We start from the raw sequence: 54,516 nt of genomic DNA on the forward strand, positions 1-54,516 counted from the left end.
TCGGGAACGGCAAAAGGCCGTGCGCCGATGCCCAGAGCATCGGGTTTGACGGGGGCGTTCATCATGTCCTCAGAAATGCGGATGGCAGGACCAGTGGCTGATGCCGAGCTGTTCCAGCGTCACGGCCTGCACCGAGCAACGCTGATCCTCATTGCCGGCCGGCTCCGTTTCCGGAACCGCCCGGCGGAACCAGGCACTGAGCGCCTGCCACAGGGAGAAGAAAGTCCGCATGGCCGTTACGACGCCAGGCGGAAGGCCGGCGTACCCCGGCGGGGCCCGGCCAGCATGCGCGCGGCCAGTTCCGCGGCGCCGGGGGTGGCGAAGCGGTGGCCGTCGAGGGCGCGGAAGGCGGCGCTCGCCGCGATGAAGGTGAAGAAGCGCTCATCGGCGCGCCGGTTGACGAGGCCGGCCTGCGTCTCGCCGACCTCGATGACATAGGCTTGCTGGGCCGGGCTGTGCCGGCCGGTGGATGGCAATGGAAAGGACATGGCTCTGCTCTCGGGCCGCGTTGCGGCGTTGAAGGTGACGATGGAACGAAGGGGCTTGAGGCGCCCGATGGTCTCAGCGTCGACAGCGGCAGAGCGGGGAACGGAAGCGCGGTCGGTTTCGGAGGTCGTTCGCGTCGGTCATGTCAGTCTCCTCGATCTGGAGCCCACGACCCAGTCGTGGCGCTTTAGCGTTTGGTGACGCGGCGCAAGCTGCTGCTCAAATCTCCGCGGCTCCCGGCACGCCGGAAGCACCGCCAATCTGGTTCAGGAAGTCCTGTTTGTCAATCGCTCCGTTCTTTTAAAGAAACGAGCCGTCGGAGAATAATCTTCTCCGCGACGAGAGGGCGAACGCTGCCGGGGCAGGCACGCTGCGGCAAGAGGTGGGCTTGACCACCGCCTCGAACGAGCGCCATGGATGCCGCATGCCGGCCCGTGCCCGCCTTTTCCAACGGCTGCGCCACTCCGTTCTCGGGGCGTGGTTCGCTGCCGCCTATGCGCTGACGGTGCTGGCGCTCGCTCTGGCGCCGACGCCTTCCGTCGCGTTCGGGCTGCCCGGCGGCGTTCTGCTCTGCTCGGGCGTGCCGGCGCCGGATGGCCGTTCGGAGATCCCCGCGACGCCGCTCGGCGATCTCGCCCATTGCAAGGGCTGTCCGCATAATCCCGTTCTCGGTGCCCCTCCCGTGCTCGCGGCGCTTCTCGTTGCGCGCCCGGGTGTCCGTCAGGCGCTTTCGCGGCAATGGGATGAGGGTCAGCTCTCCGTCGCCGCGACCGGCCTGCCGCCGTCGCGTGCGCCGCCTGCCATCTGAGCGGCACGTCTTTTCTTTTCGTGATTCCCTTTGATGCCGAAGTGCCGCCGAAAGCGCTGTCGCGCCGGCCGCCGTTCCGCAGGACCATTCCGATGAAGCTCTCGCTTTCCCTCGCCGCCGCCATGCTGGCGCTCTCGGCCGGTTTCGCCTCCGCCCATGATTTCAAGGTCGGGCCGCTCAAGATCGGCCATCCCTGGTCGCGTGCCACGCCGGCTGGCGCCAAGGTCGGCGGCGGCTACCTCACCCTCGAAAATACCGGGACGACGCCGGACCGGCTGGTCTCGATCGCGGTTCCCTTCGCCGCACGCGCTGAAATGCACGAGATGGCGACCAAGGACGGCATCATGACCATGCGCCCGCTGGAGAACGGCATCGAGGTGCCGGCCGGCGGCAAGGTCGAGTTCAAGCCCGGCGGGTACCACATCATGTTCATGGAGCTGAAGCAGCCGCTGAAGCAGGGCGAGATGATGAAGGGTTCGCTGACCTTCGAGAAGGCCGGCACGGTCGATGTCGAGTTCAAGGTGGATTCGATCGCCGCCAAGGGCGGCGAGGGCGAGCACAAGGGGCACTGAGTCAAGCTTCAGGGGAGATGCCCGGGCTCGACCCGGGCATCTCCTCGACGAGAGTCTCGGGCCGCCGCGGCGCGGCGCGCCCGAGAATGACGCTGTCGTCTCAGATCTTCGCGCGCGGGTCGTGCTTGGCGATCCGGGCCAGCAGATAGTCGACCTCGGCCTTCGCCGCTGCGCTCAAGGCGGAGCCCGGCTTGCGCTGGGCGTCATGGGCCAGGATGCCGCGCTTGGCCATCACATATTTGCGCACGGCCAGGCCGACGCCCTGCTGCTGCTCGTAGCGCATCAGCGGCAGGTGCAGGTCGAAGATGTCATGCGCCGCATCGCGCTGGCCGGCCTTCTGCAGCCTGACCACGTCGATCAGCAATTCCGGGAAGGCATAGCCGGTATTGGCGCCATCGGCGCCGCGCTCCATCTCGAAATCGAGGAAGAGCCCGCCATTGCCGGTCACGATCGAGATCGGCCGCAGCGATCCCTCTTTCTGGAATTTGCGCAGCGTCGAGATCTTCTCCAGCCCCGGCCAGTCCTCGTGCTTCAGCATCACGCAGGAGGGATTGTCCATGACGATCTTGCGGATCACCGCCGGCGTCATCACCACCGAGAGCGTCAGCGGATAGTCCTGGATGACGAAGGGGATGTCGGTGCCGATCGCCTCGACGGCCTGCGCGTAATAGCCGGTGATCTGGTCGTCGGTGCGCAGAGAAGGCGGCGGGGCGATCATCACGCCGCCGGCGCCGAGATCCATCACCTGCCGGGCGAGCGAGCGCATTGCCGCGAAGCCCGGTGCCGAGACGCCGACGATGATCGGCTTAGCCCCCATCCTGGCGACGCAACGCTTGACCAGCTCGACCGATTCCTCCGGCTCGAGCTTGGGCGCCTCGCCCATGATGCCGAGCACGGTGACGCCGTCCGAGCCGATGTCGTGATAGAACTGGAACAGCCGGTCGGCTGAGGCCCAGTCGATGCTGCCATCCGGGTTGAACGGGGTCGGCGCGATCGGGAAGACGCCCGAGGCGTCGGAGGTCAGCGGCATGATGGTTCCTCGTCCTGCGCGTGTGATCAGACGATGCGGGTGCGGACGGTGCCGACGCCGGCGATCTCGCCTTCGAGCACGTCGCCCTTGGCGACCGCGGCCACACCCTCGGGCGTGCCGGTGAAGATCAGATCGCCGGGCTTGAGCTCGACGAGGCCGGAGAGATAGGCGATCGTCTCCTCGACGTTCCAGATCTGCTTGGCGAGATCGGAGCTCTGGCGCACGACGCCATTGACGGTGAGCGCGATCTTGCCGGCGCTGGGATGGCCGGCCTGGCTTGCCGGCACGATCTCGCCGACCGGGCCGGACAGGTCGAAGCCCTTGCTCATGTCCCAGGGGCGCCCGGTCTTCTTCGCCGCGTTCTGCAGGTCGCGCCGCGTCATGTCGAGCCCGGCGGCGTAGCCGTAGACATGGGCGAGCGCCTCGGATTCGGGGATGTCCCTGCCGCCGGTGCCGATCGCGACGACGAGCTCCATCTCGTGGTGGAGATCCCCGGTCTTCGTCGGATAGGGCATGTCGGCGCCGTTGATCAGCAGCGCGTCGGCGGGCTTGGTGAAGAAGAACGGCTCCTCGCGGTCGGGGTCGCCGCCCATCTCGCGGGTGTGCTCGGCATAATTGCGCCCGACGCAGAAGACGCGGCGGACCGGGAAGGAGCCGCCGCCGGCAACCGGCACGGCGGTGATCGCCGGCGGGTCGATCACATAGTTGCTCATCGGATGTCTCCCTCTCGATTATCTCCGCGCCGTTCATGCGGGAGCGGCCGCGTTGCCGCAAGGGCTCCCGTTCCGGGAACGGGCCTGCGCGGGAGGCATTGCGCCTAAAGATCGAGGGGCTTTTCGCTCTCGCGGCAAGGTTTTGTGCACCGCGTCGTTGCAACCTCGGCGAAATGCCCCCTACAGTGTCGCGCCGGGTCGATCCGGCTGACGCGTATAGGAAGGGAACACACGTGAGCACGGGAACCGTCAAATGGTTCAACGAGACGAAGGGTTACGGCTTCATCACCCCTGATCAGGGCGGCGGCGACATCTTCGTTCATATCAGCGCTGTCGAGCGCTCGGGCCTGCGCGGTCTGAACGAGGGGCAGAAGATCAGCTATGATCTCGAGCCCGATCGCAAGACCGGCAAGAGCTCGGCGGTCAATCTGAAGGTAGCCTGAAGCGGCGGACCGGAAAGCGCAATCCGCTTTCCGGAGACATCCGGCGCTGAAACAACAGGATAGATCGCCAGTTTGCGCCTGATAAGGGCGCATGGCGATCTAGCGACCAACGACTACGGGAAGACGGGCGGCGGCGGCATCGTTTCCCAAGCCACGGCGAATCTCGATCGCACGGATTCGATTGCTAGGATTCCGGGCCTGTCCGTCGCCTATGGCGGCGGAACGAAGGGGAGGCGCCTCAGGAGCGCCCGGGCGCCGGATGGAAGAGCCGGCCCTTCTCGACGATCAGCACGATGCCGAGCGCGACCAGCCCGCACAGGAAGAAGCCGAGCGTGATCGGCACGACCGTGCCGTCGAAATGCTGGCCGATATAGAAGCCGAGCAGCGCGCCGACCACCGTGGTCACGAAACCCTGGACCGAGGAAGCCGTGCCGGCGACATGGCCGAGCGGATCCATGGCGAGTGCGCCGAAATTCGGGCCGATCAGGCCGAAGCAGAACATGGCGCCGCCCTGGAAGAGCGCGAACAGCAGCAGCGTCTCATGGCCCGAGAGCGCGACCAGCGCATGAGTTCCGGTGAAGAGGATGTAGCCGATCAGCGCGCCATGCGAGACGCGGCGCATGCCGAGCCGCCCGACGATGCGCGAGTTCAGCAGTGAGGCGGCGGCCATGAACAGCGCGATCCCGGCGAAGACGATCGTGAAGAGGTGCGGCACGTTGAAGACGTCGACGAAGACCTGCTGCGCCGAGTTGATGAAGCCGAACAGCCCGCCGAGCACGAAGGCCATGGCCAGCATGTAGCCGACGCCGATGCGGCTCGTGAGGGTGGTGCGGAAGGCGGCCGAGACATTGGCGACGTCGATCGGCTTGCGGTCCTCCGGGTGCTGCGTCTCGGGCAGCTTGAACATCACCCAGATCATCACCGCGGCGCCGAACGCCGTCAGGATGCCGAAGATCCAGCGCCAGGGCGCTACCAGCAGGATCGCCTGGCCGATCGAGGGGGCGAGGATCGGCACGGCGAGGAAGACGATCAGGGCCAGCGACATCACCCGCGCCATGTCGCGGCCGGAATAGCAGTCGCGCACGATCGAGACGGTGAGGACGCGCGTCGCGGCCGCCCCGATGCCCTGCACCACCCGGGCGATCATCATCGCTTCGAAGGAGCCGGACAGGGCCGCGCCGATGCTCGCCAGCACATAGACGCTGAGCCCGAACAGCAGCACCGGCCGCCGTCCGTAGCGATCGGAGATCGTGCCGTAGAAGATCTGCGAGACGCCGAAGCCGAGCAGATAGGCCGTGATGATCCATTGCCGCTGATTGGCGGCGGCGATGCCGAGCGCCTCGGCCATCTCCGGCAGGGCCGGCAGCATGGAATCGATCGCGAGCGCGTTCGTCGCCATCAGCGCGGCGGTCAGCCCTACGAAAGGATAAAAGCCCATGCCGTGGCGCGGCCGGACGATGGCTGTCATGTCGTTCATGGCGAAACTGCGAGGTAGGCGCGCAAAATGGCGCGCAAAGGCAAGCTGCCCAGCTTGCCTTCACCGTGTAAATCGGCCGGCAAGACGCGGCAACCCGCGATGTCGGCGGCGCGCCATGCGCTGGGCGCGAGGCCGGGCGTCATCCGGCCTTCTGCATCTGCGCCATCAGCTCGTCGTCGATCTGCTTGGCCCGCAGGGCCGCCGGCCGTGCGGCGAGCCGCGCGCCATAGGCTTCGAAGGCGGGGCGCTTCTCCATCGTGCCGAACTGCAACCCCCACAGGACCTGCGAGCCGACATAGACATCCGCCGCGCTGAAGCGGTCGCCAGCGATATATTCGCTTTGCGAGACCGCGTATTCGAGCGTGTCCATCGCATCGGCATAGGTGCCATAGCCGACCGATCTTGCCCGTTCGGGCGGAGCTTCCAGCCCGAAGGCCTTGTTGGTCACGGCAGCCTCGACCGGCCCGGCGGCGAAGAACATCCAGCGGTAATACGGTCCGCGCCGATGGTCGCCGGGCGCGGGCGCAAGCCCCGCCTGCGGGAAGGCGTCGGCGAGATAGGCGCAGATCGCGGCGCATTCGGTGACGACCGTCGCGCCGTGCACCAGGGCCGGCACCTTGCCCATTGGGTTGATTGCCTTGTAGGCGGCGCCCTTCATCGGCCCGCCGAAGCCGACGATCTCGGCACGGTAGGGCTGGCCGAGCTCCTCCATCATCCAGCGCGCGATGCGGCCGCGCGACATCGGGTTAGTGTAGAGCACGAGTTCGTCGGACATGGGTTCCGCTCCTGAGAGATCGCGCGGCTTCTATCCTGCGATAGTGACACGCTCCTGTCAGGAGCGTGCCTGACGCGCCGGTGCCGAACTGTTAGTCTGCGCGCGAAGCAGGGCGGGAGCATGAACGAATCACAGCCAATACCCAGCGTCTCCGTCAGCGATGGATGGATGACGATCGATGGGCTGCCGCATCGGTATCAGCAGGGCGCGGCGCGCCGTTTCCGGCTCGATGCAGCGGCGCTGCGCGTCATCCGCGGCTATGCCAGCCGCGACGGGCGGCTCGAGGATGTGCAGCGGCTCGAGGCGGAGGCGCGGATCGTCGGGGGCGCGCTGCGCCGAGCCGGGCTGGATGGAGCGGTGGGCCAGCTGCATCTGACGCTGCGCCCGCTTGCGACCTCGAGCGAGGCGGCGCGGCTCCTGCTGCTGCTCGGCTATCGCGACGAGAACGGCGAGGCCGAGCCTTTCGCCGAGGGCTTTCTCGCGCCTTCCGTCTTCGAGGCCCTGAAAGCCGACATCTTGAGCGGCCTCGCGCAGGAGCTCTCGCTGGAGGCGACGACCAGCCTCTGGATTCGCGAGGAGGACCGTGACACCCCGGCGGGGCAACCGGTCGACTGGTATCTGGGGCCGGCGGCGGATGGGCAGGGCAGCGCGCCCGCCCGTGGCTTCATCGAGAGCATCGAGTGGCGCCAGGCCGTTGCCGTCGCCCCTGAGGCGCCTCATCCGGCCGGATCGGAACCGGCGGCTCCGCTCGATCACGCCGAGTCGGAGGACCACCATCTGGATGACAGCGCCGACCAGCTCCGCCGCATCAACTGGAGCCTCAAGCAGCTCCTGCTCGTTCTGGCCTTCATGCTGATCATCATCGCGATGAAATAGATCTCAGCGCTCGCGGCGCCGGATGCGGCGGATCATCTCGTTGAGCGCCAGCAGCACCAGCGCGAGGATGAAGGGCAGCAGGTAGTAGATCACCCGGAACAGCAAGAGCGCGCCCAGCACATATTCGAAGGGCAACCGGTTGAGCGCGACGAGCATCGTCGCCTCGAACACGCCCAGCCCGCCCGGCGAATGGCTGGCGATGCCGATCAGGCAGCCGAAGATATAGGCGGCGAGGAAGGTCGGGTAGTCGAGATTGTAGCCGCCCGGCAGCAGCACGAAGAGCACGGCGGCGGCGGCGCAGACCTCGCTGGCACCGAGCGCCATCTGGCCGAGCGTCGTGCCGAGGCCGGGCAGGTGCAGGTTCCAGCCCTTGACCCGCAGCGTCCGCTCATCGGTCGCGACCCAGACGAGATAGCCGAGGATGCCGGCCGAGATCAGCCCGCCCACCGCCTGGACGACGAGCGGCGAGGTCCGCGCCAGCATCGCGACCGAATCGGCCGAATAGAACAGGCTGACGCTGAGGATGGCGCCGAGGCCGAGCCAGAAGGTGAGCCCGGCGATCACGGTCAGGCTCGCGACCTCCGAGGCGCGCACGCCCTTGGGCGCATAGATCCAGTAGCGCACCGTGCCGCCGGTCACGATCGGGAAGCCGAGCGTGAAGGACACCGAGTAGCTGGTGAAGGAGGCCAGCGCGGTGGTTCGGTAGGGGATCGACAAGCCCAGCCGGCGCAGCGCCAGGGCGTCGTAGCCGGTGAGCAGCAGATAGCTCAGCGCCGTGAAACAGGCGGCGAGGCCGAGCTGGCGCGGGCTGGCGTTGGAGAAGGCCGCGGCGAGATCGCCCGGATTCATCTGGCCGATGATGTGCCAGAGAACCGCGAGCGAGGCGCCGAAGATCAGGATGCTCGCCAGCGGCCCGAGCCACCACCAGCGGCTGCGCCTGCGCAGGTGCATTCCTGGCTCATGCGGGCCGAAGGACATACGCTCTCTTGGTCGGTTGCGCGCCGCCGGCGGGGAAGGCGGCGCGGTTGCGGAAGCGAGGTCGCCGATGGCGTCCCGGCCCGAGACATAGCGCTTCGACGGCGATGCACAAGCCGTCGAAGCGAATGGAGCGCATGAGGCGGGCGCCGGCCCGCCCCACGCGTTGGGCCTCAGCCGCCGATATTGAAGGCAGCGAGCGCAGCCATGTTGACGATGTCGGAATCCTTGGCGCCGAGCGGCACGATCTGCACCGGCTTGTCGAGGCCGACGATCAGCGGGCCGATCACAGTCGCCCCGCCGAGCTCCTGCAGCAGCTTGGTCGAGATCGAGGCGGAGTGGAAGGCCGGCATCACCAGCACATTCGCCGGCCCGGAGAGGCGGCAGAACGGATACTGGCTCATGATCTCGCGGTTGAGCGCGACATCGGCGGCCATTTCGCCGTCATATTCGAAATCGACGCGCTGGCCGTCGAGGATCTTCACGGCCTCGCGCACCTTCTCGGAGCGTTCGCCGGCCGGATGGCCGAAGGTCGAGAAGGCGAGCATCGCGACCCGAGGCTCGTAGCCGAGCCGCCGGCCGACGCCGGCGGCCTCGATCGCGATCTCGGCCAGCTCCTGCGCCGTCGGCATCTCGGTGATCGCGGTGTCGGCGACGAGCACGGTGCGCTCACGCGAGATCACCACCGAGACGCCGATCAGCCGATGACCGGGTTTCTCGTCGATGACGCGGCGGACCTCGTCGAGCGCGATCGAATAGTTCCGGGTCACGCCCGTCACCATCGCATCGGCATCGCCGAGCGCCACCATCGCGGCGGCGAAATGGTTGCGGTCCTGATTGATCAGGCGCTGGCAGTCGCGGAAGAGATAGCCTTCGCGCTGCAGACGCTCGTAAAGATATTGCGCATAGGCCGAATTGCGGTGCGAGAGCCGCGCATTCTGGACCTCGATGCCCTTGCCTTCGAGATCGACGCCGAGGAAGGTCGCCGTCTCGTAGATGCGCTCGTCGCGGCCGACCAGGATGGCCTGGCCGAGCCCCTGATTGACGAAGGAGGCGGCGGCACGGATGACCTGCTCCTCCTCGCCCTCGGCGAAGACCACGCGTTTCGGATAGCGCCGGACACGCTCGAAGATGCCGTTCAGCGTGCCCGCGATCGGGTCGCGACGGGCCGAGAGCTGGGCCTTGTAGGCCTTGGTGTCGACGATCGGCTTGCCGGCGACGCCGGAATCCATCGCGGCCTTCGCGACCGCCATCGGCACGACATGGATCAGCCGCGGGTCGAACGGCACCGGGATGATGTAATCCTTGCCGTAGCGCGGACGGGTGCCCTGATAGGCGGCGGCGACCTCGTCGGGCACGTCCTCGCGGGCGAGCGCCGCCAGCGACTCGGCGGCGGCGATCTTCATCTCCATGTTGATGGTGGTGGCGCGCACGTCGAGCGCGCCCCGGAAGATGAAGGGGAAGCCGAGGACATTGTTGACCTGATTGGGATAGTCCGAGCGGCCCGTCGCCATGATCGCGTCGTCGCGGATGGCATGGACCTCCTCCGGCGTGATTTCCGGATCGGGGTTGGCCATGGCGAAGATGATCGGGTTCGGTGCCATCGAGGCGACCATCTCCGGCGTCACCGCGCCCTTCTGCGACAGGCCGAAGAAGGCGTCCGCCCCCTCCATCGCCTGCGCCAGCGTGCGCCGGTCGGTGACGGCGGCATGGGCCGATTTCCACTGGTTCATGCCCTCGGTGCGGCCCTGGTAGATCACGCCCTTGGTGTCGCAGAGGATGACGTTGTCGGGCTTGAAGCCCATCGCCTTCAGGAGCTCGATGCAGGCGATGGCGGCAGCGCCCGCGCCGTTGATCACGAGCTTCGCCGAGGTGATGTCGCGCCCGGTCAGGTCGAGCGCGTTGATCAGGCCGGCAGCGGCGATGATCGCGGTGCCGTGCTGGTCGTCATGGAAGACCGGGATGTCCATCAATTCGCGCAGGCGCTGCTCGATGATGAAGCACTCGGGGGCCTTGATGTCCTCGAGATTGATGCCGCCGAAGGAGGGGCCGAGATAGCGCACCGCGTCGATGAACTTGTCCGGATCCTCGGTATCGACCTCGAGATCGATCGAGTCGACATCGGCGAAGCGCTTGAACAGGACGGATTTGCCCTCCATCACCGGCTTCGAGGCGAGCGCCCCGAGATTGCCGAGGCCGAGGATGGCCGTGCCGTTCGAGATCACCGCGACGAGGTTCGAGCGGGTCGTGTAGTCATAGGCGCGCGACGGGTCTTCCGCGATCGCCAGCACCGGCACGGCCACGCCCGGCGAATAGGCGAGCGAGAGGTCGCGCTGCGTCGCCATCGGCTTGGTGGGAACGATTTCGAGCTTGCCGGGCCGCCCTTGCGAGTGGAACAGCAGCGCCTCCTGGTCGGTGAAGGTCGGGCGTGAGCGCTTCGTCGGTCGGTCGGTCATGAAAGGCGTCTTTGTTCTTGAGCGTTTCCTCAGGGGCCGCGACCATAGGGCAGCGCGCCGCCGCACCACAAGCAGCGCCGTTCGACAATACCCATGCCGGAATGGATAAAATCGCGGAGGGGTCAGAGCCTGCTGCGGACGCGCCGCGCGAATTCGCCGACATAGCGGTCGAGCGCCTCGGTCTGCTCGTCGACCTTGCGCGCGGCGGCGGCGACCCGGATGGCGGCGTCGCCCGTGACGCGCGCCTCGGTTCCCACGGCGCCGATATTGGCGCTGACGGTGTTCGCGCTCGCGGCGACGGCCTGGGCGTCGGCCGCGATGCCGGTCGCGATGTCGGCCTGGCGATTGACCACGCTGGCGATGGCGCCGGAGGTTTCCTCGATCGTCGTCATCGTATCCTGGATATGGGCCACGGCTTCGAAGGTCGTGGCGGCGGCGTGGCGGATCTCGCCCAGCGTCGCGGCGATGTCGCGCGTCGCCTTCTGCGTCTGCTCGGCCAGCGTCTTCACCTCGCTTGCGACCACCGCGAAGCCGCGACCGGCCGCTCCGGCACGGGCCGCCTCGATCGTGGCGTTGAGCGCGAGCAGATTGGTGCGGGCCGCGATCTCCTCGATGAAGTCGAGCACGGCGCGGACCTTGTCGGCGGCTTCCGCGAGGCCGGCCACGTCCTGGCGCGTGCTGCGGACATAGCTGGCGGCGGCGCGCACCGTCTCGTCGGCATGGCCGGTCTGGCGGGTCAGTTCGCGGATCGAGGCCTCGATCTCCTCGGCCGCCCGCGCCACGCTGCCGACGCGCAGGGAGGCCGTGCCCGCCTCCTGCGTCACGCCGTCGGCGCGGTGGGTGGTCTTGTTGGCGCTGTCGACCATCTGGCCGGCGGCCTGATGCATGTCGTGGATCGCCTCGCTGACATCGCCCAGCGCCCTGCCGACCGTGCGTTCGAGGTCGCCGGCGAGCTCGTCGAGCGCGGTCCGGCGCAGCGCTTCGATCTCGTCGCGGCGCGTCACCAGCGTCTTCTCGGCGGTGACGTCGAGCAGGATGCCGTCCCAGACATAGGTTCCGTCGGGAAGCCTGCGCCGCGTTGATTCGCTGCGCAGCCAGACCGTGCCGCCATCGGGGGCGTGATAGCGCCCCTCGAAGCGCCAGACCCCGTCATCGGTCATGTCCTCGCGGCGCTGGCCGTCGAAGCGGGCGCGGTCCTCGGCGAACATCTTGCCGAGCCAGACCTCCGGATCGCGTTCGACCTCCTCCCGCGTGATGCCGAGGGCCTTGTCGATGGCAAAGGAGGCGAACTGATAGAACAGCCTGCCATCCGGCTTCAGGATGCACTGGTAGAGCGTGCCGGGGGCGCGCCGGATCAGCGTCCGCAGCCGATAGGCGGTTTCGCGGCGATCATTGTCATGGATGACGACGATGCCGGTGAGGATGATGCCGACCGTGCTGACCAGGATCATGGCCGGCACGGCCTCGCGCAGGAAGCGCTCACCCGCCTCGCCCGGGATGAGGGGCACGGAGGCCAGAAGGCAGACGGCATCGAGCGAACATAGCAGGATCAGGTCGCGCGCCATCAGCGGGCGCCTGCGCCGTGCCAGCCAGATCGCGAAGGCGATGCCGATCAGCATGCGCATCACGATGCCGCTGATGCCGGTGGTGACGCCGACGCCGCCCGTCAGGTAGCGCGCGATGACGAGGGGCACTGCGGTCAGCACCGAGGCCCATGGGCCGCCGATCGGGCCTGCCAGAATGGCGAAGGTGTTGCGCGAATCGACCACCAGCCCTGGCTGGAGCGTGACCGGGTTGGCCATGCTGACGAGCGCGCCGCCCGCGAAGAGCAGGCCGACGACGCAGGAGCGCAGCCAGCTCCGCCCGGCGAACCAGGGAGCGATCACTGTCAGCACCAGCCCGGCGAACAGCAGGAAGAACAGGCTCTGGACGAGATTGATCAGCAAGCGGGCGGCCTTCCGCCGGAAACGATGGAGCCACCCTGCTTTCAATTGTTGAAAGCCGTCCTAACGGATGGCCTTGGCCGCGCATTTTGCTAGCTTGCGCGGCCCATGCGTCACAGCCCTCCCCGCGAAGCCACCCGTTCCGCCGCCCCGGCCGAGGCTGCGCCCGAGCGCGTCACGCCGATGATGGCGCAGTATGTCGAGATCAAGGCCGCGAATCCGGACTGCCTGCTGTTCTACCGGATGGGCGATTTCTACGAATTGTTCTTCCGGGACGCGGAAATCGCCTCGCGCACGCTCGGCATCGTCCTGACCAAGCGCGGCAAGCACCAGGGCGATGACATCCCGATGTGCGGCGTCCCCGTGGACCGCGCCGACGACTATCTCCAGCGCCTGATCGCCGCTGGCCATCGCGTCGCCGTCTGCGAGCAGACCGAGGATCCGGCCGAGGCCAGGAAGCGCGGCAACAAATCGGTGGTGAAGCGCGATGTCGTGCGCCTCGTCACGCCCGGCACCATCACCGAGGAGCGCCTGCTCGAGCCCGGCCGTGCCAGCCTGTTCGTCGCCGTGGCGCGCCGCAAGACCGGCGAGGCCGCCGCCCTCTATGGCGTCGCCGCCATCGACATCTCGACCGGCCGCTTCACCGTGATGGAGACGCCGCAGGAACGGCTTTCCATCGAGTTCTCGCGTCTGGAGCCGCGCGAGATCGTCTGCCCCGATGCGATCCATGACGATCCCGAGCTGAAGGAGTTCTGGCGCGAGATCGCAGTGCCGGTGACGCCGCTCGCCCGCGACGGGCTCGATGCGGCTTCCGCCGAGCGCCGCCTCAAGGAATTCTTCGGCGTCGCGACGCTCGACGCCTTCGGCAGCTTCAGCCGCGCCGAGATCGCGGCGGCCGGTGCGGCCTTGGCCTATGTCGAGCGCACCCAGCTCGGTGCCCGCCCGCCGCTCTCCGCCCCGGTGCGCGATTCGGGTTCCGCGACGATGCTGATCGACGCGGCGACCCGCGCCAATCTGGAGCTGACCCGCACTTTGGGCGGCGAGCGCCAGGGCAGCCTGCTCGCCGCGATCGACCGCACCGTGACGCCGGGTGGCGCCCGCCTGCTGGCCGAATGGCTCGCCGGGCCGCTGACGGAGCAGGGCGCGATCGCCGCGCGCCATGACGCCGTGGAGCTGCTGGTCGCGGATGGCGCGTTGCGCGAGGATCTGCGGCGGGCTTTGGAAAAGGTGCCGGATGTGGCGCGCGCGCTGGCGCGGCTCTCGCTCGACCGTGGCGGCCCGCGCGATCTGGCTGCGCTCGGGGCCGGCCTGACCGCGGCGCGCGACATCGCGGCCCTGCTCCTTCGCCGCGGCGACCTGCCGGACGAACTCGCCCGCGCCATCCGGGCGCTCGGCGAGACCGACCCCGACCTGCCCCTGCGTCTGACCGAGGCGCTTGCCGAGGAGCTGCCGCTCAACCGCCGCGACGGCCGCTTCGTGCGCGAGGGCTACGATGCGGCGCTGGACGAATTGCGCCTGCTGCAGGTCGATTCGCGCAAGGTCATCGCCCAGCTCCAGGCGCGCTACGCCACCGAGACCGGCTGCCGCACCCTGCGCATCAAGCACAACGCCATGCTCGGCTATTTCGTCGAGGTGCCCCAGGCGATCGGCGAGGAGTTCCTGAAGGACCCCTGGCGCGCGACCTTCGTGCATCGCCAGACCATGTCGGACGCGATGCGCTTCTCCTCGGTCGAGCTCGGCGAGCTCGAGGCCAAGATCGCCTCAGCCGCCGACCGGGCGCTGAAGCTCGAGCTCGCCATCTTCGCCCGGCTGACCGAGGCGGTGCTGGCCCAGGCCGAGCCGGTCAAGGCGGCGGCGCTGGCGCTGGCGGCGCTCGACGTCGTCGCGGCGCTGGCCGATCTCGCCGCCCGCGAGGGCTGGAGCCGACCCATCGTCGATGCGGGCGCGGCCTTCTCCATCGAGCGCGGCCGCCATCCGGTCGTCGAAGCCGCGCTGAAGCGCGATGGAAAGCCCTTCGTCGCCAACGATACCGAATTGTCACCGCCCGGCACCGAGGCGACTGGCGGGCGCATCTGCCTGATCACCGGTCCGAACATGGCCGGTAAGTCGACCTTCCTGCGCCAGAACGCGCTGATCGCGGTTCTCGCGCAGATGGGCTCCTTCGTGCCGGCGGCAAAAGCCCATATCGGCATCGTCGACCGTCTGTTCTCGCGCGTCGGCGCCGCCGACGATCTGGCGCGTGGCCGTTCGACCTTCATGGTCGAGATGGTCGAGACCGCCGCGATCCTGAATCAGGCCGGCCCGCGCGCGCTCGTCATCCTCGACGAGATCGGGCGGGGAACCGCGACCTTCGATGGCCTCTCCATCGCCTGGGCGGCGATCGAGCATCTGCATGAGGTCAATCGCTGCCGCAGCCTGTTCGCGACGCATTATCACGAGCTGACGGCATTGGGAGACCGGCTCGACCGCGTCGCCAACGCGACCGTGCGCGTCACCGAATGGAAGGGCGAGGTCGTCTTCCTGCATGAGGTCGTGCCGGGCGCGGCCGATCGCTCCTACGGCATCCAGGTCGCCAAGCTCGCCGGCCTGCCGCCGGCGGTGGTCGAGCGCGCCCGCGCCATTCTCGGCGAGCTGGAGAAGACCGAGCGTGAGAAGCCGGTCGCTTCGCTGGTCGACGACCTCCCGCTCTTCGCCGCGCCGCTCCGGCGCCCGGCCCCCGTCGTCACCGAGGATCAGCCCGACGGCTTGCGCGACGAACTGGCCGGGATCGAGCCGGACGAGATGACCCCGCGCGAGGCGCTGGAAGCGCTCTATCGGCTGAAGGGGCTGGCCTGAAGCCTGCTCTATCCCAGCCGCTTGATGCTGGTGATCGCGCCGAAGCTCTTGTCGCGGATGCGGTCGCGCGCCTCGCGCAGCGGCTCGCGATGCACGTCCATCGTATGGCCATTGGCGTGCAGCAGCGTGTCGGGAGCGGTCAGGATGCCGACATGGCCCTTCCAGAAGACCAGGTCGCCGCGCTTGAGCCCGGACAGGCTCTCGTCGAAGGCGACGGCCGCGCCGAGCCCGGCCTCCTGCATGTCGGAATCGCGCGGCGCGGCGATGCCGGCGGCCGCGAGGGCGAGCTGCGTCAGCCCGGAGCAGTCGAGCCCGAGGCTGGTCTTGCCGCCCCAGAGATAGGGCACGCCGAGGAAGCGCTCGGCGACCCCAACGTAATTGGGCTCGAAGCGGTCGAGCGCGGCGAGATGCTTCAGGAAGACATGGCCGCCATCGCTGAGGACAGCGAAGTCGCCCGTTTCTCCTGCCACCGTGACCGCGGCGTTGAGCGAGAGCGCCGCGAGCGGCGGCAATTTGATCGAGGGGCCGGGATAGACGAAGGTCCTGAGCGCGCTGACGCGATGCGTCGGAGCCGGAGCATCGGCTCGCAGGCAATCATCCGGCAGATAGCCGACATAGCCATCGCCTGCGAGTTGAACCCAGGCCCAGCCCTCATAACGCTCATAGACCTGCACCAGCTCGCCCGCGAGCGCCTCGGTATCGAGGGCGGCGTCCGGTCGCGGTTCGCGCCGCAGCGGCGCGGAGGCTGCGACCACGCGCATCGGCTGCGGCTCGGCGAAGGCGGGTGCCTTGACCTGCCCGCGCAGATGGCTGGCGGCGAGATCGGGACGGAAAGCGGTGATGCGACGGTCGAGAATCACGGTCATGGCGGCAATCTAGAGCATGTCGGACCAGATCGTCATTGCGGGAGCGCAGGCACCGAAGCGATTCAGGGCGGAGGAGGCCTCAACCCGCCCCGATCTCCTTCGCATGCTCGGTGACGAGGTCTCCCAGCCGCTCCACGGCCAACGCCCCTGCGACGGTGCGCTGGATCACGACATTGCGCCGGTCCTCCTCGTCGCGCTTGCGGGTGAGCAGGCCGAGCTTGCCGAGCGTGTCGAGCGCGCGGGTGATGACCGGCTTGGTCACGCCGAGCTGCCTCGCCAGCCCCCTGACCGTATGCGGCGGCAATTCGAGATAGACCGTGAGCAGGATCGCGGTCTGGCGGGCCGAGAGATCGGCCTGCCCGTCCCGCACCAGATCGAGATGCACCTGCCGCCAGAGCCTGAGTGCCTGCGAGGGCCTGATCTCCAACGGCATGCGGACGGGGTTCCAGATCGTTACGGACCCGTATCATTATCCTGCAGGGGGAAAGGCGCAATCGGCTTCGCCGATCAGCCTTAACCGGCCGGGTAGAGTTGCTTCGCCAGCGCATAGCTCAATCGCGCCGCCTGGCATTCGCCGCCTTCCGGGCGGCCGGGTTTGGTTGTGGGGTTCCAGCCATAGATGTCGAAATGGGCGTAGGACTGCGTGCGTTCGACGAAGCGGTTGAGGAAGAGCGCCGCCGTGATGGAGCCGGCCATGCCGCCGCTCGAAACATGGTTCACATCGGCGATCTTGGAATCGAGCATGCGGTCATAGGGAGCCCAGAGCGGCAGTCGCCAGACCGGATCGTTCACCGCGAGGCCGATCCGCGCGATCTCGGCAGCGAGCCCTTCGTCATGCGTGTAGAAGGGCGGCAATTCCGGCCCCAGCGCCGTGCGGGCCGCGCCGGTCAGCGTGGCAAAGTCGATCAGCAGCTCCGGCGCCTCCTCGTCGGCGAGCGCCAGTGCATCGGCGAGGATCAGCCGCCCCTCCGCATCGGTGTTGCCGATCTCCACGGTGAGGCCCTTGCGGCTGGGCAGGATGTCGCCGGGGCGAAAGGCCGAGCCGGAGATCGCGTTTTCGACCGCCGGCACCAGCAATCGCAGGCGCACGGGCAGCTTCGCCAGCATGATCATCCGGGCGGCGGCGATGGCGGCGGCCGCCCCGCCCATATCCTTCTTCATCAGCAGCATGGCGGCCGCGGGCTTGATGTCGAGCCCGCCAGTGTCGAAGGCGACGCCCTTGCCGACGAGCGTGACCTTCGGATGGGCCGGATCGCCCCAGATCAGATCGATGAGGCGCGGCGCCCGTGGCGAGGCCCGGCCGACCGCATGGATCATCGGCAGGTTCTCGGCGATCAACTCGTCGCCGGCGATGCTGGTGACGCTCGCGCCGCATTCGGCCGCGAGCACCTGGATCGCCGCCTCGATCTCGTCGGGGCCCATGTCGTTGGCCGGCGTGTTGACGAGGTCACGCGCCAGCATCGCCGATTCGGCGATCAGGCTGATCTCCGCCCCGTCCACGCCCGCGGGCAGGACGAGCCGGGCCTTCGCCGGCGCAGGCTTGCGGTAGCGGTCGAAACGATAGCCCTGCAGCAGCCAGCCGAGCGTGGCCAGGTCGGGATCGTCGATCTCTCCCGCGAGCGCATAGTCCCCCGCCGGCAATTGCGCCGCCAGTCGCGCGGGCGCGAAGGGATCGCGGTTGCGGCCCGGCCTGTCGAGGCCGAGCAGCACGGCGGCGAGCCGCCCTTGGGCATCCGGCAGGAAGCAATGCTGCCCCGTCCGCGCCGTGAAGCCCTGCGCCAGCGCGAAGCTCCCCTGCTCGGACGTCAGGCGTTCCTGAAGATCGGGCCAGCCCGGCGCGGAAACGGCATGAACGGGGATCGCGGCGGCGGTGGCGGAGGTCAGGAGGCTGTGCACGGGCGGGAACCGGTTTCGGAGCGGCGGGAGCGGCTGGTTAACAATGCATTAGGGTTAACGCTTTATCACCGGAGCGACCAGACGAACCCATCAGGACGTAAGTCCGCGAGGCTATCCGGCCCATGTCGCAAACACAGCCCGCTTCCCGCCCTCCGTTCCCGCATCGCCGGCGTGCCGGTCTCGGTTTCGCCGTTGGCCTTGCGGCGCTGGCGCTCGCCGGCTGCCAGAGCCGCGGCGGCCCCGGCGACATCACCGGCTCGATCGGCCGCAGCCAGCCGGCTCAGCCGCGCACGGCCTCCGACTGGCAGGCCGAGCGCGATAGCTGGGCCAGGCGCTACGACGCCAATCCGAAGGACCGTGACGCGGCGTTCTACTATGCCCGTGCCTTGCGCGCCTCCGAACAACATGCCCAGGCTCTCGCCGTTCTCCAGAACGCGGTGCTCGTGCATCAGGACGATCGCGAACTGCTCGGGGCCTATGGCCGTTCGCTCGCCGACAATGGCCGGCTGCGCGAGGCCGACGAAGTGCTCTCCCGCGCGCATTCGCCGGAGCGGCCGGATTGGCGCATCCTCTCGGCCCAGGGCACCGTCGCCGACCAGCTCGGCGAGCACGACCGGGCGCAGCAGCTCTACCAGACCGCATTGAAGCTCGTGCCGAACGAGCCGACGGTGATGTCCAATCTCGGCCTCTCGCTGGCGCTGTCGCGGAACCTGCCGGAGGCGGAGCGCGTCCTGCGCGAGGCGGCGGCTACGCCCGCGGCCGATGTGCGCGTCCGCCAGAATCTGGTCCTCGTCCTCGGGCTGCAGGGCCGCTTCGGCGAGGCGGAGACGCTCGCTCGCCAGGACCAGAGCCCGGCGGAAGCGGCGGCGGCCATCGCCTATCTCAAGCGCAGCGTCAGCCAGCAGAACAGCTGGGAGCTGCTGAAGGGAAAAGCCCGCGCGCAACCGGCGCCGAAGCCGCCCTTGGCGCGAGGGCCGGGCGCGGCCAGCACACAGGATCAAGGCTGACCCGTCGAGGAGGACGCCGGCGATCGGCCGGCTACGAGCGTGGCCCGATCAGGGCCAGCTAATGAAGACTGAACAAGGGTGATGAAGCCGCCGCCGCTCCGAGTTCGTTGGCGCTCGCCTGCAGCCAGGGGGCAATCTCGGCCATCCGTTCCCGGGTCATCCGGATTGTCGGGCCTGCTACGCTGATCGTTCCGACCGGATGCCCGACGCCGCGCTTGCGGATCGCGGTGGCCATGGCTGATGTGCCGACCTCGTAGGCCTCGGTCACGCAGGCGTAGCCGAGCCTGCGCGTCTGCTCGATTTGCTCGAGCAGCTGATCGATCGTGCGCGGCGCGTTGGGCCCCAGATCCGGCCGATGCAAGCCTTGTCTTTCGACCACCATGCGCAGCTGCGCATCGTCGAGGCTCGCGAGCCAGGCCTGCCCGTTCGCGGTGGCGGCAAGATAGACTTCGGTCTCGGTATGGGGGACGTAGAACAGTCCGCTTTGCGCGCTCTGGGATTTGGCGACCCAGGTCAGATGGTCGCTTTCGACGACCGCGAGCCTCACCAATTCCCCCGTTCGTTTGGCGAGGTCGTCGAGAATGGGCTGGACGAGGTCGGTGATGCCGCTGGTTCCGAGATAGGCGAGCCCCAGCGCCGCGAGCTTGACGCTGAGGCGCACCGCGCCATCGGGCGAGCGGAAGACGAAGCCGCCTTCGACGAGCCCCTGAACCGTCCGCTCGGCTGCGGCCTGTGGAATCTTCAGCAGTTGCGCCAGTTCGCGCGGGGCAAGGCCGTTCGGATACTGCGCCAATGTTTCAAGCATGCCGAGAGCCCGGATTCGACTGGACATGTCAGTGCGCCGTCCCGGGGAATAAGGGCAGTTCCTCGCTGGCCTTGGCGATCGCCTCCGCCGTTTCGCGCAGCGGCGGCAGGATGCGATCCATCGCTTCGCTCGTCATGCGGATGACGGGGCCGGCAACGCTGATCGTGCCGATCGGGCGTTTCGAGCGCTCGCTGAAAGCCGCGACGGCGATGGCCGCGGTTCCTGGCTCGTAGGTCTCGAAGATCTTGGCGTAGCCCAGTTCCCGTGCGGTCTCGACGAAGCCCAGCAGCTCGCGCATCGTCCGCGGCGCGTTGGGGCCGTATCCCTCGCGCTTCAGGCCCTGCCGGGCCGCCAATTGCAGCGCCTCGTCCTCGTCCAGGCAGGACAACCAGGCATGGCCGTTCGAGGTCGCGGCCAGATAGACCTCGGCGCCTTCATCGGGGTTGTAGAGCAGCCCGCGCCGCGCACCTTGCGCCTTCGCGACGCGGATCAGTTTCTCGTCGTGGATCACGGCCAGCGTCACCAGCTCGCCGGTCTTGTCGGCGAGCTGGTCGAGAAGCGGCTGGATCCGGGTGGTCACCCCGGCGGAAGCCAGGTGGCTGAAGCCGAGCGCGACGATCTTGGCCGTCAGCCGATAGGCCCCGCCCTCGAACTCCTGGCGGACATAGCCTTCGTCCTTGAGATCGGCGAGCAGCCTGTGCGTCGCACTGCGGGGGATCGCCAATGCGTCGGCGATCGCCATCAGCGGCAGGCCGCCGGCGTGGCGCGACAGCATCTCGATAATCGCGATCGCCCGATCCATGGCGCCTCCATTCCAATTGGAAGCTTATTCAAATTGGAACGCAGTGTCACTTCTCTTGACCGCAGTGGAACTATGATATTTATGGAACCAGTTCCACTTTATCGAACGGGCCCGATCCGTGGCGGTAGCCTCCTTCGTCAACGACAAGCGCGATGCTCCGGCCGTGGAGTCGATCACCGGTCGCACGCGCCTCTTCGCCGTGCTCGGCGACCCGGTGGCGCAGGTCATGGCGCCGGCCATGATGAACCGGCTCTTCCGCGAGCGGGGCGTGGATGCCGCACTGATTCCGGTGGAGGTGCCGCCCGGCGATCTGGCTGCCGTCGTCGAAGGCCTGAAGCGGATCGGCAATCTCGACGGCTTCCTCGTCACGGTGCCGCACAAGCTCGCGGTCTGCCATCACGCGGATCGGCTCAGCGAGGCCGCGCGGCTGGCGGGGTCCGTCAATGCGATGCGGCGCGAGGCAGACGGCAGTTGGTCTGGCGACAATTTCGACGGGGCGGGCTTTGTGCGGGGTCTTCTCGGCGCCGGCCACGCCATCGCGGGCAGGCGCCTCACCCTCGTCGGCGCGGGAGGGGCGGGCGTCGCGATCGCCGCCGCGGTCCTGCAGGCGGGGGCATCGGCAGTGTCGGTCGTCGATATCGATCCGGCGCGGGCAGAAGCGCTCGCGGACCGTCTTGGCGAGCGCTGGCCGGGTCTTGCGCGGGCCGCAAGCTCTCTCGATCCGGCGAGCGACGTGGTGGTGAACGCCACGCCGCAGGGCTTGCGCGAGGATGACCCGCTGCCCTTCGCGCTGGATGGCCTGCGCGCCGAAGCGATCGTCGCCGACATCATCATGAAGCCGGCGCAGACGCGGCTTCTGCGCGAGGCTGCTGCGCGCGGCCTGCGGACGCATCCCGGACTTCCGATGCTGAACGAGCAGATTCCCCTCTACCGGGAGTTCTTCCGCATCCCCTGAGACACCGACCCCGGCGAAAGACCGGGGCGCCTGGAGGAAACCTTGACGTATCAGTTCGATTTCTCGGTCCTGCTTCCCTATTGGGAGCAGCTGCTGCGCGGCTGCTGGCTGACGATCCTGCTCTCGGCGATCTCGATCTCGGCCGGGCTCACGATCGGCATCCTGACGGCGCTTGCCAAGCGAAGCCGGTCCACGGCGGCGCGGATCGCGGCCGGCACCTATGTCGAGATCATCCGGAACACGCCGTTCCTGGTGCAGGTCTTCTTCATCTTCTTCGGCCTGCCGGCGCTCGGCATCAGCTTCCAGCCCTGGAGCGCCGCCATCCTGGCGCTGAGCCTCAACTGCGGCGCCTTCTCGGCGGAGGTCATCCGCGGCGGCATCGACGCGATCGCGCGCGGCCAGTACGAGGCCGGCACGGCGCTCGGCCTCAAGCCGCTGCAGATCTTCCGCCACATCGTCCTGAAGCCGGCGCTGCGGATCATCTTCCCGGCTCTGTCCGGCCAGTTCGTGCTGACGCTGCTGACGACCAGCATCGTCTCCTCGATCTCGGCGGAGGAGCTGACCTCGATCGCCCAGTCGATCGATACGCTGACCTTCCGCAGCTTCGAGATCTACATCGTCGCGACGATCCTCTACCTGACGATGTCGTTCGGCTTCGCGACTTTGTTCAAGCTGATCGACCGCGTCTATTTCTCCTATCCGGTGAAGTGAGGGCGCCATGATCAGGCAATTCGGTCTGCCGGAAGCGCTCGCCATCCTCTCGGGTGTGCAGGCGACGATCCTTCTCTCCCTGATCGCCTTCGTCGGCGGCGGTGTCGTCGGGCTCGCGGTTGCGCTGATGCGGACCTCGGAACGGACATGGCTGCAGCGCTGCGCCGGCTTCTATATCGATTTCTTCCAGGGAACGCCGCTGCTGATGCAGCTCTTCCTCGTGTTCTACGGGTTGCCGGTGCTCGGCTACAAGGTGAACCCCTGGATCGCCGTCGCCATCGGCTTCACGCTGCATGCCAGCGCCTTCCTCGGAGAGATCTGGCGCGGCAGCATCCAGGCCGTGCCGCGCGGGCAGACCGAGGCCGCCTATGCTCTGGGCCTGAGCTATGCCTCCCGCATGCGCAACGTCGTGCTGCCGCAGGCGATGCGGATCTCCGTCGCGCCGACCGTCGGCTTCATGGTGCAGCTCATCAAGGGCACTTCGCTTGCCGCGATCATCGGCTTCGTCGAATTGTCCCGCGCCGCCCAGATCATCGCCAGCGCGACCTACAAGCCGCTGCTCGCCTATGGCTGCGCGGCGATCGTCTACTTCGTCCTCTGCTTCCCGCTTTCACGCCTGAGCATGCGCCTCGAGAAGCGCTTCGCCGTGAAGACCTGACGACCCCTGAAAACAACATCAACCGGAGGAAACACCCATGAACTGGATTCAGACGTTCCGGCGTATGGCGCTGGCTTCGGCCATCGTGCTGGCAGCCGCATCCGCGATGGCCGGAGCCGCTGCGGCGCAGACGGTGGAGTCGATCAAGAAGGGCGGCGTGCTCAAGATCGGCTCGCAGGTCTCCCAGGTGCCCTGGGGCTTCAGTGATGCTTCCGGCAAGCTGACGGGCTTCGACATCGAGCTCGGCGAGATGCTGGCGAAGGATCTCGGCGTGAAGGCCGAGGTCACGCCGGTCACGTCGAGCAACCGCGTCGCCGCGCTGCTGACCGGCCAGGTCGACGTGCTGGCGGCGGTGATGGGCATCTTCGCCGACCGGCAAAAGGTCGTGCTGTTCTCGCGGCCCTACACCACCAACGACACGATCTATATCGGCAAGGCCTCGGCCAACATCAAAGGCTGGAACGACCTGAAGGGCGTCCGGGTCGGCGTTCCGCGCGGCACGCCGCAGGACATCGCCATCACCAAGGCGGCGCCGGCGGGTGCCACCATCCAGCGCTTCGACGACGACGCCGCCACCGTGCAGGCGCTGATCGCGGGACAGGTCGACATGATCGGCGGCGCCGCGACCCAGGTTCCGAACATCGCCCAGGTGGCCGGTCCCGGCAAGTTCGAGCAGAAGTTCATCGTGGCGCGCGCCTACAACGCCTTCGCGGTGCGGCCCGGCTCGCGCGAATGGGCCGATTATCTCAGCGATTTCGTCGCCCGCAAGCTGGCGAGCGGCGAGTTGCCGGCGCTCTACAAGAAGTGGATCGGCGGTGAGCTCGCCGAGATGCCGAAGACGGGCGAGGGCGAAGCCGCGCTCCCGGTTTCGATGGTGCAGTAACCGCGCGCGGGCGGCGTCCCCGCCGCCCGCCACTCTTCGGAATGAGCAAGACCATGTCAGTCAATCCCGATCAACGAAGCCGCGCGAGTGCATCCGCCGACGCCCCGATCATCGAGATCGCGGGCCTGCGGAAATGGTTCGGCACCTTCCAGGTCCTGCAGGACATCGCGCTGACCGTTGCGCGCGGTGAGCGGATCGTCATCTGCGGGCCGTCGGGCTCCGGCAAATCGACGCTGATCCGCTGCGTCAACAGCCTCGAGCGCTATCAGGAAGGACGCCTCGTCGTCGACGGATACGATCTCGGCGCCGGGCAGAAGAACATCGACACCGTGCGCGCCGAAGTCGGCATGGTGTTCCAGCAGTTCAACCTCTTTCCCCATCTGACGGTGATGGAGAACTGCATGCTGGCGCCGATGAAGGTGCGCGGCACGCGGAAGAAGGAGGCGCAGGAGCTGGCGATGCGCTTTCTCACCCGCGTGCGGATCGCCGATCAGGCGCTGAAATATCCGGCGCAGCTTTCCGGCGGCCAGCAGCAGCGCGTCGCGATTGCCCGCGCGCTCTGCATGACGCCCAAGATCATGCTGTTCGACGAGCCGACCTCGGCGCTTGACCCCGAGATGGTCAAGGAGGTGCTCGACACCATGGTCGGCCTCGCCGAGGACGGCATGACGATGCTCTGCGTCACCCATGAGATGGGCTTCGCCCGCAAGGTCGCCGACCGCGTGATCTTCATGGATGCCGGACAGATCGTCGAGATGGGCAAGCCTGAGCCCTTCTTCGCGAACCCGCAGAATCCCCGGACGCAAGCCTTCCTCGGGCAGCTCCTGCACTGACGCATCGCAAGCCGCGCGGGCAGCGCCCATCGCCGCGGACGTTTTCCAAAGGGACCCATCATGCTTCCGGGCAAGTTCTACGAAGAGATCCAGATCGGCGACGAACGCCTGACGCCGCGCGTCACCGTCACCGAGGGCCATGTCCTGGCCTATGCCGGCGTCGCCGGCGACTTCTCGCCGATCCATATGGACGAGGTTTATGCCCGGTCGACGGTGTTCGGCGGACGCATCGCCCATGGGCTGATGGGTTTGTCGCTGACCGACGGCATGAAGGTGCAGTCCGGCTTCTTCCATGACGGCATCGCGCTCGGCTGGAGCTGGAACTTCAAGAAGCCGATCCGGATCGGTGACACCTTGCAGGTCAAGTTCCGCGTCGCCGATATGCGCATCCCGAAGAGCCGCAGCGACATGGGCATCCTGACCATCGCCATCGCGCTCCTCAACCAGCATGGCGAGGTGGTCCAGGAGGGCGAGCACCGGCTGATGGTGCCGCGCAAGCCGGACGCAGGCCAGGCGGAGGCCAACTGATGGCCCGCAACAAGTTCATGAGCGCCGATCAGGCCGTCGGACTGATCAAGGATGGCGACACCGTCGCGCTGGTCGGCGGCGGCGGCGGCTTGATGGAGGCGACACATACCTTCCGCGCGGTCTCCCGCCGCTTCCTCTCGACCGGCTATCCGCGCCAGCTCACCGTGCTCCATGCGCTCGGGATCGGCGACAAGAAGAGCGAGGGGATGAACCACTTCGCCCATGAGGGGCTGGTCAAGCGCGTCATCGGCGGCCACTGGGTCTGGTCGCCGAAGATGCAGGAGATGGCCCGCGACGAGAAGATCGAGGCCTATGTCCTGCCGAGCGGCTGTGTGATGCAGCTCTATCGCGAGATCGGCGGGCAGCGGCCGGGCCTGTTCACCCATGTTGGCCTCGGCACCTTCGTCGACCCGCGGCACCAGGGCGGCAAGATGAACGCCTCCGCCAAGGAGGATCTGGTCGAGGTCGTCAATCTCGGCGGGCAGGAATTGCTCTGGTACAAATCCTTCCCGATCAATGTTGCGATCATCCGCGGCTCCTTCGGCGATGCCGACGGCAATATCAGCCTCGATCAGGAGGCCGCGAATGTCGATGTCTATGCGGCGGCCCTCGCGGCGCATAATTCCGGTGGCATCGTCATCGCGCAGGTCCGCACGGCGGTGGATGTGAACTCGCTGCCGGCGCGATCGGTCCGGGTTCCCGGCGCCATCGTCGACGCGGTGGTGGTCGATCCCGATCAGCGCATGAGCTACGACCTGCCCTATGATCCGCTGATCTCCGGCGAGCGCCGCGGGCCCACCCCGCTCGATCCGCCGGAGCCGCTCAACATTCGTTCGCTGATCGCCCGGCGCGCCTACCAGGAATTGACCGAGGGCGATGTCATCAATTTCGGCGTCGGCATCGGCGAGGGCGTCGCCAAGATGGTCGCCGAGCGCGGCGAGGTCGGGCGCTATTACCAGACCATCGAGCACGGCACCTATGGCGGCTCGCTGCTCGTGGGCCTGCTCTTCGGCTTCGCGCGCAGCGCCTCGGCTATGATCGACGGCCCCTCGCAGTTCGACTTCTATGCCGGCGGCGGGCTCGACACGGCCTTCCTCGGCTTCGGCGAGCTCGACGAGGCGGGTGACGTCAACGTCTCCAAGCTCGGCGGCCTGACCGTCGGGCCCGGCGGCTTCATGGACATCGCGCAGAACGCGAAGAAGGTCGTGTTCTGCGGAACCTTCGATACCAAGGGCAGCAAGCTTCAGCTCGGCGACGGCAAGCTGACGATCGCACAGCACGGCCATGTGCGAAAGCTTGTCGGCAAGGTCGAGCAGATCACCTATTCCGGCCAGCAGGCGCTGAAGCGCGGCCACAAGGCGGTGTTCGTGACGGAGCGGGCTGTCTTCAACCTCGAAAACGAGGGGCTCGTCCTGAGCGAAGTCGCGCCCGGCGTCGATATCCGCCGCGACATCCTCGAGCGGATGGACTTCATGCCGCTCATTCCCCGCGATCCGCAGCTCATGGACAGCGCGATCTTCACCGACTGAACCGGCCTTCGATCCGTTCCGAGGACATCATGGACTATCGCAATCTCGGCCGCAGCGGCCTCAAAGTATCGCGCATCGCCCTGGGCTGCATGAGCTATGGCGACCCGACCCGCGGCAATCATAGCTGGGTGATGGGTGAGGAGGAGGGGCGCCCCTTCATCCGCAAGGCGCTGGAAGCCGGCATCAACTTCTTCGACACGGCGAATGTCTATTCGGACGGCGCCAGCGAGGAGGTGCTCGGCCGCGCCATCCGCGACTTCACGACGCGCGAGGCGGTCGTCATTGCCACCAAGGTCTATGGCCGGATGCGTCCCGACGCGAACGGCCAGGGCCTATCGCGCAAGGCGATCTTCTCCGAGATCGACGCCAGCCTGAAGCGCCTCGGCACCGACTATGTCGATCTCTACCAGATCCATCGCTGGGATTATGAGACGCCGATCGAGGAGACGCTGGAGGCGCTGAGCGACGTCGTGAAGGCGGGCAAGGCGCGCTATCTCGGCGCGTCCTCCATGCATGCCTGGCAATTCATGAAGGCGTTGGGCTTGCAGCGCCAGCATGGCTGGGCGCCGTTCGTTTCGATGCAGAACCATCTGAACCTCCTTTACCGTGAGGAGGAGCGCGAGATGCTGCCGCTCTGCCGCTCCGAGGGCATCGGCGTGGTGCCGTGGTCGCCGCTGGCGCGCGGCCGGCTGACGCGGCCCTGGCAGGACGAGCCGGCGACGGCGCGTGCCGCGGCCGATGAGGTCGGCAAGGGCTTTTACGACAAGTCAAAGAGCGCCGACCGTGCCGTGGTCGACCGGGTGGGGGACATCGCAGAACAGCGCGGGGTTCCGCGCGCCCAGATCGCGCTGGCCTGGCTGCTGCACAAGAACGGCGTCACGGCGCCTCTGATCGGCGCCACCAAGATGGCGCAGCTCGACGATGCGCTGGCGGCGCTGCCTTTGAGGCTCTCCGAGACGGATATCGCCGCCCTGGAGGAGCCCTATGTCGCCCATGAGCTTTCGGGTTTCGCTTAGGTCAGGGACCGTGCCTTCGGTCACGCGATCATAAAAGCGACCTCCGCGAGGCGGGTATGCCAATCGCGGTCGTCCAACGCCTTGGCGGGCCTCAAGCCGGCGCGATGACCACGGCCTCGCAGGAGCCCGCGGACGCAGCCGGCCGATGCTCGACGCCGTGCGGAATTACGATGAACTCGCCTTCGCGCACGGTTTCCTCGCGATCGCGGAACTCCATGAGCAGGGTGCCCCTGTGCACGAAGACGAGCTTGTCGTCGTTCAGCTCGAAGCGCCAGGCCGAGGGGGACTCGATGCGGACGAGCTTGATCGCCATTCCGTTGATGCGGCCGGGGACGATGGCCTCGCCGGAGGTCGGCAGCCCCGCGAAGGAGGCGGCGAGGTTGTTCTTGCTGAACGGCGAGAGATGGTTGTTCAGCCGCGCGACGTCGCGGATGATGGCGGAGAGCTGGTCGGGCACGCACTTGCTGCCGGCGGGGTACTTGCCGTCAAGAGCGGCAGTGCCGATGGTGAAGCCGGCTGCACCAGCCTCCTTCACGATGGCGATGCGCTCGGGCGTGTCGATCGACCCGGCGATGTAGACCGGCTTCGAGACCGCCTTACAGACCGCCATCATCAGAGCTGGAACGTCGCCCTTGGAGCGATAGGCGAGGAGATCGAGCCCATGCACGCCGTCGCGCGCGGCGAGCGACCTCGCGCTGTCGACGATCTCCTCGATGCTGCCTTCCAGCACGCTTGGGTGGCCGACGATGCGCCCAGGGAAGGGGCAGTATTGGATCGACGAGCCTGCAATGATCGGCAGCACATCCTCGGCGTGAGTGCCGCCGAGCAGCATGTCGACACCGATGTCGAGGGCGGCCCTGGCCGATGCGGTCTCGCTGTCGCGGTCGAGCGAGACGACCTCGAGATAGGAGGTCGCTCCCCCCGCCTTGATCGCAGCGTTCAGTGCCTTGAGCTGCGAGATCGGGAGACCGATATCCTTGAAGCCGATATGGCGGACGCCGAGGCTGAGCGCAGTCTGCAGCTGCTGCGCGGCGTCCTCGACCGTGCGGTCGTTGCGCGTCAGCATGAAGATGAAGCGAAGTCCCATGACGCTGCCTTTCAGATGCGGCTGTTCGTGGCCCCGCATGGCGAGAGGCGTTCGTCTCCATCGAGCGAATATTTGTGGAGTGGCCTCATGAGATTGCCGATTTGACCGCTGCCTGTGTGCGATAATTCAGCCCGAGTCGACGGAAGATCTGCAAACCGAGCCCGACCAGTGTCGAAAAAGCAGCTCTGCTTTTGCCGATGCCCCGGCCGACCGGAGGCGTCGGCATAGTCCGTGCGATCGATGCTGTGTCCCGTTGCGAGCTTACGAGCGATCCGCATCGAGGATCAATCGCTTCCGCTCAACACCGACACCCCATGTTCGCCGTCCGATTGGGAAAACCGTTCGGCGATATCTGCTATACCGGTGGTGGCGAAGTCGCACGGTACCTGGCGCGGCATGGCGGACTGGCAGGCCCGCCAGCATGCCGAGGGCGGCCGGGTCCGCGGGAAGCAGGACGATGGGGCCACTGACGACGTGGACCTCGGATCGAAGCGGATCGACGCCCGATTGCGAAGCCAGCCGCGGTCCGTCGAGCGCGGTTTCTGCTGCGCTTACTGCGCGCCTTTGGTCGTTTTCGTATGGCCGTCAAGCTGGGAGCCGGCTGCGTTCAGGATCCGGCGCGCCAGCGTTTCGTCGTTGACCGTCCTCGACAGCAGGACCGCACCGACCATCATCGACAGTTTTGCCAGAAGCGCATCGCTGTTCTCCTCACCGGACAGGCTTGCGATCATGTCGAGGTTCGCGCGGATGCCGGCTTCGAACTCGGCCTTCACCTCCGGGCCCTGCCGGGCCGCGTCGGATGCGAGCGCGACGAACGCGCATCCTTCGGCGCGCTCCGCGACGTGCTCCGGGCTGAGGTAGAACTCCGCCACGGCCGAGAGCGGGTCGTCCGGGCGAGAGGCGGCTGCGGACGACCAGCGCTCGGCCGAACTGGCGATCGCTCGCCGCGATGCCAGCGCTGTCAATTCATCCTTCGAGGCGAACTGCTTGTAGAAGCCGCCCTGCGTCAGGCCGGCTCCGGCCATCAGGTCCTTGAGGCCAATGCCGTCGAAGCCGTGCTCGCGAAAGAGCCGGCTCGCCGTCTCGATCACCCGCTCCCTGTTCTGTGCCGCTTGCTCTCGGGAGACCCGCATGCCGTGCTCCAAAAAATTAGATTGCGTTCACACTCTATAACCGTCATAGATGTCGGACGCAATCTATTTGGTAAGCATCATGACAAGGAAATCCCGGTTCGCCCTGCTCGCAGTCGGGGGCATCGTGGTCGCCGCCGGGATCGGGGGCGCCGTTATGCTGATCGGGCACAAAGCCGCTCCTTTGGCGGCTGTCGACTCCCGGCAGGAACCGCCGATCGTGCGCGTGTCGACGGCAAGCCCGGTCACAGGCGCCGACCGGCGCTTTACGGGCGTCATTGCGGCACGCGTCCAGAGCAATCTCGGCTTTCGCGTCCCGGGCAAGGTCGTCGAACGGCTGGTCAATATCGGCCAGTCCGTGAAGGCGGGACAGCCGCTGCTGCGGGTTGACGAGACCGATCTGCGGTTGGCGCTCACCGCCAAGCGCAACGCGGCCATCGCCGCCCGGGCCGTGCTGACGCAGGCGACGGCCGACGAGGCGCGCTACGCGGTGCTCGTGAAGAATGGATTCGCCGCCAGCCCCCAGCGCTATGAGCAGGCGAAGGCCGCGCTCGACACCGCCAAGGCCCAGGCCGCCGCGGCAGAAGCCGAGGCGAATGTCGCGGAAAACGAACTCAACTATGCCGTGCTGGTCGCCGACGCGGACGGGATCATCGTCGAGACCCTGGCGGAGCCCGGGCAGGTCGTCGCGTCAGGGCAGGTGGTCGCCCGCCTCGCGCAGACGGGCCCCCGAGAGGCGTTGGTGGTCCTGCCCGAAACGGTCAGGCCCCCGATCGGCTCCGCCGCGCAGGCGACGCTCTACGGCGTCGCGGGGCGCAGCTTCCGCGCCACTCTGCGCCAGCTGTCCGACTCGGCCGATCCGCAGACCCGGACCTATGAGGCTCGCTATGTCCTCGAAAGCGAGGCTGCGCTGGCGCCTTTGGGCGCGACCGTTACGGTCCGCTTGTCCGATATAGCGACTGACGCCGAGACGGAGATTCCGCTCGGAGCAGTTCTCGACGACGGACAGAAGACCGGCGTCTGGCTTCTCGACGATGCGGGCTCCGCCGTGACGTTCCAACCCGTGCGTCTCGTTCGCGTCACAAGCGAAACGGCGGTCGTCTCGGGGCTGCAGGCCGGCCGCCAGATCGTGTCGCTCGGGGCGCATCTCCTGCGCGAAGGCCAGCCGGTCCGGACTTCCTCGAACGTCAAGGCGGTCTCGCGATGAGCTTCAATCTCTCGGCCATCGCGGTCCGCGAACGCGCCGTCACCCTCTTCACGATCCTCCTGCTCGTCGCGGCTGGCGCCTACGCCTTCGTCAAGCTCGGGCGTGCCGAGGATCCGAGCTTCACCATCAAGACGCTGACGGTCACCTCCGTGTGGCCTGGCGCGACGGCCCGCGAGATGCAGGACCTTGTCGCCGAGCCGCTGGAGAAGCGGCTGCAGGAGCTCGCCTGGTACGACCGCGTCGAGACGACGACACGACCGGGCTATGCCTACCTCACGGTCAACCTGAAGGACGCCACGCCGCCTTCCAAGGTGCAGGAGGAGTTCTATCAGGCGAGGAAGAAGCTCGCCGACGAGGCGCGCAACCTGCCGCCCGGCGTGCTCGGTCCCTTCGTCAACGACGAGTATTCCGACGTCAGCTTCGCGCTCTATGCGCTGAAGGCGCAGGGTCTGCCCATGCGGGAGCTGGCGCGGCAAGCCGAAACCATTCGGCAGGATCTCCTGCACGTTCCCGGCGTCAAGAAGGTCAACATCCTCGGCGAGCGCCCCCAGCAGATCTTCGTCGAGTTTTCCTATGCGAAGCTCGCGACGCTGGGCGTTTCCGCCCAGGACATCGTCACCGCCCTGCAGCGTCAGAATACGGTCACGGCGGCGGGCTCGGTCGACACCAAGGGCCCGCGCGTCTTCATCCGGGTCGACGGCGCCTATGAGGGCGTCCAGGCCATCGCCGACACGCCGATCGTCGCCGGAGGCCGGACCCTCAAGCTGTCCGATATCGCGGATGTCCGCCGTGGCTACGAGGATCCGCCGAGCTTCATCATCCGGCATCAGGGCGAGCCCAGTCTCATGCTTGCCGCAGTGATGCAGGACGGCTGGAATGGGCTGACGCTCGGGAAGGATCTCGAGAACAAGACCGCCGCGATCGGCCGGACATTGCCGCTCGGCATGTCGCTCGAAAAGGTAACGGACCAGGCCGTCAACATTGCCGGGTCCGTCGACGAGTTCATGATGAAGTTCGCGATGGCGCTCGGCGTGGTGCTGCTCGTCAGCCTGCTCAGCCTCGGCTGGCGCGTCGGGATCGTGGTCGCAGCGGCGATCCCCATCACGCTCGCGGCCGTGTTTTTCATCATGCTGGAGACCGGCCGGTTCTTCGACCGCATCACGCTCGGCGCGCTGATCCTGGCGCTCGGCCTCCTCGTCGACGACGCCATCATCGCCATCGAGGTCATGGTCGTGAAGATGGAAGAGGGCATGGACCGCATCAAGGCGGCCGCCTATGCCTGGAGCCATACTGCCGCGCCCATGCTCTCGGGCACGCTGGTGACGATCGCCGGCTTCCTGCCCGTCGGCTTCGCCTCTTCCACGGCCGGCGAATACGCCGGCAACATCTTCTGGGTGGTCGGCTTCGCGCTGATCGTGTCCTGGATCGTGGCGGTGGTGTTCACGCCCTATCTCGGCGTCAAGATGCTGCCGGAGATCAAGCCGATCGAAGGCGGTACGCACGCGATCTACGACACGCCGAACTATCGGCGTCTGCGGCGGCTCATCACCTTCGCGGTCGACCACAAGTTTCTGACCTGCGCGATCGTCGGCATCGCTTTCGCTCTCTCCGGCGTCGGCATGGGCGGGCTGAAGCAGCAGTTCTTCCCCACCTCCGACCGGCCCGAGGTGCTCGTTGAAATCCGCCTGCCGGAAGGCAGCAGCATCGAGACCACGACCGCCGCAGTCCAAAAGGTCGAGCGCTGGCTCGAACGGCAGCCCGAAGCCAAGATTGTCACCAGCTATGTCGGTCAGGGCGCGCCGCGCTTCTTCCTCGCGCTTTCGCCGGAGCTGCCCGATCCGGCTTTCGCCAAGATCGTCGTGCTGACGCCGGATGCCCATGCGCGTGAAGAGCTCAAGCTTCGGCTGCGAGAGGAGATCTCGAACGGGCTCGCGCCCGAGGCCTATGTCCGCGCCACGCAATTCGTCTTCGGGCCTCCCTCGGTATTCCCCGTCGAGTTCCGCATCGTCGGTCCCGACCCGGCTGAACTCTACAAGATCTCCGAACAGGCCCTGCAGGTCATGCGGGGCATCCCCGATGTCCGGGAAGCGAACCGCGACTGGGGCAACCGCACGCCGGTCCTGCGCTTCGTGCCGGACCAGGACCGCCTCAACCTGATCGGCCTGTCGCCGGCGCAGGTCGGCCAGCAGCTCCAGTTCCTGCTGAGCGGGGTGCCGGTCACACAGGTCCGGGAAGACATCCGCAACGTGCCGGTCATCGCCCGCAGCGCCGGCGCCGAACGTCTCGACCCGACGCGTCTTGCCGACTTCTCCCTGATGAGTCGGGACGGGCGGCAGATCCCCCTCGACCAGATCGGACACTCCGAGATCCGCTACGAGGAGCCGGTGCTGAAGCGGCGCGATCGGATGCCGACGATCACGGTCCGTTCGGAAGTTAACGAGGCGACGCAGCCTCCAGAGGTCTCCAAGCAGGTGCGGGCCGCGCTCCAGCCGCTGATCGACGCGCTGCCGGCCGGCTATCGCATCGACATGGGCGGCTCGATCGAGGAGGCAGCCAAGGCGAACGATGCTCTCGGCAAGATTTTTCCTCTGATGATCGCCGTGACCCTGATCGTCGTCATGGTCCAGGTGCGGTCGTTCTCGATGATGACGATGGTGCTGTTCACAGCCCCGCTCGGCCTGATCGGCGTGGTGCCGACGCTGCTGGCCTTCAACCAGCCCTTCGGCTTCAACGCGATCCTGGGCCTCATCGGGCTGGCGGGCATCCTGATGCGCAACACCTTGATCCTGACCGACCAGATCAAGGAGAACCAGATCGCGGGGCTCGATGACTATCATGCCGTCATCGAAGCGACGGTTCAGCGCACGCGGCCGGTCATCCTGACGGCGCTCGCCGCGGTTCTGGCCTTCATTCCCCTGACCCACTCCGTCTTCTGGGGTTCGATGGCCTATACGCTGATCGGCGGCACGGCGGTCGGGACGGTGCTCATCCTGCTCTTCCTGCCGGCGCTCTATGCTGCGTGGTTCCGGATCAAGCCGACGGTCGCGACCGCCCATGAGGCTGAAGCCGCGCCGAGCGTCGAGACTTCGCCACTCGCCTATGCGCATGCGGCTGAGTAACCATGCGAGACGAGTGACAGTTCGCTCCGGTGTGCGACGTCCGATGGTGCCAACGTGATCGCCACGGCGAGAGGGGGGTCGCGGAGCTGATCGCGGCCGAGCAGAGCCTGTTCGATGCGCGTCGCTCGGCCCGTGACGGCCAGAAGGAGTATTCTGCGCATATCACGCTCAAATGCGCCATCGTCAGGCTCAAATCGAATGGGACAGGCTCATTTTCAGTGAGATCCTACAACGAGGTCTTGCCTGGCCCCGGCGCGCTTACTGCCACTTGAAGACCTGCACCAGCGCCGGGACCAGGATGATGACGAACAGCACCGGCAGGAAGAACAGGATCATCGGCACGGTGAGCTTCGGCGGCAGCGCGGCGGCCTTCTTCTCGGCGGCGTTCATGCGCTGGTCCCGGCTTTCCTGAGCGAGCGTCCTGAGCGCCGTGCCGAGCGGCGTGCCGTAGCGCTCCGCCTGGATCAGGGCGGTCGAGACGGATTTGACGCCCTCGAGCCCCGTTCGCAGCGCCAGGTTCTCATAGGCGAGCCTGCGTTCGGCGAGATAGGAGAGCTCGGCCGTGCACAGCGCGAATTCCTCGGCCAGCGCCACGGACTGGCTGCCGATCTCGGTCGAGACCTTGCGGAAGGCGAGCTCGATCGACATGCCGGATTCGACGCAGATCAGCAGGAGGTCGAGGGCATCGGGAAAGGCCTGGCGCATCGAGGCCTGGCGCTTGCTGATCTGATTGGACAGGAACAGCTCGGGAGCCTTGATGCCGAGATAGGCGGCTGCGATGGCGATGCCGCACCGGACCATGAAAGACTGGCCGAAATCGTTGAGCACGAAGACGTAGAGGAGGGTGAACAGGAAGAGGCCGACCGGGACGGCAAGCCGGAAGAACAGGAAGCCGATCTCCGCCTGCGGACCCCTGTAGCCCGCCATCGAGAGCTGCCGCTTGGCAGTCTCGGTGCCGAGCCAGTCGCCCAGTTTGAACTGTTCGACGATGCGTCGCATATAGGCCTTGGGTTCCTGGCGCAGGCTCACCTTCTCGCCTTGGCGGTTCAGCCTCTCGCGTTCGCGCGCGCGGATCTTGTCCCGTTCGGTCGCGACGTTCTTCATCCGCTTCTGCAGGCTGTTGCCCTCGGTCAGCGGGATCGCGATGGTCAGCACCGTGGCCGCCGCCGCGACGGCGGCCAGCAAGGCCAGCAGGAACTGCGGATCGGTGACTTTGGCGATGATCAGGGACAGCATCGCATCGCCTCAGATGTCGAAATTGATCATCTTGCGCATCACCAGCACGCCGATGAGCATCCAGATGCCGCTGGCGACCAGCGCGAATTTGCCGGCCTGGGTCAGCCAGAGCAACTCGATGTATTTCGGCGTCGTCAGATAGACGAGCCCAGCGACCACCGGTGGCAGCGACCCGATGATCGCCGCCGATGCCTTGGCCTCCATCGACACCGCCTGAATCTTGTCGCGCATCTTGCGGCGCTCGCGCAGCACGCGCGAGAGGTTGCCGAGGGTCTCGGACAGGTTGCCGCCCGTCTTCTGCTGGATCGCGATGACGATGCCGAAGAAATTCGCCTCGGCGCAGGGCATCCGCTCGAACAGTTTCACCGTCGCTTCCGAGAGCGGAAGGCCGAGCGCCTGCGCCTCGATGATCTGGCGGAACTCGCCGCGCACCGGCTCGGCCGCCTCGCTGGCGATGATGCGCAGGCAGTCATTGACGGGCAACCCGGCCTTGATGCCGCGCACGATCACGTCGATGGCATTGGGGAACTCGATCCCGAACTTCTTGAGCCGCCGGACCTTGCAGCGCTTGAGGAACCAGACCGGCAGGCCGAAACCGCCGATGAAGAGGCCGACGACGCCGAGGACCGGGTTGCCGCTGGCGATGAACAACAGGAAACCCAGCCCCGCCGCGCAGGCTGCGCTGACGACGTAGTATTTCTTCCGCGACCAGGTCAGGCCGGCCTGGGCGATGCGGGTTTCGAGCGTGACCTTATGGCGAGCGTTTTCCCGGTTCTCGATCTCTTTCAGGCTCTGCGCGATCTGGCCGCGCTTCATCCGCGCCTGGGTCTCCCGGTCCATGCCGCGCGCCGCGACCGGGGTCGCGAACTCCTTGCGTCGCTTCTCGGCGCGCTTCTCGCCGCTGAGCATCGGGTAGAACAGCGCGTAGAACACGCCGCCGACCGCGAGCATGGCCAGAGCGGCGACGGCGAGGACGCTCGTGTTCATGGCCTGCCCATCCTGCCGGGGCTGCTGCGATCAGGTGACATGGCCCTCGCCCATCTGTTCGAGCTGGTCGAGGGCGGCGGCCAGGCGCTGCTCTTCCCCGAAATAGCGGGCGCGCTCCCAGAAGCGGGGTCGCCCGACGCCGGTCGAGCGGTGGCGCCCGATCAGCTTTCCGGCGGCGTCCTCGCCGAGAATCTCGTAGGTCATCAGGTCCTGGGTGATGATGACCTCGCCTTCCATGCCCATCACCTCGGTGATGTGGGTGATGCGGCGCGAGCCGTCGCGCATGCGCTGGGCCTGGATGATCACGTCGATCGAGGAGCAGATCATCTCGCGCAACGTCTTCGAGGGTAGCGAGAAGCCGCCCATGGTGATCATCGATTCGATACGGCTCAGGCACTCGCGCGGCGTATTGGCATGCAGCGTTCCCATCGAGCCGTCATGGCCGGTGTTCATCGCCTGCAGCAGGTCGAAGGCCTCGGGCCCGCGCACCTCGCCGACGATGATGCGCTCGGGGCGCATGCGCAGGCAGTTCTTCACGAGATCGCGCATCGTTACCGCGCCGGTGCCTTCGAGATTGGGCGGGCGGGTCTCGAGGCGTACGACATGGGGCTGCTGGAGCTGAAGCTCGGCGGCGTCCTCGCAGGTGATGACGCGCTCGTCATGCTCGATATAGTTGGTCAGGCAGTTCAGCAGCGTCGTCTTGCCGGAGCCCGTGCCGCCGGAGATGACGATGTTGCAGCGGACCTTGCCCATGATCTTCAGGATCTCCGCGCCCGGCGGCGAGATCGCGCCGAACTTGGTGATCTGGTCGAGCGTCAGCTTGTCCTTCTTGAACTTGCGGATGGTGAGCGCGGGCCCGTCGATGGCCAGGGGTGGCGCGATGACGTTGACGCGGGAGCCGTCGGCGAGGCGCGCGTCGCAGATCGGCGAGCTCTCGTCGACGCGCCGGCCGACCTGGCTGACGATGCGCTGGCAGATGTTCATCAATTGCGCGTTGTCGCGGAAGCGGATGTTGGTGAGCTGGATCTTGCCGCCGGTCTCGATGAAGGTGCGGGATGCGCCGTTGACCATGATGTCGGCGATGTCGTCGCGCGCCAGCAGCGGCTCCAGAGGGCCGTAGCCGAGCACGTCGTTGCAGATGTCGTCGAGCAGTTCCTCCTGCTCGGCGATCGAGAGCACGACGTTCTTCAGCGAGATGATCTCGTTGATGATGTCGCGGATTTCCTCCCGCGCCGATTCGGCATCGAGCTTCGCGAGCTGCGACAGATCGATGGCCTCGATCAGCGCCCCGAAGATCATGCTCTTCATCTGGTAGTATTCTTCGGAGCGCGGCGTCTCCTGGGCCGCGACCTTGCGGTCCTCCGACAGGGCCGCGACCGGCTCCGGCTTGCGCGGCGCCGTGGCGGCGGCAGGAGCTCTCGGGGCCAGGGCCGGCGCGGTCGCAGGGCCTGCGGATCGCTTGCCGAACATCTCAATTGTCTCCGGCGCGGGCGCTCGCGGCGCCCGGCGCCGCGATGACGTCGAAATCTGGGAGGTCGCGGCGCGTCATGAGGCTTTGCGGCGCTTCAGCTTGGAAACCAGCGGCTCGAGCAGGCTGCGCCTGCCGCGCCGTGCCTCGCCACGTCCGGTGAGCGCGCTGGCGATCTGGGTAAAGGCCTCGTTGGCCTTGCTGCCGGCCTGCACCTCCGCGATCATCTGGCCGTTGTTCGCGGCCGTTCCGAAGAGCTGTGCATCGAAGGGGATCGTCGACAGCACCTCGACGCCGAGGGTCTTGGCGAATTCGGCGGCGGCGATCTCCGGCCGCTTCGGCATCCCGACCTGGTTGAGCACCAGCCTGGCGCCGGTGTCGTTGGGGCGCGCGGCGCGGGCGAGGTCGATGAAGTTCTTGGCGTTGCGCAGCGAGGCGAGCTCAGGCTCCGCCACGATCACGATTTCGTCCGCGCCCAGCAAGGTGCGCTTTACCCAGGCGCCCCATTGATGTGGAACGTCGAGCACGATGTAGGGCACGCTCGCGCGCAGCAGGTCGAGCAGTTGCTCGAGCGCTTCCTCACCGAGATCGATGGTCCGGTCGAGCATCGCCGGCGCCGCGAGCAGCGCGAGGTTGTCGCTGCAGCGCGAGAGCAGCCGGTCGAGCATATTGGCGTCGAGGCGCTCGGGAGCGAAGACCGCCTCGGCGATGCCTTGCGGCGGATCCTGGTTGAAGTTGAGGCCGGCCGTCCCGAAGGCGATGTCGAGATCGACGATGACGGTCGAGGCGTCGAGGCTGCGGGCGATCGCCCAGGAGATGTTGTGGGCGACCGTCGAAGCGCCGACGCCGCCCTTGGCGCCGGTCACGGCGATGACGCGCCCGAGATGGCGGGCCTCCGGCGCGATATAGAGCTCCGACAGGGTGCGCAGCACGTCGAGCGTTTCGAGCGGCGCGATGAGATACTCGCTGACGCCGCGACGGATCAGGTCGCGATAGAGCTGGACGTCGTTGACATGGCCGATGACGACCACCTTGGTGCCGGCATCGCAGCTCTCCGACAGCGCGTCGAGATTGGCGACCAGCGTCGCCGGATCGGAGACGGTTTCGAGCACGATGACATTGGGCGTGGGCGCGGCGCGGAAGGCTTCCACCGCCGCAGCGGGGCCGCCCATCTGGATGCGGGCATGGGCCTTGTCCATGCGCCGGTCCGCCACGACCCCCTGCATGGCGGCAGCCACCGCCGGCGTTTCGCAGAAGGCCTGAAGTGTGATGCGCGGCAGCGGCGCCACGATCTCCTCGCCGCCGGGCACGCCCGGCTGGATTTCGCCCGATTCGGGAAACGTCATGTCCCGCCTCCGACCGCGGAGTTGATCTGCGGCGTCGTCGACCGGTACTCCGTCGACGGATCCTTGCCTTCGCGGATCTTGGCGATGGCGCCCATGCGCTTGACGATGTCGGGCCGGCCCTCGTTGCGAGAGCGCACGAGATCAATCGGATCCGCGACCTGCGCGGCGAGCGTCGCCTGCGTCGAGCAGCCGAAGTTCCAGTAGGGCTCGTTGGAGGCGGAGAACTTGAAGTCCGAGCTGCCGAGATCGGTCGGCCATTGCCCGCATTCATGCGGCAGCGTCGCCTGCAGCGAGGCGAAGGTCAGCCGGATCGGCGAGGCCAGGCCGGGATCCCGGACCGGATAGGTCCGCACGGAGAGCGCACCGGGCGAGACGCCGCCGCGCGCCAGCGCCGCGCGGATGCCGCCCAGCGTGTCGCGGGCCGCGAGGTCGCGCCGATCGCCCGTCGGAACCTCGGCGACCATTCCGCCCCGTCCGGAGCGGCGATATTCGCGGGCGAAATCGGCGACGTCCTCGCTCTGGCGGTGGTCGAGCGCAGCGCCCGAACGGCCGACGAAGACGTCGAGGGAGCGGGGAGCGTCCTTCAGCACGATGGGATGTCTTTCGCGCACGTCGATGGGGGCGAGCGAGGCTGTCGTCTCGGCCTTGCCGGCGCATCCGGCAGCCAGTGCACCGGTGACGAGAAGAGCGGCGACCATCCGCGCGGAGGACGGGGAGCCGGATCGGGAGGGTGCGGTCATCGTCAGGCCATCCACTTCTTGTGACGCGCTCAGTCGGCGATGAAGCCCACCCGGCCCCGATAGGCCTGGGGAACCGCGCCGCCACCGCTGCCATAGATCTTGTTGAGACGGCCGAGCAGGATCGCCTGGGCGTCGTGGGATTCGACGAAGCCGTCATCGGGGCGCTGGACCTGGTTCGGCTGCATCGGCTTGGCGATGTAGGGCGTCGCCGTGATCATCAGCTCGGTCTCCTCGCGCTGGTAATCGCGCGAGCGGAACAGCGTGCCGATGACCGGCAGGTTCATCAGGCCGGGCAGGCCGTTCAGCGACTGCTTCGTGACGCGCTGGATCAGGCCGGCCGTGGCCAGCGTGCCGCCGGAGGGGAGCTCGACGGTCGTATCGGATTTGCGGACGCGGAAGGCCGGCATATTGAGGCCCGCATCGTCGGAGCCGCCCAACCGCAGCTGGTTCTCGAAGTCGAGCTCGGTGACCTCCGTGGCGATGCGCATGCTGATCTTGTTGTCGGACAGGACGATCGGCGTGAAATTGAGCGTGACGCCGACAGGCTTGTACTCGATCTGAATCTGGCAGCTGCGCCGATTGAAGGTGTCGTAGGAGCAGTTCTGGCCCTTCGGGACCGGAACCTCGCCGCCGGCGGTGAACTTCGCCGTCTCCCCCGAAATCGCGGTGACCGTCGGTTCGGCGAGGACGCGCGCCATGCCGGCGCGCTCCAGCGCGCGCAGCGTGAAGTTCTGGGCGTTGCCGAGGCCGGCCGTGATCGCCGTGGCGGAGAGCGCCTGCGGCTGGAGCGGCAGTGGATTGTCGATCGAGGGCGTGACCGAGAACTTGCCCAGCTTCCATTCGCCGGTGGAGTTGATGCCGAGCTGCTTGATCGCCTTGCGCTGTACCTCGGACACCACGACCTTGACCATGACTTGGTCGCGATCCCGGATCGTCAGCGAGTTGATCACCGAGCCTTTCTTGTCCGACTTGTCGGAGACACCGACGAAGGCGTTGGCGATGTCGACGGCCTGGGTCGCCTCGGAAGCGTTGGGCACCGTGCCGACCAGCAGGATCGAGTCGCCGGCCGGCTTGATCTCGATCTGCGAGTTCGGCAGGGCGGTCCGCAGCGTCTGGCGCAGGACGTTCAGGTCGCGCCCGACATTGATCTCGAGCGCGGTGATCTGGCGCCCCTCGCTGTCCATCACGAACATAGAGGTTGCTCCGTCGGCGATGCCGATGACGAAGAGCTTGCGCGCCGTCCGGACCACGGCGTTGGCGACCTTCGGGTTGGCGACGAAGACCTCCTTGGCGTCCCGCGGCAGTTCCACGACGAGCGACCGGCCGATCGAGAGGTCGAGCTTGCGCGAGAGCGCGTATTCGCTGGTGCCGACATTCAGGACGGGCGCCGGCCCGGTCGCCTGCGCGAAGGCATGCGAAGCCGACAGCAGGAGCGCGGCGGCGAGGCTGGCGGAGGTTAGGCGGGTGGGCGGTCGGATCATGGCTTCACGCTCTTGGTGGTGATGCCGTAGCGCACCAGGGTCATCGCATTGTCGTTGTTGCGGGCAGGCTGCGAAGCGTTGTCGCCGGCGTCCTTCAGGCTGCGCAGGGCCAGTGAGAGCGTTCCGGTTTTCTGGCCTTGGATCAGGGTCTCGACCTGGCCGGGGTCGACCTCGAGGGTGGCGGTTTCGCCGACGACCACCTTCTCGCCGTTGCGTTCCTGCACGTTCTGGCCGATGGCAAGGACGCGGATGTTCCGCAGCAGGGTTTCGCTGACGAATGCCTCGGCGCCGCGCCCGTTGGCCGATTCACCCTTCCAGGTGCAGATCACGTCGACACGGTCGTTCGGCAGGATGAAGCCGCCGGCCGTGCTGGCGCCGCGGCTGTCGGTCGAGATCGCGATCGCGCGCATGCCCGTGGGGAGGACGGCTGAAAGGAAGCCGGTTCCGTCGGTCCTGATGAGCTTCTCGCGACGGATCGGTTCGGCGGCGAGGACGGCATAGCGCGCGAGCTGCCCGATGATCTCCTTATCGGCTTCCGGAGTCTCGTCCTTGCGAATGACGCCGGCCGGCACGCTGGCGAGCGGCCAGTCGAGCCAGCGCAGATCGTTCTGGGAGACGGTGTTGCCGATCGAGATGTCCGCTGCGGCCACCAGCACGGGCACGGTCGGCGCCGGTTCGACCTTGGCGATGGGAGCAGGCGCTTGCGAGGGCTTTTGGACGAGGAGCGCGGCGCCCAGGCCGGCGGCCAGCGCGACGACGAGAATGATGATGCGGGCGGGGCTCATTGACGTTTGATCCTCGGCCAATCGAAGCTGGCCCTTGACCGGGATCGTCTTCGGGAAACGTCAATTTATAGTTAATGGGACGTATACGTTTGGAATTTGCTGCCGCTACGGCAGCAGGCCGCCGTCACAGGCCGATTGCGGCTCGCCAGATCGCCGTCTCGGGCAGCACCAAAAGGGCGGCGAAAGCCAGCGCTATCCCATAGGGAACCCCTTCATTTGCTGCATGCAACCGTCGCGCCCAACGCCATTTCTCTGCCAGTGCCGGCAGCGGCTGGGAACGCAGCCTAAGAAGAAGTATAGTCAGAATTCCGCCGAGGATGCCGGCGATCGCAAAATAGGAGCCCAACTGGTCGAAGCCGAACCAGAGTGCCGTAGCCGCCGCAAGCTTGGCGTCGCCGCCCCCGATCCAGCCCGCCGCGAAGAGGCCGAAGGTGACAGCCAGGACGAGCGCTCCTGCAGCAAGATGCCAGGCTATCTCCACGACGCTCAGCCCGAGCACGGCTGCGCAGATCGCGAAGCCGGCGATTAGGGCGAGGCAGAGTCGATTGGAGATCGTCATTGCGACGAGGTCGCTCGCCGCCGCATAGGCCATGGCGAGCGGGAAAAGGCCGAGGACGAGTACGAGTGACGGCGACATACGGCGAAACTCCGGACATTCCTTGCCAGTATGGTCGAGAGTTTTCACCCAAGCCTTACGGTAATAGCGAAAACTGCAACCTGAAAGTCGAACGCCCCGGCTTGGCCAGGGCGTCCCAATAAGTCTCTAAGAACAGTTCGGGCGATCAGGAGGCCGGCGCGGCGGAGGCGAGCCGGGCGGCAATCCGGTTGAACAGGCCCGACAGGTCGGTGCCGATCTGGGTCATCGCGGTGATGGCGGCGACGGCGATCAGGGCGGCGATCAGGCCGTATTCGATGGCGGTTGCGCCGGACTCGTCCTTGACGAAGCGAGCGAAAACATTGGTCATGTGAGAACTCCTCTTACCACGGTTTGACGGCTGCCTTCGCTCTAGCTGGCTTCGGTCAGCGACAGGAACGACGTTAGCGGGAGCGCCTTGCCGAACGGTTAAACGAAACGAAGAATTCGGTTCGAATAAAAGGCAATTGTTCCGTGGTTAACGCGTGATTTACAAGATTTGATACTTGGCGTTGGAGATTTTATACAAGTAAGTCGAAATCGATTTCGGTAAATATCCAATTTAAGCATTTTCAAAATCGGAGTTGAATCCCGGGAATTTCCCGTAACGAAAAGCCTCTCGCGATTTTTTCCCCTTGGTCAATCTCGGCGGCCTCCCCTGAGAACCTTGCGCCAGAGGGGTTTAGGGTTTGGTTCATCATTTTGCGCTTTGCTGGCCGGGTCGCAAACTTCGAGGCGCCGCCCATGTTCACTTTCCGGAGCTCGGCAGGACATCGTTCCCGCATGTGCCGGACCCTCGCAGGCCTGCTGCTTGTGCCGTTTCTGTCAGCCCAGGCCGTGCTCGCTGCGCCGCAATCCGTGACATTGGAAAGCGTCGTGGTGCTGGTCGACCATGCCAAGGTCGTCCGCCTGCCGGAAAGGGCGCAGACCGTCATCGTCGGAAATCCGGCGATTGCCGATGTCGCCGTTCAGCGCAACGGGGTGATGGTCGTGACCGGCAAGAGCTTCGGGGTCACGAATCTCATCGCGCTCGATGCCGGCGGCTCCCTTCTCGCGGAATCGCTCGTGCGCGTGAGCGCGGCTTCCGATTCCGTACTGACCGTCCAGCGTGGCATGGATCGCGAGAGCTATTCCTGCACGCCGGAGTGCCAGCCATCGGTGCAGCTCGGCGATGCGCCGAAATATTTCGGCGAGGCCGGGGCGCAGACGTCGAGCCGCAACGCGCTGGCCACGGGCCGCAGCGGCGCGCCTGCGCAATGAGCGGCCGGCGGGCCGACCGCCTTTGGTAAACGAAGTCTTCCTGCTGCTTTCGAGGAAGCTCGTCGGGCTCTAACCGATCCGAAATTCTTTGGCTGTAAGACGTCCGCATCGGGCGAGGGCTCGAGAGCAGCAGCGGGTTGCGGATCGGATGACGTCTCTTCCTTTTGATGCCGGTGACGATGGGCCCCGCGGGCGCGGCAGGATGCGGCTGATCGGGAGGTTCCGGCGCGCGCAGGACGGTGCTGCCGCCATCGAGTTCGGCATCGTCGCGCTGCCATTCTTCGCCTTCCTCTTCGCGATCATCGAGACGGCGCTGATGTTCTGGACGAACCAGGTACTTGAGGAATCGCTCTCCCAGGCTTCGCGTCTCCTGCTCACTGGACAGTCGAAGAATCGCTATACCTCGACGAATCCGGCCCTGAACGCCCAGGCCTTCCGCAACGACATCTGCGCCCTAGCGCCGATGGGGTTGATCGACTGTTCCAAGCTGTTCGTCGACATCAAGATCTACACGAACTTCACCGACGCTAGGAACGGCACGACCAACCCCGCCGCTGGTGGCGTGCTGAACACCAACGGCTTTTCCTATAATCAGCCGCAGCCCGACCAGATCGTCGTGGCCCGTGCGGTGCTCGATTATCGCCTGTTCCTGACAGCTTGGCCCTCGACGTCGCTGGCCAATATTGGCGCCGGTCACCGTGCACTGGTGGCGACGACGACCTTCCGGGCGGAGCCTTTCACGTGACGACATCTTCGAAAGCGCGGAGCTGGCACCGCTTTCGGTGCGATACGGAAGGCTTCGCGCTGGCCGAGTTCGCCCTGGCGTTGCCGGTGATGCTGGTCGTCTATTGCGGAACTGTCGATGTCGCGCAGATGGTGATGGCCAATCGCAAGGTGACGCAGTTGACCCTGGCCCTGGCCGACCTGAGCGCGCGGCGCTCGCCGCTCCCTCCCGACGAGATCGAGAATATCTTCAATGCGGCTCAGGCCGTGCTGATGCCGTTCGACTCCGCGAACATAAGCATGGTCATCTCCAGCGTCGTCATCGATGCCGGCGGCATCGCCAAGGTCTGCTGGAGCAATCAGCGCAATGGCCAGGCGCTGGCGCGCGGAACGACGGTAACGTTGCCGGACAGTATTCGCGTGCCCAGCACCTCTGTGATCATGGCGCGGGCGAGCTACAAATACACGCCGATGGTCGGCTATGTCCTGACCCGCACCTTCACGCTTGGCGACGATCCGATCTATACGCGCCCGCGCTCGGGCCAGGCGGTCGGCTCAGCCAGCATCGAGCAGGTCGTCCAGACCGGGACGCCCCCCTGCCCGATCTTCTGAGGATCGCATCGCGGCGCCGCAGGCCAGCGAGGGCTAGGGCGTCTCGGGCACTTTACGGCCTGGGCCGGACATGCGACCGCTGCGTCGCAACGTAGCAACCGGGTCGCATCGATGCGTATTCTCCTTGTCGAGGACGAGCCCGAGATGGCGGCGGCGCTGCGGGCCGCCCTCGGCCAGAACGGCATGGTGGTCGATCATGCATCGAGCTTGGCCGAAGGCGAGGAGGCGGTCGCGGCGAGCGTCCACAGCGCGGTGCTGCTCGATCGCAACCTGCCCGATGGCGACGGCCTGACGCTGCTGGCCAGCCTGCGCGCCCGAAAATCGACGGCACCCGTCATCGTCCTCACCGCGCGCGGCGAGCTCGGCGAGCGGATCAGGGGCCTCGACGTCGGGGCGGATGATTATCTGGCCAAGCCCTTCGCGGTCGAGGAGCTCCTGGCGCGGCTGCGTGCCGTGCTGCGCCGGCCTCATGATCTGGCGCCGGACATCCTGCGCATCGGCGGCCTCGAATTCGATTGGCGCCATCGCTGCGCCACCGTCGAGGGGCGCGTGCTCGAATTGCCGCGTCGCGAATTGCTGGTGCTCGAAACGCTGTTGCGCCGGCATGGACGAACCGTCCAGCGCTCCGCCCTGGAAGAGGCCGTCTATGGCTTCGATGACGAGATTCAGTCGAATGCCCTCGACATGCATGTCTCGCGTCTCCGGCACAAATTGGCGAAGGCCGGGGCGAAGCTGGAAATCCACGGCATTCGCGGCATCGGATATCTGCTGAAGCGGGCGGCATGATCCGGCCCGTCCCTCCTTCATATTCCTTGAAATGGCGGCTTGTCCGGCGCCTGCTCGCCCTCCAGGCGGCGCTTTTGTCGCTTCTCGTGCTGCTGATCGTTGGGGCGCTCTATCTCGGCGGTCATCTGTTCAATTTCGAATCCGAGGATGTCACCATCGATGCCTTGAAGACCGCGGTCGTGCGCGGTACCGATGGTGGTCTCGCATTGCAGGCGACGCCGGAGCTCGAGCGGTTGCGCTCCACCGTGCCCGACCTCTGGTTCATCGTGCGCGATCGGCAGGGACATAAGCTGACCGAGGGTGCGCCGCCGCCTCATTTCGCGCGCATGGGCAATGGCCTGGACGATGTCGGCAATGCACGTCTGGGCTGGAACCTGGGGGATCCGCCGCGAGCCAACGCCCAGATGCGCTGGATCACGAGTGCTGCGGGCGAGATTCAGGTCGTGACCGGGCCCGGGGCCGAAGCGCCGCTGGGCTGGCTGATACAGGCCGTCCTGATCGTCTTCGCGAGCTTCGTCCTGCCGGCGCTTGCGGTCATGGCGCTCGCCACCGTCGTGGGGACGCCGGCGGTTGTCAGCCGCGCGCTCGGGGGGCTCGAAGCCGTCGCCGGGGAAGCGGAGCAGATCGACCTCGACCGTCAGGGCGCGCGGCTCACCGCCACCTTCACCCCGAGCGAGGTGACGCCGCTGGTCGACGCGGTCAATCGCGCCTTGCAACGGCTCGACGAGGGCCATGCCCGGCGCAAGCGCTTCCTCGCCGACGCGGCTCACGAATTGCGCACGCCCATCGCGATCCTGCAGACGCGGTTGGAAACACTCGAGGACACGCCGCAGCGTGTGCGGCTGTTGGAGGATGTCGCGCGGCTTGCCGTCATGGCCGAGCAATTGCTCGATCTGCAGCGGCTGGAGCGGGATCGGGAGGTCTTCGCCGCGCTCGATCTCGTCGCGCTGGGGCGGCGCGTCGCAGTCGATCTCGCGCCTCTCGCCATCGCCGGGGGCTACGAACTGGCTTTCGAGGCGGAGGCCGAACCTGTTGACGTCTTTGGCGATCGGGCCGCGTTCGAGCGGGCTCTGGCCAATCTGGTGCAGAACGCCATCCAGCATGGCGGGCGACGCGGGACGATCACCATCCGCGTCGGCCATGAACGCACGGTCGATGTCACCGATGAGGGACCGGGTATCCCTGCCGAAGAGCGGGAACGAATCTTCGAGCCGTTCTCGCGCATGGCGCCGCGGGATCGCGGCGCCGGCCTCGGCCTGCATCTGGTGCAGGAAATCGCCCGGCTCCATGGCGGGTCCGTGGCCGTGCTGGATCGCCCGCTCGGGGCCTGCTTTCGCCTGAGCCTGCCCCGACCTGCTTGCTGACGACCATGTGCCGCGCTGCCGGGCCGACGTGGATAATGCTGGGATAATCGACGCAGGCGATGCCGGATCGCCCGCGCAATCCCGACGATGAGGACCTGTCGCGGCGGAGATGGCACGCGACATGGTTTCAAGATCGCTCAGGCGACCGGGCGCCGACAACACGCGAAAGCAATGCCCTCTCGCCTCCGGAGACATTCCGCATGTTTCCGAAACGCGGGAACGCTCCCTCGCCCTGTTCCATCGCATGTTCGTCGAGCAAGCCGGGGCCCGCTTTGCTCGAAAATGCGCTCGCGTCACGACGATGATGCTCGCGCTCGGCCTCTGTGCCTGCGCGAGCCCGTCGAACCAGCCCTCCAATCTGCCGCTGGCGGAAACGACGGCGTCGCTCCACACGTCCTCTTTCCCGGACGAGACGGGATCGACCGCGATCATTCTGGCTTTCTCCGGGGGCGGAGCGCGTTCGGCCGCCTTCGGCTATGGCGTGCTGTCGGCCCTGGCGGAGCAGCCCGCGCGCGACGGAACGGCGCTGACGCTGGCGGATCAGGTCGCGGCGGTGGCCGGCGTTTCCGGCGGCGGCATCCTCGCCGCTCATTTCGCCTTGTACGGCCCGGCGGGGCTCGGCGCCTTCAGGCGGGACTATCTCGACCAGGATCCCGAGGCGGCCCTGCGGACGGCGATCACACCCGTCAATCTGCTGCGCGGCTATCGCGGCGGCGTCAACGATCTGACCGGCTTCGGGGCCTGGCTCGACACGCACCTCTATCACGGCGCGACCTTGGGGAGCCTCGGCCGTGGCAAGGGCCCCCGCCTCCTGCTGCACGCGACCGATCTCTACAACCGCGCGCCTTTCGCGTTCGATCGCGCAAGCTTCCGGGCGATCTGTAGCGACTATGACAGCTTTCCGCTGGCCCATGCCGTCGCCGCCTCCTCCGCGGTGCCGGTCCTGTTCGCGCCGGTCGTTCTGGAGAATTTCAGTCCGGACTGTCCGCTTTCGGCCCGAAAAGCAGCGACGCCCGGAAGGTCGGCCCTCGCCCGCCATGTCGAGGAATCGCAGAAGCGCTACGAAACCGAAGCGGATCTGCGCTATCTCAAGCTGCTCGATGGCGGCCTGGTCGATAATCTCGCGGTCCACAACCTCGTCAGGGCCATGAACCGGCCCACTCCGGCCCCTTTGCGTGCCGGCGCGGCCCGCCACCTCCGGCGGGTCATCCTCATTGTCGCCGACGCGTCGCTACGCATCGGCGGCGACCTCTCGAAGACTGTGGAAGGGCCCGGCGCTGTGGACATGATCACCGCCTCGATCGATGCGATGATCGACACGGGGAGCCGTACCGGTCTCGACATGCTCGAGCACGAAGCCGGGCTTTGGCGCGAGCGATTGATACGGTGGCGTTGCGGCGGCAAGGACGCGGAGCGGGGTTGCGACAGGCTGGATGTCACGGTGGTGCGGCTGTCGCTGGCGGATGTGCGGGACGCGGCGGAGAAAGCCCGTATCCTTCAACTCAGCTACAAGCTGTCGCTGAAAGCGGACGAGGTCGATTTCCTGTCCGGGCTCGGCCGCCGGCAGCTTTTGGCGAATGCCGATTACCGCCGCCTCTTCGGCGCGCGGGGCGCCTTGCGAACCGTCGCGGCGAGATAATCAGCCGCGCAGCACCATCCGCCCGGTCTGGACCTCATAGCCTTGCAGCTTGCCGAGGAAGGAGTTCCCGAGCAGGCTCATCGAGAGCGCTCCGGGCGGCATCACCACCGCCTCGACATTGCGGACGATGATCTCGCCGAGCCGGATTTCCCGCAGCATGGTGCTGGTCGCGGCCACCGCGCCATTGGCGGTGTTCAGCATCATGCGCCGGCCCTGCCTGTCGGGCTTGATCCCGAGCGCCCGGGCATCGTCGGCCGTGAGCGCGACGATGCTGGCCCCCGTATCGACCATCATCTTGACCCGGTAGTTGTCGATCGTCGGATGGACGATGTAGTGGCCGCGATAATCGGCGGCGACGGCGAGCGTCGTCGGTCCACGCGGTGCCGGCGCCCGGGAGGTCGTCGACGCGGCTGTCGCCATGGGCTCGGCCTCGACCTTGGGGGCGAGCCATTGCGTATAGGATAGCGCGACGCCGATGGCGGTTGCTGCCACGCCCAAGGCCCAGCTCGACGGATTCGCCACGGCTCCTCGCTCCGCTTCTCGCAAGCAGGGCCTCCCGCGACATGGGGCGGCGGCACTGCTCGGGGCGGAGCATCACGCCGTCAAGCCTGACGAAGCGTGAACGGCGAGCCGCGAAATCGGCGGAAATCGCGAATGGAGCGCGCCTTTGTCGCCGTCAGGCTTAACCCGGGCTTACCGCATTCATAGAAAGGACTGCCCGACGAGCGTGGCGATCTCCTCGGCGCGCGGGATGCTCGGCTGTGCGCCGGCCCGCGTGCAGGCGAGCGACCCGGCCGCCAGCCCGCGCTGCAGCGCGCCCGAGAGCCCATAGCCGGCCGCCAGCGCGGCGGCGAAGGCGCCGGTGAAGCTGTCCCCCGCGGCGACCGTGTCGACGACCGTGACGCGGGGCGCTTCGAGGCGCCGCCGCACTCCGCTTTGCCAGCCGACGACGCCGGCCGCGCCCAATGTGGCGATGCCGATGATGCCGCGTTCGGCATCGAGGCGCTGGGCGATGGCGTTGGGGTCGCGTTCGGGCCAGCCGAGGGACTGCGCGAGGACGAGCGCTTCATGCTCGTTGACGATCAGGATGTCGACGAGATCGAGCAGCGCCGGCGCGGGAGCCCCGGCCGGCGCGAGGTTGAGGATGACGCGGCCACCCGCGTGCTTCATCAGCCGCGCGGCCTCGAGGCAGCCATCCTCCGGCACCTCCCGCTGCAGCAGCAGGATGTCCTCGGACCCCAGGGTCATCTGTCTCAGGGCGTCGGGGCTGGCCTGCGCATTGGCGCCCGCGGCGACGATGATCTGATTGGCGCCCTCGCTGTCGATGGCGATGAAGGCCGCGCCGGTCGGCGCATCGACCTGCGCGACATAAGCGAGGTCGACGCCGTCGGCGGCCAGCAGCGACAGGGCCGTTTCGCCGAAGCCGTCCCGGCCGGTCGCTCCGACCATGGTGACGGCGGCTCCGGCACGCCGTGCCGCCAGCGCCTGGTTGGCGCCCTTGCCGCCAGGATGGACAGCGTAATCCGGCCCGAGCACCGTCTCGCCGGCGCCGGGCAGGCGCTCGACCGGCGTGACCAGATCGATATTGATCGAACCGAAGACGAGGATCATCGGGTGAGGCCCGCTGCGAGGCGCCGCACGCCGGCGACGAAGGCGGCTTCCGGCGTCGTGACGACAGCCTCGATGCCCGCCGCCGCGAGCCCGGCGCCATAGCTCTCCGCCATGACGCCGTCGGCGACGAGCTGGATGCGACCCGTCCGGCCGAACAGCGCCTGCGCCCCGGCGATCTCCTGCGCCACCAGCAGTGAGGAGAGGAACGGCCCGACCTCGCCGCCCTTCATCCGGCCGGCGAGCACCTCGGTCCGGGCGCCGAAGGCGGCGTTGAGCAGGCCGGCGGGGCGCTTCGCCGCAGCAAAGCCGCGTGCGGCGCCGCTGTTGGCGTCGTCGCCGGCGGGCTCCTCGGCAAGCCGCGCGAGGATCGACTGGTTGCGCAGCAGCCCATAGATCTCGCCGGTCATGAAGCTGGCGAAACGCGTGATCCGCCCGCCCTTGACCTCCGCCCATTTCGAATGGGTTCCCGGCAGGCAGGCAAGCCCGTCCGTGAGACCGAGCCCGACGACCAGCGTCTCCTCGCCGCGCATCACGTCGAAGCTGCCATCGTCGCAGCTCAGCCCCGGCAGGATCGTCGCATGGGTGCCCGCGGTGAGTTCCACGGTGATGCCGGCGGCGGCGATCGCCTCAGGCGAGGCCGGGCAGGCGACATAGGGCGCCTCGACCCAGCCATTGCGGCTGCCGACCATGCCGGCCAGCACGATCGCCGCCTCGGGCGCGGCGCGCCGGAGATCGCCCGCGAGCGCCTCGAAAGCCGCCGGATAGCCACCAGCCGGCACGGATTGGATGCCCTGATCGGCCATGCGCCGCATCGCGACCTCACCGGCTTCGGAGATCAGGAAGGCGCGCGCGCGGGTTGTGCCCCAGTCGAGCGCGATCAGTGGTTTGGGCATGGCAGGCTCCAGAAGGGAGCGCAATGTCCTCGCGGCGCGAGGCCCGGTCAAGAGCCCCATGGCGAGACTTGTATGCCGACCGCCATGGCGCGAATCTCCATCGCGCATTCCCTGATTCTGGACATCCCGATGCTCGAGCTCGAAGCCGCCGGCCTGAAGGCCATGATCGTTCCGGAGGCGGGCGGCATCGTCTCCCGTCTCGACTGGCTTGGGCCGGACGGGCGCCTGCACGCTCTGCTGAAGCCGTCCGGCGACGAACCGCTTTCGACGGCCTCGCCCATCTTCTGCGGAACATGGGCGTTACTGCCCTTCGCCAATCGCGCCTTCGGGAGCGTGGTCGACGATGGCGAGCGGCGTTTCCTCGTCCCGTCCAACGATCCGGGCGGCGGCGGTACGATCCACGGCTTCGGCTGGCAGGCGGACTGGCAGGTGCTGCGGTATGACCGCAGCCATACCGTGCTCGAGCATCGCCGCACCGACGGCCCCGACCCCTATCGTTACCGGGCCCGGCAGGAGATTTCACTCGGCCAGGACGGTATGACCATTCGCCTGTCGATCGAGAACGAGGCGGACACGGCACTCCCTTACGGAATCGGGCACCATCCCTGGTTTCCCTGCGCCGCGGATACGCGCCTCGTCATGCGGGCCGCCGGCGCGCTCGTCTTCGGCGAAGCCTTCCGCGCGACCGGGCAGCAGAGTTTCGATGATGGCGGACCCTATGTCGCGCCAAAACCCTTTCGCCGCGACGACGTCACCGCCTGGAGCTTTCTCGACTGGGACGGGACGGCGCGGATCGAGACGCCCTCGACCGGCCTCGCGCTCACGCTGACCGCGAGCGAGAGCCTGAACTGCCCGGTGGTCTGGGCCCCGGCGGGCGCGGATTTCCTCTGCGTCGAGCCGCAGAGCCACGCCATCGGCGCGCCGAGCGAGCCGGCGGCCCGCACTGCTGCGCCGCTGAAGCGGCTTCAGCCGGGCGAGACGCTGGAGGGCTGGTTGAGGATCGCGCCCGAGGCGCTCGCGCCTCAACGCCAGCCGTAACCGTAGCCGCTCGGATAATAGGGCTGATAGCCATAGGCGTCGGCGGGGATGGCGGGCCGCAGCATGATCTGGCCGCGTGCCGCTTCCCAGCCATGGCTGCCGCCCTGCCGCGCCGTGGCGACGGCCGGGCTGTGCTGCGTCTTGGCCTTGGCGACCTTCGCCTTGCTGCCGCCGAGCTTGGCGACATGGGCGGCCTTGGCCTTGTGCGTGGAGGCCTTGGCGAAACGCGAGAGATTGTCGGGCGCGGCGCCGTTGAGCGCGATGCGCGTCTGGCTCGCGCCGTATTTCTTCACCAGCGCGAAGAGCTTGGCGGCGTTGGCCGGATGCAGCCGGATGCAGCCATGCGAGGCCGGGCGGCCGAGCGCGGCGATCGAGGTCGTGCCGTGGATGGCATAGCCGCCGCGGAAGAACACGGCATGGGGCATCGCGCCGCCATATTTGCGCGAGTACCAGTTCTTTTCGAGGCGCGTCGGCCGGTAGACGCCGTTCGGCGAGCGGAAGCCGGTTCGCCCTGACGAGATCTTCCAGTCATAGGTCTCGCCATTGGGAGCGGTCACCGTCATCCGCTGCGCGGCGATGTCGACCTTCACATCGACGCCGGCCTGGGCTTTGGCGGCACCGAAAACGGACAGGAACAGAACGGCAAGAATGCCGAGAAAGCGACGCATGGCCGAGACTCCGAAAACGCAACAACTGTCGAGCGGGCGTTCGCGGGCTCTGTGACGGCCTTGCCCTTGACTCTAGGAAAGCGCGGGCAGGCAGGCCTGTAAAGCGATAAGGCGGATCGTGGTTTCCAGCGCCCTCAGATCATCGGCAACGAGGATGGTTTGCGCCCGCGCGGGAAGGCGGCATCGATCCGGGCGACGTCGCTTTCCGACAGGGTGAGATTCAGCGCGCCGGCATTGTCCTCGACATGGGCGGCGCTGCCGGCCTTCGGGATGGCGAAGACGGCGGGCCTTCGCGTCAGGAAGGCGAGCGCGATTTGCCGGGGCGTCGCGCCATGCGCTTGCGCGATCTCGGCCAGCACCTTGCCCTGCGCGCTGCCCGGTTCCGGAAAGTCGTGATGGCCGAAGGGGCTGTAGGCGGTGACGGCGACGCCGTGCCGCTCGCACCATGGGATTACGGCGTGCTCGATGGCCCGCTCGCGCAGGTGATAGAGCACCTGGTTGCAGGCGATCTTGCCCTTGCCGACGGCGGCCAGCGCCTCGTCGAGATCGTCCTCGTCGAAATTGCTGACACCCCAGGACAGGATCTTGCCCTCCTGCTTCAGCGCCTCGAAGGCAGCGAAGGTCTCAGCCAGCGGATGCGGCCCGCGCCAGTGCAGCAGGTAGCAGTCGAGCCGGTCGGTCTTCAGATGTTGTAGCGAGCGCTCGCAGGCGGCGCGCACGCCCTTCCGCGAGGCGTTGTGCGGCAGCACCTTCGAGACGAGGAAGACCTCATCGCGCCGCCCGGCAATGGCCTCGCCGATGATCGCCTCGGAACGGCCGTCGCC

Annotated in this window: 55 protein-coding genes (2 of these 55 running past the window's edge); 23 read left to right on the top strand and 32 right to left on the bottom strand. The window is 67.2% G+C overall.

Features of this window, described 5'->3' with window-relative positions; all coding sequences use genetic code 11:
• The 3 genes in view from GGC47_RS11930 to GGC47_RS11940 are tightly spaced (at most 7 nt apart) and all read right to left on the bottom strand, a layout consistent with a single transcriptional unit that may run on beyond the window.
• Window positions 1–62, bottom strand: the 5' portion of a protein-coding gene (locus tag GGC47_RS11930) for a methionine ABC transporter ATP-binding protein (RefSeq protein ID WP_142022490.1). It extends 1,045 nt beyond the left edge of the window; only the first 62 of its 1,107 coding nucleotides appear in the window; the start codon lies at window positions 60–62; its stop codon lies off the left edge, out of view.
• A gap of 7 nt (window positions 63–69) precedes the next feature.
• On the bottom strand, window positions 70–231 hold the full coding sequence (locus GGC47_RS11935) for a hypothetical protein (RefSeq protein WP_185747984.1): 162 nt from the start codon (window positions 229–231) through the stop codon (window positions 70–72).
• A gap of 5 nt (window positions 232–236) precedes the next feature.
• Window positions 237–488 carry a hypothetical protein gene (locus GGC47_RS11940; RefSeq protein WP_142022430.1) on the bottom strand — a complete coding sequence of 84 codons (252 nt, stop codon included), beginning with the start codon at window positions 486–488 and terminating at the stop codon, window positions 237–239.
• Window positions 489–910: 422 nt separating this feature from the next.
• Here GGC47_RS11940 and GGC47_RS11945 point away from each other — a divergent pair, with 422 nt between their 5' ends.
• Both GGC47_RS11945 and GGC47_RS11950 read left to right on the top strand, forming a co-directional pair.
• Window positions 911–1,294 carry a hypothetical protein gene (locus GGC47_RS11945; protein ID WP_142022429.1) on the top strand — a complete coding sequence of 128 codons (384 nt, stop codon included), beginning with the start codon at window positions 911–913 and terminating at the stop codon, window positions 1,292–1,294.
• A 92-nt stretch (window positions 1,295–1,386) separates the two neighbouring features.
• Window positions 1,387–1,866, top strand: coding sequence for a copper chaperone PCu(A)C (locus tag GGC47_RS11950; protein ID WP_081925515.1), 480 nt, complete (start codon window positions 1,387–1,389; stop codon window positions 1,864–1,866).
• Window positions 1,867–1,966: 100 nt separating this feature from the next.
• Here the strand turns inward: GGC47_RS11950 and GGC47_RS11955 are convergent, their stop codons facing one another.
• Window positions 1,967–2,896, bottom strand: a complete 930-nt coding sequence (locus GGC47_RS11955) for a dihydrodipicolinate synthase family protein (RefSeq protein WP_112762447.1) — start codon at window positions 2,894–2,896, stop codon at window positions 1,967–1,969.
• Window positions 2,897–2,922: 26 nt separating this feature from the next.
• A complete protein-coding gene (locus tag GGC47_RS11960; RefSeq protein ID WP_142022428.1) occupies window positions 2,923–3,609 on the bottom strand; it encodes a fumarylacetoacetate hydrolase family protein in 687 nt (228 codons plus the stop codon).
• A gap of 233 nt (window positions 3,610–3,842) precedes the next feature.
• Here GGC47_RS11960 and GGC47_RS11965 point away from each other — a divergent pair, with 233 nt between their 5' ends.
• Window positions 3,843–4,052: a cold-shock protein gene (locus tag GGC47_RS11965; RefSeq protein ID WP_038364926.1), complete on the top strand. Its 210-nt coding sequence runs from the start codon at window positions 3,843–3,845 to the stop codon at window positions 4,050–4,052.
• Between the two features lie 238 nt (window positions 4,053–4,290).
• On the opposite strand, the gene GGC47_RS11970 is transcribed toward GGC47_RS11965, so the two are convergent.
• From GGC47_RS11970 to GGC47_RS11980, 3 genes are read right to left on the bottom strand one after another with little or no spacing between them, the layout of a single operon-like run.
• Window positions 4,291–5,529: a multidrug effflux MFS transporter gene (locus GGC47_RS11970; protein ID WP_248311207.1), complete on the bottom strand. Its 1,239-nt coding sequence runs from the start codon at window positions 5,527–5,529 to the stop codon at window positions 4,291–4,293.
• Window positions 5,526–5,672, bottom strand: a complete 147-nt coding sequence (locus GGC47_RS11975) for a hypothetical protein (RefSeq protein WP_156115992.1) — start codon at window positions 5,670–5,672, stop codon at window positions 5,526–5,528. Before GGC47_RS11975 ends, GGC47_RS11970 begins: the two co-directional genes overlap by 4 nt.
• Window positions 5,669–6,304 carry a glutathione S-transferase family protein gene (locus GGC47_RS11980; protein WP_038364925.1) on the bottom strand — a complete coding sequence of 212 codons (636 nt, stop codon included), beginning with the start codon at window positions 6,302–6,304 and terminating at the stop codon, window positions 5,669–5,671. The genes GGC47_RS11975 and GGC47_RS11980 overlap by 4 nt, the downstream gene beginning before the upstream one ends.
• Window positions 6,305–6,472: 168 nt before the next feature.
• Here GGC47_RS11980 and GGC47_RS11985 point away from each other — a divergent pair, with 168 nt between their 5' ends.
• Window positions 6,473–7,180 (top strand): hypothetical protein, encoded by a 708-nt coding sequence (locus GGC47_RS11985; RefSeq protein ID WP_370954989.1) that lies wholly within the window; start codon window positions 6,473–6,475, stop codon window positions 7,178–7,180.
• A 3-nt stretch (window positions 7,181–7,183) separates the two neighbouring features.
• On the opposite strand, the gene GGC47_RS11990 is transcribed toward GGC47_RS11985, so the two are convergent.
• From GGC47_RS11990 to GGC47_RS12000, 3 genes are all read right to left on the bottom strand, one after another.
• Complete coding sequence (locus GGC47_RS11990) at window positions 7,184–8,131, bottom strand: lysylphosphatidylglycerol synthase domain-containing protein (protein ID WP_162737798.1); 948 nt, start codon at window positions 8,129–8,131, stop codon at window positions 7,184–7,186.
• Window positions 8,132–8,328: 197 nt separating this feature from the next.
• Window positions 8,329–10,611 carry an NADP-dependent malic enzyme gene (locus GGC47_RS11995; protein ID WP_038364922.1) on the bottom strand — a complete coding sequence of 761 codons (2,283 nt, stop codon included), beginning with the start codon at window positions 10,609–10,611 and terminating at the stop codon, window positions 8,329–8,331.
• 122 nt (window positions 10,612–10,733) lie between these two features.
• Window positions 10,734–12,557: a methyl-accepting chemotaxis protein gene (locus GGC47_RS12000; RefSeq protein WP_162719999.1), complete on the bottom strand. Its 1,824-nt coding sequence runs from the start codon at window positions 12,555–12,557 to the stop codon at window positions 10,734–10,736.
• Between the two features lie 105 nt (window positions 12,558–12,662).
• Here GGC47_RS12000 and mutS point away from each other — a divergent pair, with 105 nt between their 5' ends.
• A complete protein-coding gene (gene mutS, locus GGC47_RS12005) occupies window positions 12,663–15,389 on the top strand; it encodes a DNA mismatch repair protein MutS (RefSeq protein ID WP_429068164.1) in 2,727 nt (908 codons plus the stop codon).
• Between the two features lie 8 nt (window positions 15,390–15,397).
• Here the strand turns inward: mutS and GGC47_RS12010 are convergent, their stop codons facing one another.
• The 3 genes from GGC47_RS12010 to GGC47_RS12020 all read right to left on the bottom strand — a co-directional run bounded on the left by GGC47_RS12010 (window position 15,398) and on the right by GGC47_RS12020 (window position 18,151).
• Window positions 15,398–16,255 carry a C40 family peptidase gene (locus GGC47_RS12010; protein WP_429068166.1) on the bottom strand — a complete coding sequence of 286 codons (858 nt, stop codon included), beginning with the start codon at window positions 16,253–16,255 and terminating at the stop codon, window positions 15,398–15,400.
• 79 nt (window positions 16,256–16,334) lie between these two features.
• Window positions 16,335–16,688, bottom strand: coding sequence for a MarR family transcriptional regulator (locus tag GGC47_RS12015; protein ID WP_112762455.1), 354 nt, complete (start codon window positions 16,686–16,688; stop codon window positions 16,335–16,337).
• 80 nt (window positions 16,689–16,768) lie between these two features.
• On the bottom strand, window positions 16,769–18,151 hold the full coding sequence (locus tag GGC47_RS12020; RefSeq protein WP_429068169.1) for a leucyl aminopeptidase family protein: 1,383 nt from the start codon (window positions 18,149–18,151) through the stop codon (window positions 16,769–16,771).
• A gap of 122 nt (window positions 18,152–18,273) precedes the next feature.
• Here GGC47_RS12020 and GGC47_RS12025 point away from each other — a divergent pair, with 122 nt between their 5' ends.
• Complete coding sequence (locus GGC47_RS12025; protein WP_429068172.1) at window positions 18,274–19,158, top strand: tetratricopeptide repeat protein; 885 nt, start codon at window positions 18,274–18,276, stop codon at window positions 19,156–19,158.
• A gap of 58 nt (window positions 19,159–19,216) precedes the next feature.
• On the opposite strand, the gene GGC47_RS12030 is transcribed toward GGC47_RS12025, so the two are convergent.
• Window positions 19,217–19,990, bottom strand: a complete 774-nt coding sequence (locus tag GGC47_RS12030; RefSeq protein ID WP_038364916.1) for an IclR family transcriptional regulator — start codon at window positions 19,988–19,990, stop codon at window positions 19,217–19,219.
• A gap of 1 nt (window position 19,991) precedes the next feature.
• Window positions 19,992–20,765 (bottom strand): IclR family transcriptional regulator, encoded by a 774-nt coding sequence (locus GGC47_RS12035; RefSeq protein WP_038364913.1) that lies wholly within the window; start codon window positions 20,763–20,765, stop codon window positions 19,992–19,994.
• 118 nt (window positions 20,766–20,883) lie between these two features.
• Between GGC47_RS12035 and GGC47_RS12040 the strand changes: the two genes are divergently transcribed.
• From GGC47_RS12040 to GGC47_RS12075, 8 genes are read left to right on the top strand one after another with little or no spacing between them, the layout of a single operon-like run.
• Entirely contained in the window at window positions 20,884–21,720 is an 837-nt protein-coding gene (locus GGC47_RS12040) for a shikimate dehydrogenase family protein (protein WP_429068175.1), read from the top strand.
• Between the two features lie 42 nt (window positions 21,721–21,762).
• Window positions 21,763–22,431 carry an amino acid ABC transporter permease gene (locus tag GGC47_RS12045; RefSeq protein ID WP_142022421.1) on the top strand — a complete coding sequence of 223 codons (669 nt, stop codon included), beginning with the start codon at window positions 21,763–21,765 and terminating at the stop codon, window positions 22,429–22,431.
• Between the two features lie 7 nt (window positions 22,432–22,438).
• Entirely contained in the window at window positions 22,439–23,089 is a 651-nt protein-coding gene (locus tag GGC47_RS12050) for an amino acid ABC transporter permease (protein ID WP_051988233.1), read from the top strand.
• 37 nt (window positions 23,090–23,126) lie between these two features.
• On the top strand, window positions 23,127–23,972 hold the full coding sequence (locus GGC47_RS12055) for a transporter substrate-binding domain-containing protein (protein WP_185747981.1): 846 nt from the start codon (window positions 23,127–23,129) through the stop codon (window positions 23,970–23,972).
• Window positions 23,973–24,025: 53 nt separating this feature from the next.
• Complete coding sequence (locus GGC47_RS12060; protein WP_112762457.1) at window positions 24,026–24,805, top strand: amino acid ABC transporter ATP-binding protein; 780 nt, start codon at window positions 24,026–24,028, stop codon at window positions 24,803–24,805.
• A gap of 60 nt (window positions 24,806–24,865) precedes the next feature.
• Entirely contained in the window at window positions 24,866–25,333 is a 468-nt protein-coding gene (locus GGC47_RS12065; RefSeq protein WP_142022420.1) for a MaoC family dehydratase, read from the top strand.
• Window positions 25,333–26,862: an acyl CoA:acetate/3-ketoacid CoA transferase gene (locus tag GGC47_RS12070; protein ID WP_113252776.1), complete on the top strand. Its 1,530-nt coding sequence runs from the start codon at window positions 25,333–25,335 to the stop codon at window positions 26,860–26,862. Before GGC47_RS12065 ends, GGC47_RS12070 begins: the two co-directional genes overlap by 1 nt.
• A 29-nt stretch (window positions 26,863–26,891) precedes the next feature.
• The gene (locus GGC47_RS12075; protein WP_113252775.1) at window positions 26,892–27,878 is read left to right on the top strand and encodes an aldo/keto reductase; all 987 of its coding nucleotides are present in this window, start codon (window positions 26,892–26,894) and stop codon (window positions 27,876–27,878) included.
• Between the two features lie 91 nt (window positions 27,879–27,969).
• Here the strand turns inward: GGC47_RS12075 and GGC47_RS12080 are convergent, their stop codons facing one another.
• Window positions 27,970–28,965 carry a cupin gene (locus tag GGC47_RS12080; RefSeq protein ID WP_142022419.1) on the bottom strand — a complete coding sequence of 332 codons (996 nt, stop codon included), beginning with the start codon at window positions 28,963–28,965 and terminating at the stop codon, window positions 27,970–27,972.
• A 551-nt stretch (window positions 28,966–29,516) separates the two neighbouring features.
• Window positions 29,517–30,098, bottom strand: a complete 582-nt coding sequence (locus GGC47_RS12085; protein WP_113252774.1) for a TetR/AcrR family transcriptional regulator — start codon at window positions 30,096–30,098, stop codon at window positions 29,517–29,519.
• A gap of 154 nt (window positions 30,099–30,252) precedes the next feature.
• Here GGC47_RS12085 and GGC47_RS12090 point away from each other — a divergent pair, with 154 nt between their 5' ends.
• Both GGC47_RS12090 and GGC47_RS12095 read left to right on the top strand, forming a co-directional pair.
• Window positions 30,253–31,302, top strand: coding sequence for an efflux RND transporter periplasmic adaptor subunit (locus GGC47_RS12090; protein ID WP_429068423.1), 1,050 nt, complete (start codon window positions 30,253–30,255; stop codon window positions 31,300–31,302).
• A complete protein-coding gene (locus GGC47_RS12095; RefSeq protein ID WP_142022417.1) occupies window positions 31,299–34,421 on the top strand; it encodes an efflux RND transporter permease subunit in 3,123 nt (1,040 codons plus the stop codon). Before GGC47_RS12090 ends, GGC47_RS12095 begins: the two co-directional genes overlap by 4 nt.
• A gap of 258 nt (window positions 34,422–34,679) precedes the next feature.
• Here the strand turns inward: GGC47_RS12095 and GGC47_RS12100 are convergent, their stop codons facing one another.
• From GGC47_RS12100 to GGC47_RS12140, 9 genes are all read right to left on the bottom strand, one after another.
• Window positions 34,680–35,657 (bottom strand): type II secretion system F family protein, encoded by a 978-nt coding sequence (locus GGC47_RS12100; protein WP_112762462.1) that lies wholly within the window; start codon window positions 35,655–35,657, stop codon window positions 34,680–34,682.
• Between the two features lie 9 nt (window positions 35,658–35,666).
• Entirely contained in the window at window positions 35,667–36,644 is a 978-nt protein-coding gene (locus tag GGC47_RS12105; RefSeq protein ID WP_112762463.1) for a type II secretion system F family protein, read from the bottom strand.
• A 30-nt stretch (window positions 36,645–36,674) separates the two neighbouring features.
• The gene (locus GGC47_RS12110) at window positions 36,675–38,114 is read right to left on the bottom strand and encodes a CpaF family protein (protein WP_142022416.1); all 1,440 of its coding nucleotides are present in this window, start codon (window positions 38,112–38,114) and stop codon (window positions 36,675–36,677) included.
• A 75-nt stretch (window positions 38,115–38,189) separates the two neighbouring features.
• Window positions 38,190–39,458, bottom strand: coding sequence for a CpaE/TadZ family protein (locus GGC47_RS12115; protein WP_142022415.1), 1,269 nt, complete (start codon window positions 39,456–39,458; stop codon window positions 38,190–38,192).
• Window positions 39,455–40,198, bottom strand: coding sequence for a CpaD family pilus assembly protein (locus GGC47_RS12120; RefSeq protein WP_142022414.1), 744 nt, complete (start codon window positions 40,196–40,198; stop codon window positions 39,455–39,457). Before GGC47_RS12120 ends, GGC47_RS12115 begins: the two co-directional genes overlap by 4 nt.
• Window positions 40,199–40,227: 29 nt before the next feature.
• Window positions 40,228–41,679, bottom strand: a complete 1,452-nt coding sequence (locus GGC47_RS12125; RefSeq protein WP_133560363.1) for a type II and III secretion system protein family protein — start codon at window positions 41,677–41,679, stop codon at window positions 40,228–40,230.
• The gene (cpaB, locus tag GGC47_RS12130) at window positions 41,676–42,464 is read right to left on the bottom strand and encodes a Flp pilus assembly protein CpaB (RefSeq protein WP_142022413.1); all 789 of its coding nucleotides are present in this window, start codon (window positions 42,462–42,464) and stop codon (window positions 41,676–41,678) included. The genes GGC47_RS12125 and cpaB overlap by 4 nt, the downstream gene beginning before the upstream one ends.
• Before the next feature lie 124 nt (window positions 42,465–42,588).
• Complete coding sequence (locus GGC47_RS12135) at window positions 42,589–43,149, bottom strand: A24 family peptidase (RefSeq protein WP_429068187.1); 561 nt, start codon at window positions 43,147–43,149, stop codon at window positions 42,589–42,591.
• 97 nt (window positions 43,150–43,246) lie between these two features.
• Window positions 43,247–43,429 (bottom strand): Flp family type IVb pilin, encoded by a 183-nt coding sequence (locus GGC47_RS12140; protein WP_142022411.1) that lies wholly within the window; start codon window positions 43,427–43,429, stop codon window positions 43,247–43,249.
• A 452-nt stretch (window positions 43,430–43,881) separates the two neighbouring features.
• Between GGC47_RS12140 and GGC47_RS12145 the strand changes: the two genes are divergently transcribed.
• The 6 genes from GGC47_RS12145 to GGC47_RS12170 all read left to right on the top strand — a co-directional run bounded on the left by GGC47_RS12145 (window position 43,882) and on the right by GGC47_RS12170 (window position 49,482).
• Complete coding sequence (locus GGC47_RS12145; protein ID WP_142022410.1) at window positions 43,882–44,358, top strand: pilus assembly protein N-terminal domain-containing protein; 477 nt, start codon at window positions 43,882–43,884, stop codon at window positions 44,356–44,358.
• Between the two features lie 202 nt (window positions 44,359–44,560).
• A complete protein-coding gene (locus GGC47_RS12150) occupies window positions 44,561–45,103 on the top strand; it encodes a TadE/TadG family type IV pilus assembly protein (RefSeq protein WP_185747980.1) in 543 nt (180 codons plus the stop codon).
• Window positions 45,100–45,693, top strand: a complete 594-nt coding sequence (locus tag GGC47_RS12155; RefSeq protein WP_185747979.1) for a TadE/TadG family type IV pilus assembly protein — start codon at window positions 45,100–45,102, stop codon at window positions 45,691–45,693. Before GGC47_RS12150 ends, GGC47_RS12155 begins: the two co-directional genes overlap by 4 nt.
• Before the next feature lie 111 nt (window positions 45,694–45,804).
• A complete protein-coding gene (locus GGC47_RS12160; protein ID WP_142022407.1) occupies window positions 45,805–46,479 on the top strand; it encodes a response regulator transcription factor in 675 nt (224 codons plus the stop codon).
• Window positions 46,480–46,553: 74 nt separating this feature from the next.
• Window positions 46,554–47,843 (top strand): sensor histidine kinase, encoded by a 1,290-nt coding sequence (locus GGC47_RS12165; protein ID WP_429068193.1) that lies wholly within the window; start codon window positions 46,554–46,556, stop codon window positions 47,841–47,843.
• A gap of 301 nt (window positions 47,844–48,144) precedes the next feature.
• Window positions 48,145–49,482 (top strand): patatin-like phospholipase family protein, encoded by a 1,338-nt coding sequence (locus GGC47_RS12170; protein WP_185747978.1) that lies wholly within the window; start codon window positions 48,145–48,147, stop codon window positions 49,480–49,482.
• Here the strand turns inward: GGC47_RS12170 and GGC47_RS12175 are convergent, their stop codons facing one another.
• The 3 genes from GGC47_RS12175 to GGC47_RS12185 all read right to left on the bottom strand — a co-directional run bounded on the left by GGC47_RS12175 (window position 49,483) and on the right by GGC47_RS12185 (window position 51,986).
• Complete coding sequence (locus tag GGC47_RS12175; protein ID WP_142022404.1) at window positions 49,483–50,004, bottom strand: retropepsin-like aspartic protease family protein; 522 nt, start codon at window positions 50,002–50,004, stop codon at window positions 49,483–49,485.
• Between the two features lie 180 nt (window positions 50,005–50,184).
• Window positions 50,185–51,093, bottom strand: coding sequence for a ribokinase (locus GGC47_RS12180; protein WP_142022403.1), 909 nt, complete (start codon window positions 51,091–51,093; stop codon window positions 50,185–50,187).
• Window positions 51,090–51,986: a 2-dehydro-3-deoxygalactonokinase gene (locus GGC47_RS12185; RefSeq protein ID WP_185747977.1), complete on the bottom strand. Its 897-nt coding sequence runs from the start codon at window positions 51,984–51,986 to the stop codon at window positions 51,090–51,092. The genes GGC47_RS12180 and GGC47_RS12185 overlap by 4 nt, the downstream gene beginning before the upstream one ends.
• A 72-nt stretch (window positions 51,987–52,058) precedes the next feature.
• Between GGC47_RS12185 and GGC47_RS12190 the strand changes: the two genes are divergently transcribed.
• A complete protein-coding gene (locus GGC47_RS12190) occupies window positions 52,059–53,024 on the top strand; it encodes an aldose epimerase family protein (RefSeq protein WP_142022401.1) in 966 nt (321 codons plus the stop codon).
• Here GGC47_RS12190 and GGC47_RS12195 read toward each other — a convergent pair.
• A complete protein-coding gene (locus tag GGC47_RS12195) occupies window positions 53,009–53,692 on the bottom strand; it encodes a L,D-transpeptidase (protein WP_142022400.1) in 684 nt (227 codons plus the stop codon). The genes GGC47_RS12190 and GGC47_RS12195 overlap by 16 nt on opposite strands.
• 134 nt (window positions 53,693–53,826) lie before the next feature.
• A protein-coding gene (locus tag GGC47_RS12200) for an aldo/keto reductase (protein ID WP_142022399.1) crosses the window boundary here: on the bottom strand, window positions 53,827–54,516 show its 3' portion. It continues 153 nt past the right edge of the window; the window shows 690 of its 843 coding nt (coding positions 154–843); its start codon lies beyond the right edge, outside the window — the gene reads right to left on this strand; the stop codon is at window positions 53,827–53,829.

The organism is Allobosea sp. OAE752, assembly GCF_050433265.1.
GTDB lineage: Bacteria > Pseudomonadota > Alphaproteobacteria > Rhizobiales > Beijerinckiaceae > Allobosea > Allobosea spartocytisi.

Excerpts from the sequence above, each read along its gene's own strand:
- GGC47_RS12015 (WP_112762455.1), bottom strand. The coding sequence starts at position 16,688 with ATGCCGTTGGAGATCAGGCCCTCGCAGGCACTCAGGCTCTGGCGGCAG.
- GGC47_RS12160 (WP_142022407.1), top strand. The coding sequence starts at position 45,805 with ATGCGTATTCTCCTTGTCGAGGACGAGCCCGAGATGGCGGCGGCGCTG.
- GGC47_RS11935 (WP_185747984.1), bottom strand. The coding sequence starts at position 231 with ATGCGGACTTTCTTCTCCCTGTGGCAGGCGCTCAGTGCCTGGTTCCGC.
- mutS (WP_429068164.1), top strand. The coding sequence starts at position 12,663 with ATGCGTCACAGCCCTCCCCGCGAAGCCACCCGTTCCGCCGCCCCGGCC.
- GGC47_RS12195 (WP_142022400.1), bottom strand. The coding sequence starts at position 53,692 with ATGCGTCGCTTTCTCGGCATTCTTGCCGTTCTGTTCCTGTCCGTTTTC.
- GGC47_RS12050 (WP_051988233.1), top strand. The coding sequence starts at position 22,439 with ATGATCAGGCAATTCGGTCTGCCGGAAGCGCTCGCCATCCTCTCGGGT.
- GGC47_RS12095 (WP_142022417.1), top strand. The coding sequence starts at position 31,299 with ATGAGCTTCAATCTCTCGGCCATCGCGGTCCGCGAACGCGCCGTCACC.
- GGC47_RS12145 (WP_142022410.1), top strand. The coding sequence starts at position 43,882 with ATGTGCCGGACCCTCGCAGGCCTGCTGCTTGTGCCGTTTCTGTCAGCC.
- GGC47_RS12085 (WP_113252774.1), bottom strand. The coding sequence starts at position 30,098 with ATGCGGGTCTCCCGAGAGCAAGCGGCACAGAACAGGGAGCGGGTGATC.
- GGC47_RS12180 (WP_142022403.1), bottom strand. The coding sequence starts at position 51,093 with ATGATCCTCGTCTTCGGTTCGATCAATATCGATCTGGTCACGCCGGTC.
- GGC47_RS12030 (WP_038364916.1), bottom strand. The coding sequence starts at position 19,990 with ATGTCCAGTCGAATCCGGGCTCTCGGCATGCTTGAAACATTGGCGCAG.
- GGC47_RS11960 (WP_142022428.1), bottom strand. The coding sequence starts at position 3,609 with ATGAGCAACTATGTGATCGACCCGCCGGCGATCACCGCCGTGCCGGTT.
- GGC47_RS11955 (WP_112762447.1), bottom strand. The coding sequence starts at position 2,896 with ATGCCGCTGACCTCCGACGCCTCGGGCGTCTTCCCGATCGCGCCGACC.
- GGC47_RS11950 (WP_081925515.1), top strand. The coding sequence starts at position 1,387 with ATGAAGCTCTCGCTTTCCCTCGCCGCCGCCATGCTGGCGCTCTCGGCC.
- GGC47_RS11985 (WP_370954989.1), top strand. The coding sequence starts at position 6,473 with ATGACGATCGATGGGCTGCCGCATCGGTATCAGCAGGGCGCGGCGCGC.
- GGC47_RS11975 (WP_156115992.1), bottom strand. The coding sequence starts at position 5,672 with ATGACGCCCGGCCTCGCGCCCAGCGCATGGCGCGCCGCCGACATCGCG.
- GGC47_RS12105 (WP_112762463.1), bottom strand. The coding sequence starts at position 36,644 with ATGAACACGAGCGTCCTCGCCGTCGCCGCTCTGGCCATGCTCGCGGTC.
- GGC47_RS12060 (WP_112762457.1), top strand. The coding sequence starts at position 24,026 with ATGTCAGTCAATCCCGATCAACGAAGCCGCGCGAGTGCATCCGCCGAC.
- GGC47_RS11990 (WP_162737798.1), bottom strand. The coding sequence starts at position 8,131 with ATGCACCTGCGCAGGCGCAGCCGCTGGTGGTGGCTCGGGCCGCTGGCG.
- GGC47_RS12080 (WP_142022419.1), bottom strand. The coding sequence starts at position 28,965 with ATGGGACTTCGCTTCATCTTCATGCTGACGCGCAACGACCGCACGGTC.
- GGC47_RS12115 (WP_142022415.1), bottom strand. The coding sequence starts at position 39,458 with ATGACGTTTCCCGAATCGGGCGAAATCCAGCCGGGCGTGCCCGGCGGC.
- GGC47_RS11970 (WP_248311207.1), bottom strand. The coding sequence starts at position 5,529 with ATGAACGACATGACAGCCATCGTCCGGCCGCGCCACGGCATGGGCTTT.
- GGC47_RS12110 (WP_142022416.1), bottom strand. The coding sequence starts at position 38,114 with ATGTTCGGCAAGCGATCCGCAGGCCCTGCGACCGCGCCGGCCCTGGCC.
- GGC47_RS12185 (WP_185747977.1), bottom strand. The coding sequence starts at position 51,986 with ATGCCCAAACCACTGATCGCGCTCGACTGGGGCACAACCCGCGCGCGC.
- GGC47_RS12190 (WP_142022401.1), top strand. The coding sequence starts at position 52,059 with ATGCCGACCGCCATGGCGCGAATCTCCATCGCGCATTCCCTGATTCTG.
- GGC47_RS12055 (WP_185747981.1), top strand. The coding sequence starts at position 23,127 with ATGAACTGGATTCAGACGTTCCGGCGTATGGCGCTGGCTTCGGCCATC.
- GGC47_RS12170 (WP_185747978.1), top strand. The coding sequence starts at position 48,145 with ATGATGCTCGCGCTCGGCCTCTGTGCCTGCGCGAGCCCGTCGAACCAG.
- GGC47_RS12090 (WP_429068423.1), top strand. The coding sequence starts at position 30,253 with ATGCTGATCGGGCACAAAGCCGCTCCTTTGGCGGCTGTCGACTCCCGG.
- GGC47_RS11980 (WP_038364925.1), bottom strand. The coding sequence starts at position 6,304 with ATGTCCGACGAACTCGTGCTCTACACTAACCCGATGTCGCGCGGCCGC.
- GGC47_RS12100 (WP_112762462.1), bottom strand. The coding sequence starts at position 35,657 with ATGCTGTCCCTGATCATCGCCAAAGTCACCGATCCGCAGTTCCTGCTG.
- cpaB (WP_142022413.1), bottom strand. The coding sequence starts at position 42,464 with ATGAGCCCCGCCCGCATCATCATTCTCGTCGTCGCGCTGGCCGCCGGC.
- GGC47_RS12140 (WP_142022411.1), bottom strand. The coding sequence starts at position 43,429 with ATGACCAATGTTTTCGCTCGCTTCGTCAAGGACGAGTCCGGCGCAACC.
- GGC47_RS12035 (WP_038364913.1), bottom strand. The coding sequence starts at position 20,765 with ATGGATCGGGCGATCGCGATTATCGAGATGCTGTCGCGCCACGCCGGC.
- GGC47_RS12075 (WP_113252775.1), top strand. The coding sequence starts at position 26,892 with ATGGACTATCGCAATCTCGGCCGCAGCGGCCTCAAAGTATCGCGCATC.
- GGC47_RS11945 (WP_142022429.1), top strand. The coding sequence starts at position 911 with ATGCCGGCCCGTGCCCGCCTTTTCCAACGGCTGCGCCACTCCGTTCTC.
- GGC47_RS12070 (WP_113252776.1), top strand. The coding sequence starts at position 25,333 with ATGGCCCGCAACAAGTTCATGAGCGCCGATCAGGCCGTCGGACTGATC.
- GGC47_RS12150 (WP_185747980.1), top strand. The coding sequence starts at position 44,561 with ATGCGGCTGATCGGGAGGTTCCGGCGCGCGCAGGACGGTGCTGCCGCC.
- GGC47_RS12120 (WP_142022414.1), bottom strand. The coding sequence starts at position 40,198 with ATGACCGCACCCTCCCGATCCGGCTCCCCGTCCTCCGCGCGGATGGTC.
- GGC47_RS12125 (WP_133560363.1), bottom strand. The coding sequence starts at position 41,679 with ATGATCCGACCGCCCACCCGCCTAACCTCCGCCAGCCTCGCCGCCGCG.
- GGC47_RS11995 (WP_038364922.1), bottom strand. The coding sequence starts at position 10,611 with ATGACCGACCGACCGACGAAGCGCTCACGCCCGACCTTCACCGACCAG.
- GGC47_RS11940 (WP_142022430.1), bottom strand. The coding sequence starts at position 488 with ATGTCCTTTCCATTGCCATCCACCGGCCGGCACAGCCCGGCCCAGCAA.
- GGC47_RS12025 (WP_429068172.1), top strand. The coding sequence starts at position 18,274 with ATGTCGCAAACACAGCCCGCTTCCCGCCCTCCGTTCCCGCATCGCCGG.
- GGC47_RS12065 (WP_142022420.1), top strand. The coding sequence starts at position 24,866 with ATGCTTCCGGGCAAGTTCTACGAAGAGATCCAGATCGGCGACGAACGC.
- GGC47_RS12010 (WP_429068166.1), bottom strand. The coding sequence starts at position 16,255 with ATGACCGTGATTCTCGACCGTCGCATCACCGCTTTCCGTCCCGATCTC.